A 55,879-nucleotide genomic window follows, 5' to 3' on the forward strand; every position below is an offset into this window, starting at 1 on the left:
AGATGTGTATAAGAGACAGGAGCATCCCGACGACGACGAGCAGGGCGGCGACGGCGGCGAGCCCGAGCCCTGCGACGGCGAGGCCGTCCTGGAACGCGCCCGAGCGTACGGCCGTCCACCCGGACGTGGTGATGCTCCCGGTGACGAAGGCGGCGACGACGGTCCCCGCCACGGCGACCGCGGCGCCCCCGGCGAGTTCACTCGAGGTGTCGACGAGAGCGGCACCGACCGAGGTGCGGTCCGCAGGCAGACCCGAGAGCACCGAAGCGCCGGCGACGACGCCGACGACCCGCATACCGGCGGCGACGAGCACGAGCGCGATGAGCACCCACACGTAGCCGAGGCGGCTCAGGGCGCCGAAGACGGCGAGGCCCGACACGACCGCGGCTGCGCTCGTCCACGCAGCCCGGCCGAGGCCGACCCGGTGGACGATCGGCCCGACGAACCTGCCGCCGGCCAGCAGGACGACGACCTGCGGCAGGGTCCCCAGCGCAGCCAGTGCCGGCGGCCACCCCCAGGCGAACTGCAGCTGCAGCGTCACGAGGTACGACAACCCGGCCACGGCGAGTCCTGACGCGGCCTTGAACGCGAGACCGCTGGACACCAGCGGTCGGGCGAGCAGGTGCAGGTCGATCAGCGGGTGCGGCGCCGTCCGTTCGCGGACGACGAAGCCCGCCGCTGCCACCGCGGCCAGGGCGAGGGTGGTCCACCCCCACGGGGAGGTGCTCCCCGGGTGGACGAGGAGGGTGGGCGTCACGAGCGCTGCCGTCACGGTGGCGGTACCCAGCAGCCCGCCGATGACGTCGACCGGGTCGCGCCGGAGGGCTGACGCTTCGTCACGGGCGACCCCGAGTCGGATGCCGACGAGGGCGAGCAGCGCGATCGGCACGTCGGCCAGCAGCAGCACCTGCCACGGGGCGACGGCGAGGACGAACCCGCCCACCGTCGGGCCGACGGCCAGTCCGACGAGCCCCGCGGTCGAGATGACGGTGAGCGCCCGCACGCGGAGCCCCTCGTCGTCGAAGAGCCGGAACGCCAACGCCATCGACCCGGGGGTGGTCATCGCCGCGGCGATGCCCATCACGACCCGCACGGCGATGAGCTGCCCGGTCGTCGTGACCGCTGCGGTGGCGAAGCTCGCCACCGCGAGCAGGACGAGGCCGGACAGCATCACCCGGCGACGGCCGACACGGTCGGCCACGGCGCCGAAGAGCAGCATGAGCCCGCCGAACGCCACCGAGTAGGCGCCCGACACCCACTGCAAGCCCGTCGTCGACGACCTCAGGTCGCGGCCGATGCTCGGCAGGGCGACGTTGAGCACGGAGTTGTCGAGCATCTCGAACAGGAACACCGACGAGAGACCCGCCAGGGCAACCCAGGCATCGGAGAGACGAGAGGGGCTGGGCGACACGGGGCACACTCCTTCGCGAGAAGAAGTGGCGACTCGTTCGATGCCGCGTGCTGGTGCGCCACACAGAGCAGCGCCTTTTACCTCAGTGATCGTGACCCTACACGGACGGAACGTCGGAGCGCCAGCCGGAGATGATCCACGTTGCCGCCCGCGACGAGTGCAGCGCAGAGCGCCGGGTCTGGTGGCGGATGGACGGCGGCGTGCCCTGCGATGGCACTGGCATGGTCCCGTACAGGGGCCGCGACGTGTACCGGCAGGGTGTGCCTGCCCGGTTGCCGATCGCCTATCGTGCTTCGACATGGACGACCACGCTGACGCTGCACAGTTCCTCTCCTCGCGCCGGGCCCGCATCAGCCCGGAGCAGGCCGGCATCCAGGTGTCCGGTGTGCGTCGCGTCCAGGGTCTCCGACGCGGTGAGGTCGCGACCATCGCCGGGGTCAGCCCTGAGTACTACGCCAAACTCGAGCGCGGTGCACTCGCCGGCGTCTCCGCGTCGGTGCTCGACGCCCTGGCTCGTGCGTTGCAGTTGGACGACGCCGAGCGTGCGCACCTGTTCCACCTCGCTCAGGCCGCCGACGGCACCGCCGCCGCCATGCGGCCTCGGCGGCGTCCCGCGAAGCAGTGGAAGCCACGCCCGGCGCTGCAGTGGGTGCTCGACAGCATCACTGCCCCGGCCATCATCCGGAACGGTCGCATGGACTTGCTCGCAGCGAACCACTTGGGTCAGGCCATGCACGCCGCCCTCTACGACGCCTACCCGGGGGAGACGCCGAACTTCGTCCGCTACACCTTCCTGCACGACGACAGCCATGGCTTCTACCCGAACTGGGACGTCGCCGCGGACACCGCCGTCGCGATCCTGCGGACGGAGGCCGGTCGCGACCCGCACGACAAGGCGTTGCAGGACCTCGTCGGGGAGCTCTCCACGCGGAGTGCCGATTTCCGGCAGCGGTGGGGCCGCCAAGACGTACGCCTCCACGGCGCGGGCAGCAAGCTGTTCCACCACGCCGTCGTCGGGGACCTCGACCTCGCGTACGAGAGCGTCGACATGCTCTCCGATCCCGGCCTGTCGATGACCATCTACGCAGCCGAACCCGGGTCCCCGACCGCGCACGCCCTCGAGCTGCTCGCGTCGTGGACCGCGGCCTCGGCGACGCGCACCGATTGATCCTTCCCGTCCCCGATCCGTCCTCGGCGGTGTGGGGTCCTCTCTCCGTACACCCCACACCAGGAACTCCCTCTTCTGCGCAGCCACCGCTTGAGTGGAGGACATGGCACCCCGCCCGGTGCCGTGTCCCCGAACAAGGAGCAGTCCCATGCGTGGAGTGGTCATGAACGCGCCCGGCGACGTCACCGTCGAAGAGCGCGAAGACCCGACGATCGTCGAGCCCACCGACGCCGTCATCCGGCTGGCAGCGACGTGCATCTGTGGTTCCGACCTGTGGCCGTACCGAGGCGCTGAGCCAGTGGACCACTGGCCGATGGGCCACGAATACGTCGGCGTGGTCGAGGAGATCGGTGCCGACATCACGACCGTGCAGCCCGGCGACTTCGTCGTCGGGTCGTTCTGGGCCTCCGACAACACGTGCGAGATCTGTCAGGCCCGGTACCAGTCCTTCTGCACGCACCGGGTCCTGATGGGTACGATCGGCACGCAGTCCACGAAGGCACGCATTCCGCTCGCCGACGGCACCCTGGTGAAGACGCCCGGGCTGCCCGACGCTGACCTGATCCCGTCGCTGATGGCTGCGTCGGACGTGCTCGGCACCGGTTGGTTCGCCGCCGTCGCCGCCGAGGTCGGCCCCGGCAAGACCGTCGCGATCGTCGGCGACGGCGCGGTCGGACTCTGCGCGGTGATCGCGGCGAAGCAGCTGGGCACTGACCGGATCATCGTCTCCAGCCGTCACGCGCACCGGCAGGCGCTGGCCCGCGACTTCGGCGCCACCGACGTGCTCGAGGAGCGCGGCGACGACTTCATCGCCATGGTGAAGGAACTGACCGACGGACTCGGCGCGCACAGCACGGTCGAAGCCGTCGGCACGCAGGGCGCCATGGACCAGGCCATCGGCGCCACCCGCCCCGGTGGGCACCTCGGCTTCGTCGGCGTCTCCCACGACCTGACCATCACGGGCGACACCTTGTTCGGGTGCGGTGTGAGCATCCACGGTGGCCCCGCGCCGGTGCGCCGCTTCCTGCCTGAGCTGATCCAGCTCATCTGGGACCGGGAGATCGATCCGGGCAAGGTCTTCGACCTCACCCTCCCGCTCGACCAGGCCGCCGAGGGCTACAAGGCCATGGACGAGCGTCGCGCCACGAAGGTGCTCCTCACCCTCTGACCGGCCACCAGCATCCCGAAGGAATCATCATGGAACACAGATCAGTGACGCCCACGGCGCACGGCCCCGGCGCCACCTTCACCGGTGACGTGTGGGTGACCCCCATCACCGGGCCGACCGCACCCTCCCGACTCACTGCCGCGCTGGTGCGCTTCACGCCCGGAGCTCGCTCCAACTGGCACTCCCACGACGTCGGACAGACGTTGCACGGCGTCGAGGGCAGCGGCTTCGTCGGCACCCGCGACGGGCGAGTGGTCCGGATCCGCGCGGGCGAGACCGTGTGGCCCCCGCCTGGGGAAGAACACTGGCACGGTGCTGCCGACGACACCCTGATGGCGCACCTCGCCCTGCTGGACGTGAACGAGGACGGCTCCGACCCCACGCGTTGGCTCGAGCCCGTCACCGACGAGCAGTACCAGGCCGCGCACACGTCCGCAGGTACCACCCGATGAGCAACCAGCCCCGCCAGGTCGGCGGTGGTCGCCGCGCCATCGGCGACATCGCCCCGAAGCTCGCCGCCCTCACCGATGACGTGCTGTTCGACGACGTCTGGAACCGGCCCGGCCTCGCTGCCAGGGACCGCAGGTTCGTCACCGTGGCGGCGCTCATCGCTGGTGGCGACGCCGCACAGCGCATCGTCGGCGCGACGAAGGAGCACCACCTCTCCGACGCCGCAGCGGCCGTGCACATCGAGCTCACCGACGACGAGGTGCACGCCCTCGAGCGGCACGACGCCCTGCGCCGACCGAGCTACTACCGCTGATCCCAGCGGCCCGGCGGGACCACTCCCACCGGGCCGCCTCTTCCCCCGATCGAGAGGAACGACATGACGAACGACGCGATGACGGCGGCGCCTGCTGGGACTGCCGCACCGGAACGCATGCCATGGCTCAGCCTGTTCCTCCTCACCGCCATGGGGTTCGTGCTCGTCACCATGGAGACGATGCCGGCCGGGCTGCTCTCCGCGATGGCCAGCGGCCTCAGCACCAGCGAGAGCACCATCGGGCTGATGATCAGCGCCTACGCCCTCGGCACGATCGTCGTCACGGTCCCCGCGATCACCCTCACCCGCGGATTCCGCCGGAAGCCCCTGCTCCTCACCGCGATCACCGTACTGGTGCTGGGGAACACCCTCACCGCGCTGTCCGGGGTCGTGGCGCTCTCGCTCGCATCCCGCCTGCTCGCAGGAGCCGCCTCCGGGGTGGTCTGGGGCATGTTCGCCGCGTACGCCCGGAAGATCAGCCCACCGAGCCGTGCTGGCCTCTCGCTCGCCGTCGTGTCCGTGGGTGCGCCGCTCGGGTTCGCCCTCGGAACACCGCTCGGGTCCGCACTCGGCACCGCCTTCGGCTGGCGGTGGTCATTCGGCGGCCTGAGTGCCATCGGCATGATCGTGCTGGTGCTGATCGTGGTCGTCGTCCCCGACGTCGAGGGACGACCAGCCGCCTCGCGCCTTCCCGTCCGACGCGTCATCAGCAAGCCCGGCGTCGCGGTCGTGCTCGCCGTCATCGCCGCCTGGATGCTCGGCCACAACACCATCTACACGTACATCGAGCCGTACCTGCGCGTCGCGGGGAACGGCATCGGGGTCGACGTGCTGCTGCTGCTCTACGGCATCGCCTCCGTCCTCGGTGTCGCGATCACCGGAGCCGTCATCGACCGCCACCCTCGGACCCTCCTCCACGCGAGCGTCCTCGTCTTCATCGCAGCCGCCGTCACCCTGCTCACCGTGCACGCATCGGCTCCGGCGGTCGTCGTCGCCGCGGTGCTCTGGGGACTCGGTTTCGGAGGAGCGTCGACGCAACTGCAGACCGCCCTCACCGTCGCCGGCGGTGATGACGCGGACGTCGCCAGCGCGTTCCTGCCCGTCGCCTTCAACGTCGCGATCTTCGCCGCGGGCATCGTCGGCGCCCTGCTCCTGACGGCGTTCGACGGGCTCGTGCTCCCCGCCACGATGACCGTCCTCGGCGTGGTCGCGTTCGTGCTCACGCTCGTCGGCCGACGCACCGCCTTCCCCGCGCGCTGGCCCGCCAGCGACGACGCGTAGGCCGCGCCACAGGGACAGGGGTGCTCCCGCAGGACTGCGGGAGCACCCCTGGACAGGAGCCGGCGGAGCCCCCCGTGGACTCAGCGCTTCAGGTTCGTGAGCTCCTGCAGCACCTCGTCCGAGGTGGTGATGATGCGCGCGTTCGCCTGGAAGCCGCGCTGCGCCACGATGAGGTTCGTGAACTCCTGCGACAGGTCGACGTTCGACATCTCGAGCGTGCCCGCCGCGAGGGAGCCCACGCCCGCGGACCCCGGGACGCCGACGGCCGCCTGGCCGGAGTTCGCCGTCGCGCGGTAGCCCGACGCCCCGGTCTTCTCGAGGCCGGCCGGGTTGGCGAACGTGGCGAGGGCGATCCGTCCGACGGCGAGCGAGGAGCCGTTCGAGAACGTCCCCATCACGGTGCCGTCCTTCGAGATGGAGTAGCTCTGCAGCGACCCCGCCTCGTGGCCGTTCTGCGACGAGATCGACGCGGTGTTCAGCGCCGCGAAGCCGGTGAGCTGGGTCATGTCGACCGCGATGCCACCGACCTGCAGGGTGGCGCCGCGCGAGATCTTGCCGTCGGTGCCGAAGGCGATCGTCCCGGTGGCCGAGGTGCCCTGCCCGTTCGAGGCCGCGACGGACCAGCCGGTGGCCGTCTTCGTGTAGGCGAGCGAGAGGGTGTGCTTCGTCCCGTACTGGTCGAAGACGGTGGCGTCGCGGTTCAGGGTCTCCCCCACCGCGGTGTCGGACGGCAGGTTGCCGGACACGGTGGCGGCACTCGTCGCGGTGGCGGGTGCGGCGGCCTGCAGCGGCAGGGTGATGTCGGTGAGCTGCCCGCCGTCGTTCACGACGCCGTTGGTGGCGGAGTAGCCCTGCACGATCTTGCCGTCGGCGGTGACGAGGCGACCGTCGGCGTCGAAGTCGAACGCGCCGGCGCGGCTGTAGACGGTGTCGTTGCCGAGGCGGGTGACGAAGAAGCCATCACCGGAGATCATCAGGTCGGTCGCCTTGCCGGTGGCCTGCGCCGAGCCCTGGGCGAAGTTGGTCGAGACACCGGCGACCTGCACGCCGAGACCGATCTGCGCGGGGTTCGTGCCGCCGATGCCGGTCTGCGGACCACCGGCACCCTGGGTCATCTGGGAGAGGGTGTCCTGGAACACGGTGGTCGAGGTCTTGAACCCGACGGTGTTCACGTTGGCGATGTTGTTGCCGGTGACGTCGAGCATCTGCTGGTGCGAGCGGAGGCCGGAGATGCCGGAGTAGAGCGAGCGGAGCATGGTGCGTCCCTTCGTGGACGAGGAAGCGGAGGAGGAGGAGGGAGGGTCAGGAGCCGGAGGCGGTGGAGATACCGGAGATCACGTCGAGATCGACCTCCTTCCCGTTCACGGTCACGGTCGGCACGCTCTCGGCGTAGGACACCGCGGTCGCGGTCCCGGTGACGGCCTTGCCCGAGGTGGCGTCGGTGTAGCTGACCTGCTTCCCGACGAGGTTCGCGGCGGCCATGCGCATCTGCAACGAGAAGCCCTCGTTGGCCGTCGTGGTCTGGTTGGTGATCTGCTCCATCATCGCGAGCTGCGTCTGCTGGCTGATCATCTGGTTCGTGTCCATCGGCGACGACGGGTCCTGGTTGCGGAGTTGCGTCACGAGGAGCTTCATGAAGACCTCGGAGTCCATCGTCTGCGACCGCGAGGACGCCGCGTCGGCCGCGAGGGCGGCGGCCTGCGTGGCGGTGTCCACGGAGCCCGTGATCCCGTCGAGTGGCATGTCGTGTTCCTTGTCGTGGTGGCCGGTCAGGCGAGGACGTCGAGTCCCGCGGTGCGGACGGTGGTCGAGGCGGAGGGGCGGTCGGAGGCAGCGGTGAGGCGGGCCTCCCGGCCGGCCAGGCGGGGGTCGGTGCGGACCGTGTCCGGACCTGCTCCCCGGCGGCCGTCGCGGGCTCCGGCGTCGGCCGGGTCACCGCCCGGCCGGTTCTGGGCGGACAGGTCGAGGGTCGTGCCGCCCGCGGCCTCGCGGCGCAGGTCGGGCAGGATCTGGCGGACGGCATCGCGCCCGGCATCGGAGGCGGCGAACAGCTCGACGTGCATGCCGTGCCCCGTGACGTGGGCACGGACCGTGACCGGACCGAGCGCGTCGGGCGTCAGCTGCACGGTCACGACGTGCTGACCGGGACCGGCGGCCGCGAGCGAGAACAGCGGTCGCGCGAGCTGCTGGGTGAGGGGCTGGTTCGGCGCTGCGGTGCCGGTGGGGGCGGCGGGTGCGGTTGCGCCGCTGGTCGACGCGGTCGACCCGGTGGTCGCCGGGGCGGCGAGCACGACCGGTGCGTCTGTTCCGGTCACGGCCGGGAGGCCCGTCCCGCCCTGGTCGGGAGCGGCTGCGCCCGCCGCGTGGCCGGGTCGAGCGGCGCCCGACTGCGCGCCACCGGCTGCCGCGCCGGCCGTGGTCGGAGCGGCCGTGGCCGGGGTCGCCAGCGCCGGGGTCGCCAGCGGCGGGGTGGACAGCGGCGGGGTGGACAGCGCCGGAGTGGACAGGGCGGGAGTGGCCGGTGCCGGGTCTGCCTGAGCGGGAGCGGACTGCCCGGTGGCCGACGGTGCCGTGGCGACCGGTGTCGGCGTACCGACCCCGCTGCCCGTCGCGCCCGCTGTCGAGCCGCTCGGGGAACCGGTGGCGGCAGCTGCCGGGACCGCGATGGCCGGGACCGCGCCCGTCGCGACCGCGGCGCCGGCGTCCGGGGATCCCACGGCGACGATCGGTGCGGAGGGGCCCGAGGGCCCGCCGGCGCCGTCGGCCGTGACGACGTCCGCGGCACGAGTGGTCTCGCTGCCGGTCGAGGACCGGTCGGCGGCGGTAGTGGACGGTCCGGACGCGGGAGCGAGTGCTCCCGCCGTGTCGAGGCCGGTCGGAGCGGCAGCGACGGCGGCGGACGGACCGCCGGTCGTCACCGCGACGGTCTCCGGGCCGGCCGTGGTCGGCTCGCCCGGGTCTGCAGCGCCCGGGGTCCCACCGTTCGCCGCCGGGACCGGCGCAGCGGATACGGGACCGGACTGCGTACCCGACGCCACCGTCCCACTCGTCGGCACGACCGGGAGGGTCCCGCCGAGAGGGACCACACCGGCGTCGACGACCGACGGGTCGCCGGCGGGGGCTGTGGCGTCGGCGTCGGCGCTCGGTCGGGCGGCGGTGTCGGCCGACGACCGGCTCGCGGACGAGGTCCTGCCGTCCCGGGCCACACCGCGTTCGTCGGACCGCCCGGAGGCGAGCTGCGCGGCGGCGGTCGTCAACGCCAGTCCGAAGCCGGCAGCGGCGTCCGGCCTGCTGGTGCTCCGGCCACGGGACGCGTCGACCCCCGGGGCGACTCCGGACGGCGGAGCGGTCACGGCGTTCATGCGGCGCTCCCGGCGAGGAGCGACTTGAGTGCCGCGGTCTGCAGGTCGGTCGTGCTCGGCGTCCCCGCTGCACCGACCGTCGGGACGGCCTTCGCGGCGGCAGCGGCTGCTGCCTCCTGGGCGGAGGGGACGATGCGCCGGATGGTGGCGATGTCGCCGTCCGAGTACCAGTTGTCGACGATCCGGACGTCCTTGCCGGGCCGCGGCGCGTGCAGGACCTTGCCGTCGCCCAGGTAGATGACGATGTGCCCCTCGCCCTTCGGGATGATGAGGTCACCGGGTTGCGCCTGCGCGAGCGACGGCACCGCGACGCCCATGTCGGCCTGGTCCGGCACGACGCGGGGCATGCTCACGCCGAGGTCCTTGAAGACGGTCTGCACGAGACCGGAGCAGTCCATGCCGGCCCGGGTCTCGCCGCCGAATACGTACGGGACGCCGAGGTACTGCTTCGCGGCGGCGACGACGTCGTCCCCGGTCGCGCCGCTGCCGGTCGCGATGGTGCCGTGCCCGGCGTCGACGGAGGTCGCGGGGGCGGCGGACGCGGCGGCCGTGCTCGCCGGAGCGGCGGGCGCCGCCGTGGCGGAGCCGGTGCCGGTACCCGTGGCGGTGGCCAGGGCGTCGGCGAAGGCGGACGAGGACGCGGCGGACGTCGGCACGGTGGTACCGCCCTGCAGCGTCTCGATCCGGCTGCGGATCTCACTGATCCGCGAGAGCACGGCGTCGATGCTCATCGGCTTCCCCCTTCGGTGCGGCGGCGCGCGGCGATCTCGTCGAGCGCGGTCTGTTCGGCACGCAGGTCCTCGGCGGCGACACGGCTGGTGTGCTGCCCCTCGAGCTTCTCCAGCCCGAGGGCGGACCGGCGTGCGGCGTTGTAGGTCTCCTGCGCCCGCTCGGCGTCGGCACGGCGGGACCGGACGACGGCGTCGAGTTCCTCGAGCATCCCCCGGGTCGCGGCACGGGCCGACGCGACGGCGCTGAGCGTCGCTGCGTCGGTCACCGTCTGCGGCTCGTCGTCGAGGGTGCGGCGTGCGGCCATCCGGGCGTCGGCGGCGTCGCGGACCCGTCCGTTCGCGTCGGCGAGGGACGCTGCGGCACGGTCCTGTTCGGCGTGCCGCAGGCGGAGGAGCCCGGCGAGCGGGAACCGGCGCGCCATCAGGACACGCCCCCGGACACGCCGAGCGTGCGGACGAGACCGGCCAGTCGCTCCCAGGACCCCGCGGCGGTGACCTGCTCGGCCATGCCCTGCCGCAGGAACCCGTCGATGGCGTCCTGGTGGTCCACGGCGGCGTCCACGAGCGGGTTCGTCCCGCGCTGGTAGGCACCGACGTCGAGCAGGTCCTGGGCGCTGCGTCGCGCTGCCATGACCTTCCGCAGGGTGGTCGCGACCGCCCGCTGCTCGGGGGTCGTCACCTTCGAGGCCACGCGCGAGATCGACCCGAGCGCGTCGACGGACGGGAAGTGCCCGGTGACCGCGAGCTTGCGGTCGAGCACGACGTGTCCGTCCAGGATGCTGCGCGCCGCGTCGGCGATCGGCTCGTTGTGGTCGTCGCCGTCCACGAGCACGGTGTACAGCCCGGTGACGCTGCCGACCCGGTCGGTGCCGGCACGCTCGAGCAACCCGGCGAGCACGGAGAAGGTCGACGGCGGGTAGCCCCGGGTGGCCGGGGGTTCCCCGACCGACAGCCCGATCTCGCGCTGGGCCATCGCGACGCGGGTGAGCGAGTCCATCATGAGGACGACGTCCTGGCCGGCGTCGCGGAACGACTCCGCGATCCGGGTGGCGACGAAGGCCGCGCGCAGCCGCATGAGGGCCGGTTCGTCGGACGTCGACACGACGACGATCGACCGCGCGAGCCCCTCCGCGCCGAGGTCGTCCTCGAGGAACTCGCGCACCTCGCGGCCGCGCTCGCCGACGAGGGCGATCACGTTGACGGCGGCGTCGCTCCCCCGCGCGATCATCGACAGCAACGAGGACTTGCCGACGCCGGAGCCCGCGAAGAGCCCCATGCGCTGCCCCCGCCCGACCGTCGTGAGTGTGTCGAGCACCCGGACGCCGAGCTGCAGCGGGGTGTCGATCCGGGTGCGCGCCATCGCGTTCGGCGTGTCGTGGTCGAGCGGGACCCACGCGTCGGTGTCCAGCGGTCCCCGGTCGTCGATCGGCCGTCCGAGCCCGTCGAGCACCCGCCCGAACAGGCCGGTCCCGGTCGGGACGAGGACGGGTCGCCCGGTCGACCGCGCCGGTGTGCCCGCGGTGATGCCGGTGAGCCGTCCGAGGGGCATGCAGCGCACGCCGGACGCGTCGGTGGCGACGACCTCGACGGCGGTCTGCTCGGCGCCCTCGGCCCCGACCGTGATGACCTCGCCGACGCGGGCGTCGAGCCCGGCGATCGTCAGCCCGAGACCGACCGCGCTCGTCACGGTCCCGACGCGCTGCGGGCGGGCCGCGGCGACGGCCACGTCCAGACCGCGTGGCCGGAGCAGGGTCGCCGTCACCGGAGGACCCCGAGCGCGACGCGGGCGCGGGCGAGCGCTGCGTCGATCCGGGCGTCGAGGACGCCGTCCGGCAGGTCGACCACGGCGTCGCCGTCCCGCAGCGCGGGGTCGGCGACCACCGGGACCGGCAGGGTCACGTCGGCGAGCACGGCCGCGTCGGCCGGGCTCAGCCGCACCGCCGTCGCGACCGGCGTGTCCGCGGCCGCGAGGGCGCGTCGGACGGTCTCCTCGGCCGAGGCGGCGCGTCGGCCGGTCGGACCGCTGCCGTCGCCGTCCGGACGGGAGGCCCGGATCGCGGACCCGACGACGGCCTCGGCGAGGTCGACGGCCGCGGCGGCGACGGACTCCTCGGCGGCCGCCAGCACCGGTGCGACCCGGGCCTGCAGCGCTGCCGCGGCGCGGTCGAGGACGGCGACCCGTTCGGCGACGACGGCGTCGAGGGCCGCGAGGCGCGCCTCGTGCTCGGCGACGAGCCCTGCACGGAGCGCCTCCGTCTCGACCTGGGCGACCCGGAGACCGGCTGCGTAGCCGGCAGCGTGCCCACGGACGTCGGCGCTCGCGGCGCGGCGGGTGACCGCGGCGTCCGTGATGACCGGGAACGCGACCGGGGCGAAGGCGTCAGTCAACGAGCTCGTCCTCCTCGGCACGGTGCACCGTGATGACGCCCTGGGCCTCGAGCTCGCGGACGGACCGGACCACCTCGGCGCGGGCCTCCTCGACCTGCGACACCCGGACCGGGCCCATCGACTGCACCTCGTCGTCCAGGAGCTCGCGGTTGCGCTCGGACACGTTGGCGCGGATCGTCTCGACGACCGCGACCGGGGCGCCCTTCATGGCGGTGGCGAGGATCTTCGAGTCGATGCCGCGCAGGACCTGCTGGATGTCGCGCGACTCGAGCTTGACGATGTCCTCGAAGGTGAGCATGCGGGAACGGATGTCCTCGGCGAGCTCCGGGTCACGGGCCTCCAGGCCGTCGAGCACGGCCTTCTCGGTCGCGACGTCGGAACGGTTGATGATCTCGACGAGCGGCGCGATGCCGCCGACGACCTCGACGCTCTCGCGGGGCGAGACGACGGCACCGGCACGCGCACGGAGGACGCCGGCGACGATGCCCACCGACTCCGGGGTGGCGGTGCCCATGGTGGCGAACGACTGCGCGACGTCCGTCCGGACCCGCTCGTCCACGCCGGCGAGCACGGCGCTGGCCTGCCCCGGCTTGAGGTGCGCGAGGACCAGGGCGATGGTCTGCGGCAGCTCGCCCTCGAGCAGGGCGATCACCTGCCCGGGCTCGGCGTCGTCGAGGAACTCGAACGACTGACCGGCCAGGTTGGAGGCGAGACGGTCCATCACGCCGGCGGCGCGCTCGGCCCCGAAGGACGCCTCGAGCAGCCCGAGCGCGGTGTCCTTGCCGCCGCGGCGACCGGTGCGCCCGGTGCGGGTCAGGCGGTGGAACTCGCTGAGCGTGCGGTCGACGGTCTCGTCGTCGACGCGACGCATCCGCACGATCTCGGCCGAGATCTCCTCGGCCTCGAGTTCGGAGAACTGCTTCATCACCTCGGCGGCGCGCTCGGTCTCCATCTGCATGAGGATGAGCGCCACCTTCTGCGCGCCGGTCAGCTGCCGGTCGGTGCCGGGCGCGGGGACGACGGCGCTCACACCGACGCCCGGTCGTCGAGCAGCCCGCGGAGGAGCTCGGCCGTGCGCTTCGGGTCCCGCTCGGCGAGGGCGGAGATGTCCTGGCGCCGACGCTCGGCCGTGATCTCGTCGGTGGTGAGCACCTCCGTCGGGGCGTCCTCGACGGGCAGGGCCTGCAGGGCGACGGTCGGCGCGTCCCCGGCGTCCAGACCCGTGCGGTGGTCGGCCGGTTCGACGGCGAGCGGCAGCTGGAACGCATCGCCGAACGCGTCGAGCTCGCCGATGTCGACCTGCTCACGCTGCTGACGCCGGCTGCGGCGGGCGAGGAACACCATCACCGCGACGAGTGCCAGCACGACGCCGACGACGATGCCCGCTGTGCGGATCGCCGACCAGAGCGCTTCCTGCTCGTCCGCCTCCTGCTGCGCCTCGAGCGCTTTCGCCGCGTCGTCCGCGGCGCTCGTGTCGAAGTCCATCATCGCGACCTCGACCCGGTCGCCCCGCGCCGTGTCGATGCCGGCGGCGTTCGCGACCAGGTCGTTGATGCTCTGCAGGTTGACGCCCTGCACCGACGTCGCCCCGGAGTTGAGCGCGACCGAGATCGTCTGGCGGTCCATCGCCCCGGCCGGGATCTGGGTGGTCTCGGTCGTCTTGTCGACCGCGTTGTTCTTCGTCGCCGACTCGTTCTGGTAGCCGCCGTCCGTCCCGGCGCCCGCGGTGCCGTTCGGCACGGCGATGTTGTCCGGACCGAGGACACCGGTGGCGTTCGCGCCGGCACCGGAGCCCGCGCCGTACTCCTCCTTCGTGGAGGACTCGTTGAGCGCGACGGGGCCGGTCGTCGGCGTCGTGTAGGACTCGGTCGTCCGGGTGCCGGAGTTGTCGCTCATCGTCGCGGAGACGACGACGCTCGCGTTGCCGGCGCCGAGCGTCGTGTCGAGCAGGTCCTGGATCTTCTTGCTCGTGGCGGCGTCGTAGTCGGCGGCCTGGTCGGTGCCCGAGCCGGTCGCGCCGGTGCCGACCGCGGACAGGGTCTGCCCCTTCTGGTCGACCACGGACACGTCGGTCGGCTGCATGCCCTCGACGGCGGCGCTCGTCAGGTGCACGATCGCCTGGACCTGGTCCGAGCCGAGCTCGGCGCCGTTCTTCGTCGCGATGAACACCGACGCGGTCGGGTCCTTCTCCTCGTCGACGAACACGGACTTCTCCGGGATGGCGAGTTGGACGCTCGCGGTCTGCACGCCGTCCATCGCGGAGATGGTCTTGGCGAGCTCGCCCTCGATCGCCCGCTTGTAGGTGACGTCCTGCTGGAACTCGGAGCTCGTCACGCCCATCGTGTCGAGCAGCGAGTAGCCGCCCTCGTTCGAGGACGGCAGCCCGTTCGACGCGGCCGCGAGTCGCTCCCCGTACACCTTGTCCTGCGGCACGAGGATCGTCGCCCCGCCGTCGGTGAGCTGGTACGGGACGCCGTCGGTGGTGAGCTGGTCGGTGATCGAGCTCGCGTCGGCGGCGGCCAGCCCGGTGAAGAGCGGCGCGTAGGACGGCTTGCCGAGCCAGGACGCCAGCGCGATGCCCCCGAGCACGAGGGCGGCGATGCCGATGACGGCGATGGTCCGCTGCGCGGCGGTGAACCCCTTGACGTACGCGCCGAGCCGGCCGAGCACGCCCTGCATCCCCGCGGGCATCAGGCCTGCATCCGCATGATCTCGTTGAACGCGTCGACGCCCTTGTTGCGGACGGCGGCGACGAGTTCGAGGGTGACCTGCGCGCGGGTGGACGCGATGGTGGCGTCGTGGATGTCGTCGAGGTTGCCGGTGACCGCCTTGAGCGCGAGCGTCTTCGAGTCGCTCTGCAGCTGCTGCAGGCCGTCGACGGCGGACCCGAGGCTCGCGGCGAACCCGTCGCCGCCGTCGCTCGTGGTGCCGGACACGCTGGTCGCGGCGTTCGTCATCGCGTTGGTGGTCACACCGTTCACGGCGTCGATGGGCATCAGTTCTTCCCGATCTGCAGTGCCGCCTCGTAGGCGGTCTTGGCACGGTCGACCACGGCGGCGTTCGCCTGGTAGCCGCGCTGGGCCATGATGAGGTCCGCCATCTGCGTCCCGAGGTCGATGTCCGGCATGCGGACGTACCCCTCGGCGTCCGCGAGCGGGTTGTCCGGCTCGTAGGTCACGCGGCCGGCGGCGCTGCCGAACGCAGCGCCCTTCACGTACGCGCCGGACACGCCGTTGCCCTCCTGGACCTCGACGTACCGGGCCTGGAACGCGGAGTCGTCCATCGACCGGACGGTGTTGACGTTCGCGATGTTGTCGGAGATCGCGTCGAGCCACTTCCGGTGCACGGTCATGCCGGTGCTCGCGATGCCGATCGCGTCGAAGGTCGTCACGAGTTGGTCCGCATCGCCGTGCGGAGGCTCGTGGCCTCACCGCCGACCGCCTGCGTGGCGAACTGGTAGCGGAGCACGGTGTCGACGTTCGAGAGCGTCTCCTCGTCGAGGTTGACGTTGTTCCCGTTCGTGTTGGTCGGCTCGAGGCTCCGCGCGACGGACGGCGCGGTGTGGCCGTCCCCGTCGACGATGCTCTTCGCGAGCGCGTCCTCGAACCGGACCTTCTGCGCCCGGTAGCCGGTCGTGTTGATGTTCGCGATGTTGTCGGCGATCACACGCTGACGCATCGAGAGACCGTCGAGCGCGCTCTGCAGCGCAGCCGACGTCACGGAGTCGAACACGGAGGGGTCCCCTCGTCGGGCGTCGTCACCGAGGACGTCGCCGAAGCGGTGGTGGCCGATCCCTGGCCTGTCGTCGAGCGATCCGTGCTCGGGATGGCCTATCGGCGGGTCCGTCGAGCCGTGTAAGCCGTCGCCCCGAACGGGGGGCCGACGGGTGCGTCAGGCGCTGGCGTCGAGGTACACGGAGCCGGACGGCAGCCGCGTGGCGTCGACGGCGCGCAGTGCGCCGAGGTGGTCGAGGGCGGTGCGGCGGGCGTCCTCGACGGCGACGATGCGGTCGCGCTGCGCGGCGAGCAGCCGGGAGGCGCGGCCCACCAGGTCGCGCGGGACCGGTCCCAGCCCGGTCGGTTCGGTCCACGGCTCGTCGGCGGTCGCGCCACCGTCGAGCGTCGCCTCGAGGGCGTCGAGCACCGCTTCCCAGCGGGCGCGCGAGTCGCCGTGCGCGTCGAACGGACCCGCGGCGTCGGTCTCCGACTCAGGCGACACCGAGGGCCCCGCCGGCGGTCTGCTGCGGTGCGGCCGGGGTCGCCGGCAGCGAGGCGGCCGCGTCGTGCCAGGCCTGGCGGAGCGGCTCGAGGATCCGGATGCAGTCACGCGTGGCCTGCACGTCCCGGTGCACGTTCGCGGTGATGAGGGACGTCGACGCGTAGTTGTACACCGCGAGCAGTCCCTCGCCGCCGTCCCACATGTCGATCTTCAGCGTGGACGACAGCTCCCCCACGATCGCCTGCGCGTGCATGAGCTGGTCGCGGGCGGCGTCCCAGTCGGACGCCACCTGTGCGGTCTCGGCGCGGTGCAGGTCGAGCAGCAGTCGGTCGTAGAGCATCGTGACGAGCTGCGCCGGGGTCGCCGACAGGACCGCCTCGTTCGTGTACTGGGCACGGCGCTGCTCGGTCACCGAACGTGGCGTCGCTGCCTGCCGGAAGGCGGCCGCGCCGCTGAGGTCGTAGGCGTTCATGTCGGTTCTCCTGCGGCTCAGTTCGCGGACATCGACGCGAGCTGCCCGGCGAGCCAGCTCGACTGCGACTGCAGCTTGCTGAGGCTCGTCTCGAGCGCGGCGTACTGGGTCTGCAGCGTCGCCCGACGCATGGTCAGGCGGTCGGTCCACGAGTCGATCTGCGTGGTGAGGTCCTTGACCACGGACTGCTTGCCCGTGATCGCGGTGGTGATGGAGCCGGAGTACTTGTCGCTGGCGGTGGTGGCGGCGTCCGCGACGGCCTCCGCGACGCCGGACAGGATCGCCTGGGTCCCGGCGGGGTCGGCCGCGAGGGCCTTCTGGAAGGCGGCTGCGTCGAAGTCGAAGTCGCCGTCCTTCGAGATGACGATGCCGATGGAGGACGGGGACTTCCCGTTCACCGGTGTCGACATCGCGCTCGTCAGCCGTTGCACGGCCGAGCGGGTGGTCGCGTCGCCCAGCAGGACACCGGCGGTGGTGGTGGTCGTCCCGTTCGTCGGGCTGGTGGTGCTCGTCACGCCGGTGTTCGAGGCGTAGTAGGACGTGACGGCGTTCAGCGCGTCGACGAGTCCGGACGCCACGCCCTGCGCCATCGTCGTGTCGCGGGCCACCGTGATCGTCACGGGGTCCGCGGACGTCTTCGAGACGGTGACGTTGACACCCGGCAGCAGGTCGGTGAACGCGTTCGTCGCGCTGGTCACGGTCTGGGCGGCGGCGGAGCCCGCCCACAGCGTGACCGAGGCGTCGGCGGCCCGGGTCACGACGGCGGCGCCGGTCTCGGCGAACACGTCCGTCGCGGTCCCGGCCGTGACGTCGGCGGCGGTCCCCCGGTGCAGGGTGAAGCCGTTCGCCGCGCCGGTGGCGGTGCTCGTCAGTTGCAGGCGGTAGAGCTTCGTGCCGGCGGCGTCGGTGCCGGCGGCGACCTTCGTCGCGGTGACCCCGGCGGTGGAGGCGTTGATCGCCGTCACGGTGTCGTCGAGCGAGCCCGTCTTCGGCGTGACCGTCGTGGTCGTGCCGTCGGGCTTCGTGAACGTCAGCGGCGACGCGGTGTCCCCCCAGGACGACATCGCGGCGGTGACGCCCACCTGCGCGGCGGCGGTCTGCCCGACGGTGAACGAGACGGAACCGGGCGTGGCCGCCGCACTCGTCGACACGGTGGCGTTCGTCGCGCTCGACGTCGCCGTGTACAGGTCGAGCGAGCCGGCCTTCGCCGCGGCGGAGGCCTTGGTCGCGAGCGACTGCACGAGCCCGTTGATCGTCTGCAGGGACGAGATGAACGAGTTGGTCGTCGTGACCTTCGCCTTGAGCAGGGTCTGCGGGACCTGCTCGATCGACATGAGCGAGTTGATGAGCTCGGACGTCTTCAGGCCGGAGACCAGGCCGTCGATCGCGAGCGAGGTGCTCGTCGCGGACGTGGTGGACATCGCGGGCTCCCCGGCGGTCGTCGGATCGAGGTGGTGGCGGACCGACCGCGGTCAGTCCGAGGGGGTGGGCGCCACCACCGAGGAGCACCCGAACGGCTCCTCGGTGGTGACGACCGGTGCGACTAGCGGAGCAGCGACAGGACGCCCTGCGTGCTCTGGTTCGCCTGCGCGAGCATCGACGTGCCGGCCTGGCTGAGGATGTTGTCGCGCGTGTACTTGACCATCTCCTCCGCCATGTCGACGTCGGTGATGCGGGACTTCGCCGCGGTGAGGTTCTCCTTGGCCACGTTCGTCACGTTGATGGCGTGGTCGAAGCGGTTCTGGATCGCACCGAGGTTGGAGCGGGCCGAGGAGACCTTGGCGATCTGCTCGTCGATCAGCTTGATCGACGCCTGGGCCTTGTCGGCGGTGTCGAAGGCGACGCCACCGGTGACGGGCGCACCAGCGGTGCCCGCCGCGACACCCGTGCCCGGCGCTGCGACGGCGACTGCGCCACCGTTGTTCGCCGTGACCGTGATGCCGGTGCCGGCGCCGTTCGCGTCCTTGTCCACCGTGACGGTGAAGTTCGCCGCGAAGGCGGTGTCGGCCTTGAGGGCGTCGGCGTACTCCTGCACGCTGTCGAACGAGCCCGCGGCACCGAGGTTGCCCGTGGTGACGCTGGTCGTCTCGCCGCCCTTCGTGACCTCGAACGTCGCCGCGCCGGCCAGGGCCGCCACGTCGGCGATGACGAACTTCGTCCCGGTACCGGTGCTGCCACCGTTCAGGTTGTCGACGATGTTCTGGACGTTGGCACCGGACAGGTCGACCGCGATCTGGCTGTCGGTGCCGGCGTTCGCGCCGACCTGGAACTTCAGCGTCGCGTTGCTGTTGAGCAGCGAGGTGCCGTTGAAGTTGGTGGACGACGCGATGCGGCCGAGCTCCTTCTGGAGCTGGTCGGACTCGGTCTTGATCGCCGCACGCGACGTGTCGTTGTTCGAGTCGTTGCCGGCCTGGACGGCCAGGTCGCGCATGCGCTGGAGGATCGAGTGGGTCTCGGTGAGGCCACCTTCAGCGGTCTGCACGACGGAGATGCCGTCCTGCGCGTTGCGGGCGGCGACCGTGAGGCCACCGACCTGCGACTTCAGGCCCTCGGAGATCGACAGACCGGCAGCGTCGTCGGCAGCACGGTTGATGCGGAGGCCGCTCGAGAGCTTCTCGAGGGACTTCGACAGGTCGTTCTGCGTCGCGTTGAGGTTCCGGTACGTGTTGAGTGCCGAGAGGTTGGTGTTGATGGACATACCCATGATGTGTTCCTCCGTGAAACTGGGCCGATCGTCAGCCCGTCCGTGGGCTGACATGTGCTCCTCTCGACCGATCGGCCGGAGGCGTTAGGCGATCCGTCGGACGATTTCCCGCCCCGGCGGACCGCCGGACGGTCAACTGGCCGCGACCCGGCCGAGCGGGGCGGCGTCGTGCACCGCGCGGGCGACCCCGGCGGCGGCGTTCGTGGCGACGCGGGCGAGGTACGCGCTCCGGCGGGCGGCCGTGGTGCGCGAGGCGGGCTCGGGCGTGACTCCGTCGTCGCCGTAGTGCGCGGCGAGTCCGTCGCGGAGCAGCCGCATCGCCTCGGACCGCTGCTGGGAGACGGCGGAGTGCGTGATGCCGAGCTCGGTGGCGACGTCCGTGACGGTGCGGTCGCCGAAGTAGACGGCCTCGACGATGAGGCGCATGCGGTCGGGCAGCGCCAGGACGGCGGCGCGCAGGTACCGGCGCTTCTCGGCCTCGAGCAGGTCCTCACCCGGCAGCGGGAGGTCGGCGGCGACCGTGTCGTGCACCGTCTCGTCGATCGGGGTGATCGTCCGCGCCGCGTCGGTGAGCGCGTCGACCGCGGTCTGCCGGTCGACGCCCATCGCATCGGCGATCTCCTGCGGCGTGACGCTCCGACCGAGACCGGCGGAGAGGGCCTCCTGCGTCGCGAGCGTCTCGCGGATGCGCTTGCGGGTGCCACGGCTGGCCCAGTCGCCGGCGCGCAGGTCGTCGGCGATCGCGCCGGTGATGCGGGTCCGGGCGTAGGCGCCGAAGGGGACGCCGAGGGTCGGGTCGAACGCGTCGGCCGCCTGCACGAGGGCGACGGAGCCGACCTGTGCGAGGTCGTCGCGGCTGAGGTGGGTGGCGCGTGCGCAGGTCTCGGCGACGATGTAGCCGACGAGCGGCAGGTGCTCGACGATCATCGCGTTGCGTGCGTTCCGGTCCATGGTGTTCCCCTGGTCGTCCTGGTTCGGCTGACCCGTCCGTGGGCATGACGACCACCGGCGTCGGGACCGCCGGAGTACGTCGAAGAACCGCGCGGATCCGTCCTCGCGGTGCACCCGCGCCCTGGGCGCGACCTGGGGGTTGTCCCCCGGTGCTGCTTCCGAACCTATCGGCTGTGCAGGGGCTGAACGAGTGCCTGTCCGTACCCAGTGCGGGGGTGGGCGCCGCACACGCCGGTCCGCCCTTCTGCGGACACGGTCCGTCCGTGTCCCCCGATCGGCGGACCGGGTGCGCGCTGCTTACGCCGGGACCGACGGCGTCGATAACCCCTGGAGACCGCACCCGGCGGTCGATCCGATCCCGGAGGGGGCTGATGAGCGTGAACGACCTGTCCGCCGTCCTGTGGCGTGAACGCGAACTGCTCGAGCTGCTCACGTTCAAGCTCGAGGAGGAACAGCTCATCCTCGCCGCCGGACGCTCCCGCTGGGTGTCGCACGCCAGCCGCGAGGTCGAGCAGGTCCTCGACCGCCTACGCAGCACCGGCCTCGAACGCAGCGCCCAGAGCGCCGCCGTCGCCGAGGAGTGGGGCGTGTCCTCGGACGCACCGTTGCGCGAGGTCGTCGCCGCCGCGCCGTCCGGACCCTGGAGCGAGATCCTCGCCTCCCACCTCGCCGCCATGCTCGAACTGACCACGCGCATCGGCGCCCTGCGCGACGAGAACGACCGCTTCCTCCGCATCGCCGCCCAGGCGACGCAGGAGACGCTCGCGGGCACGGTCGCCGACGCGGACACGTACGACGCGACCGGCTCCTCGGGCGCGAACCCGGACGGCGCCCGCCTGTTCGACGGGAACCTCTGACCATGGTGAGCACCTTCGGATCGCTCCAGACCGCCTACTCCGGGCTCGCCGCTGCCCGTGCCGGCCTCGACGTCACCGGGCAGAACATCGCCAACGCCGGGACGACCGGCTACACCCGGCAGCGCCTCGTGCAGACCGAGGTCGGCGCACCGGCACAGACCGGCTTCCTCCGCGGCACCGCGGCCCTCGCTGGCCAGGGCGTGTCGGTCGACGCCATCGCCCGCCTGGCGACCGCCACCCTCGACACCCGCGTCCGGCTCTCCGCCGGTGCCGCCGCCTCCGCCGACACCCGCGCGACCGCCCTCGACCAGCTCGAGACCGGGCTGCACGAGCCGGGCGCCGACGGGCTCTCCGCGAAGCTCGACGGGCTCTGGTCCGCCTGGAGCGACCTCGCGACCCACATCGACGACCCGGGTGCCGCGAGCGCGCTGCTCGGCGCCGCGAAGACCGTCGCCACGGCCCTCTCCGCCGGGTCGAAGAGCGTCGACGCGCAGTGGACCGCGACCCGGTCCACCGTCGCCACGCAGGTCACCCGGCTCAACGACGCCGCCGCGCAGGTCGCCGACCTCAACGGGCAGATCCGGTCGACGGTGGCGTCGGGCGGGAACGCGAACGAACTCCTCGACCGACGCGACCAGCTCACCGAGTCGATCGCGACGCTGACCGGAGCCACCGTCCGCGACAACGGCGACGGCACGGTCGACGTCGTCATCGGCGGGAACGCGCTGGTGCAGGGCACCTCCGCCCGCGCCGTCGCCCTCGCCGGTGCCGGCTCGTTGGCCGACACCCGCAGCGGTTCCGGCGCACCGGCCCTGTCCTGGGTCGGCGGCTCCGCGGGTCCGGTCGCCCTCGACGGCGGGTCGATCGCGGGTGGGCTGTCCCTGCTCGCGCCCGCGAACGGCGCACGGACGGGTGGTGCCCTCGCCGAGGCCGCCGCCGCGTACGACGCCGTCGCCACGGACCTCGCGACGTCGGTGAACGCCCTGCACGCCACCGGCACCACGCCGTCCGGGGCCACCGGCAGCCCGTTCTTCGCCCTCGCCGCCGGTGTCCCCGCGGCCCAGGGGCTGTCCGTCGTCCCGACGGACGCGAGTGGACTCGCCACCCGGAGCGCCACCGGGCAGTTCGACGCCTCGGTGCTGACGGCCATCGCGGCGGTCGGCAACCGTGCCGGAGGTCCCGACGCGACCTGGGCGACCTTCGTGACGGGCGTGGGCAGCGCCTCCCGGACGGCGACGTCGGAGGCGACGCTCACCGGGCTCGCCCTCACCAACGCGCGCACCCAGCAGCAGTCGAGCGCCGGCGTCGACATGGACGAGGAGAACGTGTCCCTGCTCGCGTACCAGCACGCCTACCAGGGCGCGGCACGCGTCCTGACCGCCGTCGACGAGATGCTCGACACCATCATCAACCGCCTCGGCCTCGTCGGGAGGAGCTGACCGTGATCACCCGTGTGACCACCCAGATGACCATGGCCGCCGCGCAGTCGCGTCTGCAGGCCGGTGCCGCGAAGGTCGCCGACCTGACCGACCAGGCCACGAGCCTCAAGGCGATCCGGAAGCCGTCGGACGACCCGACCGGCACCGCGACCGCCATGCAGGTGCGCAAGGAGCAGGCGCAGGCCGCCCAGCACGCCCGGAACGCGGACGACGCCGTCGGGTGGCTCGCCACGACCGACAGCGCCCTCGCCGGGGTGTCGAAGGTGCTCGGCAAGGTCCGGGACCTCACCGTGCAGGCCGCGAGCGACGGGACGATGGGCACCACCGACCGGCAGGCGTTCATCAGCGAGCTCCAGGGCCTCAAGGCCGACCTGCTCAGCTCGGCGAACACGAAGTACGGCACGCGATCGGTCTTCGCCGGGTCCTCCCCCGCCGCGGCCGCGTACGCGCCGGACACGACGTGGGCCGGCTCCCCGTCCGCCAGCGTCTCCCGGACGGTCGGCACCGGCGACGAGGTCCGCGTCGACACCGACGGCAGCGCCGTGTTCGGGACCGGCGACGCGTCGGTCTTCGCACTCCTCGACGACATCGTCGCCGACCTGCAGGCAGGGACGAACGTGAACCCCCGACTGAACGAGATCGACGCGGCGCAGGCCGCCGTCCGCGGTGCGCAGGCCGACGTCGGTGTGCGGCACTCCGCGGCGCTGTCCGCACAGGACGCGCTGAAGACGCTCTCGACCACACTCGAGGGTCGCCGCTCCGGCGTGGAGGACAAGGCGCTCGCCCAGGCCGTCCTCGACCTGCAGGTCCAGAGCACCAACTACCAGGCAGCCCTCGCCGTGACCGCGAAGGTCCTGCAGCCGACCCTGATGGACTACCTCCGATGAGCATCGACCTGACCTTCACCGTCGCACCGTTCGGCCTCGAGCCGCTGCGGTCGTTCACCCTCGACCCCGTCGACGGCGCCGACGGCCTGTTCGCCCTGGTGGGCACCGGCACGACGGACTCCGGCGTGACCGACCCGCGGCTGTACCTGCTCGACGCCGCCGTGCACCTGCCCGACTACGCGCCGGTGCTCGCCGACGAGCAGGCCGACCGCATCGGGCTCGAGCGTGCGGAGGAGGCCATGCTCCTCGTCGTCGCGAACCCGGACGCGGCCGGCACCACCGTGAACCTGCTCGCCCCGGTCGTCGTCAACGCCCGCACCGCCGTCGGCGCGCAGTTCATCCTCGAGGACCAGGACCTGCCGATCCGGGCCGAGCTCGCCCACAGCTGACCCTCCGGAGAGCGACCGCGCTCGGCCGCTCCGAGCACCCCCCGCGTAGCGTCGACGTCATGTCCCGCACCCCCAAGGGCCACGACGCGATCGTGCCGATGCCCCCCGCACCCGTCCAGACCGCCCCGTCCGCCGACGGTCAGCGCGTCCAGTCCGACGACACCTCGGGCTGGACCGCATGGCTGGACCGGGCGATCTCGGTGCAGCGGCCCGTCGTCGTCGCCCACGTCGCCCGTGTCCGTCGTCGTCACCCCGACGCCTCCCCGGCCGAGGTCATCGAGATCCTCGAGCGCCAGTACCTGACCGCCGTGACCTCCGGCGGCGCCGCCGTCGGCGCGAGCGCCGTCATCCCCGGCGTCGGGATGGTCGCGAGCCTCGGCCTGAGCGGAGCCGAGACGGTCGGGTTCCTCGAGGCCAGCGCGCTCTTCGCCCAGTCCGTCACCGAGGTGCACGGCATCACGGTCGAGGACCCGGAGCGCGCCCGCGCCCTCGTGATGGCGATGATGCTCGGCGCGCCCGGGACGCAGCTCGTCCAGCAGCTCGCGGGCGAGGCCCGCGGCGGCAAGGGTCGCACCGCGTTCTGGGGCGAGCTCGTCACGTCGTCGCTGCCGAAGCAGGCCGTGAGCGGCATCGGCGGGAAGCTGCGCAACACCTTCGTCAAGCGGTTCCTGACCCGCCAGGGCACGTCCGTCCTCGGCCGCGCGATCCCGTTCGGGATCGGTGCCGTCGTCGGCGGCCTCGGCAACCACGCGCTCGGGCGCAAGGTCGTCCAGTCCTCCCGCAGCGCATTCGGTCCGCCGCCCGCGCACTTCGCGGTCGTGGTCGACGCCGAGCCGGTCGGCTCGGACTCCGCGAAGCCCCTCAGCAAGCGGCAGCAGCGCAAGCTCGACCGCTGACGCGCCCGACGGACGGGAGGCCCGGCACCACCCGGTGGGGAGCCTCCCGTCCGTCGCCCGGGCGGGCCGGCGCTCGCGGTCAGCGGCGACGGACCGGCGTGGTGACCACCTGTCCGGCGTGCGCGAACCCGCCCCCGAACCCGAAGAGCAGCGCCGGGACGCCCTCCGGCAGTTCCCCGCGGTGCCACGCCTTCGACAGACCGAGCGGCACGCTCGCTGCGGAGGTGTTGCCGGACTCGACGACGTCGCGCACGACGTACTTGCCCTCGCCGCCGAGCGCCGTGACGAGTGGCTCGATGATGCGCAGGTTCGCCTGGTGGAAGGCGAACACCCCGATGTCGTCGAGGGTCAGGCCGGCCCGGTCGACGACCGCGCGCGCGTGTCCCTCGGCCTCGGTGATCGCCCACCGGTAGATGGAGCGGCCCTCCTGCTGGAACACCTCCGGGTCGTGCGTGACGCGGACGGCGTCCTGCAGGTGCGGCACGCTCCCCCATGACACCGGTCCGATCTGCGGCTCGTCGGAGACCTGCAGGACCGCTGCGCCGGCGCCGTCGCCCACGAGCACGCAGGTCGAGCGGTCGGTCCAGTCGGCGATGCGCGAGAGCGTCTCGGAGCCGATGACGAGCGCGGTGTCGGCGGACCCGGTGCGGATGGCCTGGTCGGCGATGGCCATGGCGTACTCGAAGCCGCTGCACGCGGTGTTGATGTCGATGGGGGCCGGGCCGTTCGACATGCCGAGCGCTGCGGCCACCCGTCCGGCCGTGTAGGGCGAGCGGTCCCGGTGGGTGGTCGATGCGACCACGACCAGGTCGACGTCGGTCGGCGCGACGCCCGCGTCCGCCAGGGCGTTGCGCGCCGCCTCGGTCGCCATGGACGTCACGCTGTCGTCCGGGCCGGCGATGCGCCGGGTCCTGATCCCGGTGCGTGTCGTGATCCACTCGTCGTTCGTGTCGACCATCGTCGACAGTTCGTCGTTGGTGAGGATCCGGTCGGGCTGGTGGTGGCCGAACCCGGTGATCCGGCTGCCTCGGAGTGCTGGGATGTTCACCCCCCGAACGCTACGCCTGTCGTCCAACGCCGCATGCCGGGCACGGCATGGGGTGGGCGCAGGTCAGTCGCGCGCCTTCGCCGTCGCTCGGCGGTTCGCCTTCTTGATCGCGTCGACGAGCTCGTCCTTCGTCATCCTCGAGCGGCCGCTCACCTCGAGGCGCTTCGCGACCTCGAGCAGGTGCGCCTTCGAGGCGTTCGCGTCGACACCCTCCTGCGTCGTGCCGGAGTCGCGTGTACCGGCGGCACCGGAGTCCGATGGACCGGCGGAGTTCTTCTCCTCCCAGTGGTCGCCGACCTTCTCGTACTCGTGCTTCACGGCGGCCCACGCGGTCCGGCCGGCGCGCTGCCCCTCGCCGTACTCGGCCTCGGCGGACCGCAGTGTGGCGCGGTAGACGTCCTGCGCGTGCTCCGGGGACCGCTGCAGCGTGCTCGGGATGTCGTCGTCGGGCATGGTCGTTCCTCCGTCGCGTGGTCGTCGAGGCCTCCACGGGTACTCCCGGGTCCTGACAGCGCGTCGAGCCGGGGGCGTAGACCTGGTGCATGGACTACACACACCTCGGACGGACAGGGCTGTCGGTGTCACGGGCAGTGCTCGGCACGATGAACTTCGGACCGGAGACCAGCGAGGACGACTCGCACGCGATCATGGACCGGGCGCACGAGCTCGGCGTCAACTTCTTCGACACGGCCAACGCGTACGGCGGCTCGGTGGGCAAGGGCGCCACGGAGGAGATCATCGGCCGGTGGTTCGCCAAGGGCGGCGGACGACGCGACAAGACGGTGCTCGCCACGAAGGTGTACGGCGAGATGACCGACTGGCCGAACGGCGGCAAGCTGAGCGCGCTGAACATCCGCCGGTCGATCGACGCGTCGCTCCAGCGGCTGCAGACCGACCACATCGACCTCTACCAGATGCACCACGTCGACCGGGCGACACCCCGGGACGAGATCTGGCAGGCGATGGAGATCGCGGTGGGCCAGGGCAAGGTCCTCTACGTCGGGTCGTCGAACTTCGCCGGGTGGCACATCGCGCAGGCGCAGGAGGCCGCACGGCACCGGAACTTCCTCGGTCTGGTCAGCGAGCAGTCGATCTACAACCTGGTCGTCCGTGACGTCGAGCGCGAGGTCCTGCCGGCCGCGCAGCACTACGGGCTCGGGGTGATCCCGTGGTCGCCGCTGCAGGGCGGACTGCTCGGCGGCGTGATCGAGAAGACCGAGAACGGGTCGCGCCGGTTGTCCGGGCGGAGCGCCGAGTACGTCGACGCCCACCGCGACCAGCTCACCGCGTACGAGTCGTTCGCGCAGGAGCTCGGGCACACTCCGGGCGAACTCGCCCTCGCGTGGCTGCTGCACCAGCCGGGCGTCACCGCGCCGATCACCGGCCCGCGCACCATGGAGCAGTGGGAGTCCGCCGTCCGCGCGGTCGACATCCGCCTCGACCAGGCCGCACTCGACCGCCTCGACGAGCTGTTCCCCGGCCACCGGACCGCACCCGAGGACTACGCCTGGTAGCACCGCACACCGGTCCGGGCACCGACGACTCCCGCTGGAGCCGGACCACCGACGAGAGGACGACCGCGATGACCACTTCCATGCCCAACGACCACGGCGGGGACGGCGGCAACACCGAGCTCGGCGAAGCGCTGCAGCACGAAGCCGCCACCACCGGCGACTCCGGGTCGGCCGAGGAGCAACCACGTGCCGAGGACGACCGTTCCGGACTCGACCTGGAGGACCGTGGGGACCAGGAACAGTCCGCGCTCGCCGCGCTCGGGAACGACGCCCGCGGAGGTGACGCCCTCGTCGGTGGCGGCGACGACCTCGGGGACACGTCCACCGGGACCCAGACCGACGACCAAGCGGTCCCCGACGGCTCGCGCGAGGACGGTGCCGACACGCACTGATCGCCGGCCGCACGACGACGGCCCCCGCTCCGAGTGAGCGGGGGCCGTCGTCGTGTGCGGCAGGAGCGGTCAGCGCACGCCGACCGCGCTGTTGTCCTCCTGGTCGTAGAGGACGTAGCCCTCTTCGCCGTGGACCGCGGTGTCGATGCCGGCGACCTCGTCCTCGGTCTTCACGCGGAAGCCCATCGTCTTCTCGATGAGGAAGCCGATCACGAAGGCCAGGACGAAGGAGTAGAGCCCGACGGCGAGGGCAGCGGCGGCCTGCTTGCCGAGCTGCTCGAACGAGCCCGAGTAGATCAGGCCGGTGTCGTTGGCGAAGAAGCCGAGGAACAGCGTGCCGAAGACACCGCCGACCAGGTGCACGCCGACCACGTCGAGCGAGTCGTCGAAGCCCAGGCGGTACTTCCAGTCGATCGCGAAGCAGCAGACGATGCCGGCGAGGAAGCCGAGCACGATGCCCCAGCCGGGCGTCAGGTTGGCGCAGGCCGGCGTGATCGCGACGAGGCCGGTGACGGCGCCCGAGGCGGCACCGACGGAGGTGGCCTTGCCGTCCTTGAGCTTCTCGATGAGCAGCCACCCGAGGATCGCGGCGGCGGGGGCGGCGAGCGTGTTCACCCAGGCGATCGCGGCGATGCCGTCAGCAGCGCCCTCGGACCCGGCGTTGAAGCCGAACCAGCCGAACCAGAGGATCGCGGCACCGAGCAGGACGAAGGGCGGGTTGTGCGGCTTGTGCGCACCCTTGGCGAAGCCGACGCGCTTGCCGAGCACGAGCGCCAGGGCCAGGCCCGCGGCACCGGCGTTGATGTGCACCGCGGTACCACCGGCGAAGTCGATGACGCCCCACGTGGCGGCCCATCCCGACGTCAGGTTGAACACCCACGAGGCGACCGGGAAGTAGACGACCGTGACCCAGATGCCGGCGAAGACCATCCACGCGCCGAACTTCGCGCGGTCGGCGATCGCACCGGAGATGAGGGCGACCGTGATGATCGCGAACGTGGCCTGGAAGCCGACGAAGGCCATCGACGGGTAGGCCGCCTGGATGTCCGACGACTGCGCCTCCTCGAACGCCTGGCCGAGGCCGAGCAGGTTCCAGTCGATGCTGAAGAAGCCGACGATGCCCGTCACGGCCGTGTTGTCCCCGTGGTTGGCGAAGGCGATCGCGTAGCCGTAGAGCACCCAGAGGACGCTCACCAGCGCGATGGCCCCGAAGGACATCATCATCATGCTGATGACGGACTTGGCCTTCACCAGACCGCCGTAGAAGAAGGCCAGGCCGGGTGTCATGAACAACACCAGCGCCGCCATGACCAACACGAACGTCGTGTTGCCCTGATCAAGCATGTGTGCACCTCTCGTCGCTGTGCGGCTCTCCGTCCGCCTCGGGTGCGACCGAGTCTGGCGACGACGTGTTTCACCGGGAGGCGCGCTCTGTTTCGCGGAGGTAACGTCACGGCGCGTTCTGTGAACGCTGTGTTTCGCAGCCCCGAGCGGCACCCGGCAGGGGTGTTCCGGGACGTTCAGGAGGCCCGGGGCGACTCCTCCGCGCGGGTCAGCGCGACGACGCGGCTCGCGGCACGCAGGTACTTCTTGCGGTACCCGCCTTCGAGCATCACGTCGGGGTACACCGTGTCGAGCGGGATGCCCGAGGCGACGATCCGGACCTGCGCGTCGTAGAGGCGGTCGACGAGCGCCACCCACCGGAGCGCGTCGGTCTGGTCCGTGAACGCCTGCACGTCGGTCAGCCCGACGGCGTCGAGCCCGTCGACGAGCGCGACGTACCTGGACGGGTGCACGGACGCCAGGTGGGCCACGACGGACCGGAAGTCGTCCTGCGTGACGCGGGCCGGGCCTCCCGTCCCGGACGGCGTCGACGAGGTCAGGGCCGCCAGCGCGGCGGGGACGTCGTCGACGACCGACGCCGACTCGTCGACGGCACGACGACGGAAGTCCAGGCCGTCGATGCGCATGGTGTCGAACCGGTCGGACATCGCCTGGATCTCGCGGAGGAAGTCCTGCGCGGCGAAGCGCCCCTCACCGAGCGCCCCGGGCGGGGTGTTCGACGTCGCGGCGAAGCGCGTGCCGGTCTCGGTGAGCTCCTTGATGAGGCGGGTCATCACCATCGTGTCGCCCGGGTCGTCGAGCTCGAACTCGTCGATGCAGACGAGCGCGGTCCCGCGGAGCAGGTCGACCGTGCCCTGGAAACCGAGCGCCCCGACGAGCGCGGTGTACTCGATGAACGTGCCGAACGTCTTCCGTCCGCTGGCCGCGTGGTAGGCCGCGGCGAGCAGGTGGGTCTTGCCGACGCCGAACCCGCCGTCCAGGTACACACCGGACTTCGCGGGCACCTCGGGCTCCTTGCGCTTCCGACCGAACAGCCCGCGCCTGGCCGGCTCGGGGACCGTCGTGACGAAGGTCTCGACCGCGTCCCGCACCTCGGCCTGCGAGGCGTACTCCGGGTCGGGCCGGTACGAGGCGAACGACGCCTCGGCGAACTGCGGCGGCGGCACGAGCGCGGCGGCCATCTGCTGCGGGGTGACCTGCGGGTCGCGGTCGACGAGGTGTTCCGGCGCGGGGCGCGGTTCTGGCACGGTGCGGGACCTTCCGTCGGCCTGTCGTCTGGTGTCACGTCACGGCTGCGACACGGTGCTTCCGCGTACCGTTGGGGGTGACGCGCAAGGACCGATCCTAGTCCGCGCGCCATCGATCCCCAGGAGGTACCCCCGATGACCGCACCGGTCGACCCGTCCGAGAAGTTCCGCTCCTACGCGCACCCCGAGCGCCTGGTGTCCACCGAGTGGCTGCAGGAGCAACTCGACGCCGGCGTGGGGTCGCCCGAACTCGTCGTGGTCGAGTCCGACGAGGACGTCCTGCTCTACGAGACCGGGCACATCCCGGGCTCGGTGAAGATCGACTGGCACACCGACCTCAACGACCCGGTGCAGCGCGACTACATCGACGGCGAGGCCTTCGCCCGGCTCGTCGGCGGCAAGGGCATCGGCCGCGACACCACCGTCGTCATCCACGGCGACAAGGACAACTGGTGGGCCGCGTACGCACTCTGGGTGTTCACGCTCTTCGGGCACGAGGACGTCCGCCTGCTCGACGGCGGCCGGGCGAAGTGGATCGCCGAGGGTCGGGCGATGACCACCGACCGGACGTCGGTCGACGCGGTGGAGTACCCCGCGGTCGAGCGCGACGACGCCACCGTCCGCGCGTTCAAGGAGGACGTCCTCGCACACCTGGGCAAGCCGCTCGTGGACGTCCGCAGCGCCCCGGAGTACTCGGGCGACCGCACGACCGCGCCGGACTACCCGGAGGAGGGTGCGCTGCGCGCCGGGCACATCCCGACCGCCGTCAACATCCCCTGGAAGTCCGCCGCCGCTGCCGACGGCACGTTCAAGTCGCGCGAGGAGCTCGACGCCGTGTACCGCGAGGGCGCCGGCATCGGCGACGCGGACGAGGTCATCGCGTACTGCCGGATCGGCGAGCGGTCGAGCCACACGTGGTTCGTCCTGCAGCACCTGCTCGGCATCGAGGACGTGAAGAACTACGACGGCTCCTGGACCGAGTGGGGCAGCGCCGTCCGCGTCCCGATCGTGGTGGGCTCCGAGCCGGGTACGCTGCCTGCTCGATGACGGACGCAGCGCTCCCCCAGCCCCTCGCCGAGATCCGCGACGACTTCCTCGCGCTGACGCAGAACGACCGCCTGCAGCTCCTGCTCGAGTTCTCCGACGAACTGCCGGCGCTCCCGCCCCGCCTGCAGGGCCACGAGGACGAACTCGAACGAGTCGAGGAGTGCCAGTCGCCGGTCTTCATCACCGTCACTGTGGGCGAGGACGGCGACGGCCCGGACGTCGTCCGCATGCACGCCACGGCTCCGCGTGAAGCACCGACCACGCGCGGCTTCGCGTCGATCCTGGCGCAGGGGCTCTCCGGCCTGACCGTCGAGCAGGTGCTCGCCGTGCCGGCGGACTACCCGCTGACGCTCGGGCTGAACGAGGCGGTCAGCCCGCTGCGGATCCGCGGCATGGTCGGCATGCTCGGTCGGGTGCAGCGGCAGGTGCGGGCGGCCGCCGCCTAGCGGCTTCTGGAAGACGGGAGGCGCGGTGCCAGCTGGTGCCGCGCCTCCCGTCCGTGGTCCCCCGCCATCCGCACGCAGGACGTCCCGGTGGAACGACCGGTCCGCATGGCACGCTCTGCAGAGCCTGTCCGGCTTCGTCGAGCAGCTGCGCGAGGCCGCGAAGCAGGAGGACGATCGCCGGGCGAAGGCGAAAGCGAAGGCGTGGGCGGCGCGTAAGAAGGAGCGCGAGGACAACCTCTTCGTCGCTGCCACCCACGAGGTCGGGACGTGGTTCGGCGCCGACGACGACCCGAAGCCACCAGAACCGGAGCCCGAGCCGCACCGCCAGGCCGATACCGTGACGGTGCGCGGCCGGACCATCCCGGCCGGTGGGGGTGGCGGAGGCGGCGGCACGTCGTCAGCGGTGCCCGCGGACCTCCGGTCGTTCCAGTCCGGTATCCGGTCGTGCGACGAGTCACTCGCTGGTGCAGTCTCGACCTTCCGCAACGCGCTGACCGACTACGAGTCCGGCTGCAACCCGTGCTGGGGCACGCTCAGCGCGCAGTCGCTCGTGACCGCCGTGAACGACTGGATGACCGCGAACGGGCAGGACGCCGTCTGGGCGGTCACCGTCGCAGCGCAGTTCGAGGCCGCGGGCGGTGGCACCGGACCCGCCACACTGCTAGACGCCTCGATCTCGGCAGCCCTGGCAGCGGCCGGCATCGGCACGGCACCGGGTTCCCGTGCAAGTCGGAATTCCCTGCGTCTTGGAGCGATGGCAGGATCATCCACGACATCTCTGACGTCGCGACTGACCCAGATCTCGAGTGGGTGCCGCAGGGTGAGGCCGGGACGACCTTCATCGCGAATGGCATGCGAGTCGGCGTCGCGATTCGAGTAGTCATCAGAAACGATGAGATCATTTCCGGATTCCTTACCAACACATCGAAGAACTCACAATGAACGACCTTGGCAATTACCGAAATCAGGCACTCCGCATCATCAGCGAACTCGAGGATCGGCTCGGAATTCAGGCGCTGGAAGATGCGCGCGATCTCGTTGAATGCGACGAAGCCCCTCTCGGTCTGAGCATCGCAGCAGGGATCATCGCGGAGCGCAACCTCACTGTTCCCATGTGGATCGTCGAGGACATCAAACGTCTCTTGCAAGCGTGGCCAGAGGAACTGGCTGAGCTTCCCGAACATTTCGAGACGCATGGCTTTGTTCTCCTCCGCGGCGATGTGCCACCCGAAGGGCCGAGCACCTGATCGAGGGTTCCGTTCAGATTCGCGCGACCAGCGTGGCCGCGAAGGTAGGGGAATGTGCTGCTGCGTTGACTCACGTCTGTGGTCGCCGCCCCTCCTGGACACGGGGTCTTGAACTGATGCCTGCTGAGAACCTTGCTCGGCAATGAGTCGATCTCAGACGTCAACGTCCTCCCTGGTTCCGGATTGGAGATTCGTGAACTCGAACAAGTGTCCGGCACGCCGGGTCTTCCGGATCCGGTGCTCGACCACGCCACGTTCACTCGTCTCGTCGCAGCGACGGTGCAGTTCATCCAGGGCGAGTTCATCGGCTTCGAGGAAGCAGATGTGGGTCAGCTCGACAAAGCCGTCATCGTCATTGATGTGGTGGACGGAGCATGCGCGATCCAGCTCGATCGCGTCAGCGGCATCAACCCGGAGTTGTGACATGCAAGAAGTCTTCTTCTCGTCCATGGACAGCAAGTGGTTCTCGTCTGTCTTCCGGTGCGAAGTGGAACGACCGATCGAGCTCCCGAACGGTCACCATGCACTGATGGTCAGCTGCGATCCGCCGCTGAACGGACAGGAACTCGGCCACCCACCCGGCATCGGAGAGCTGTTGCTCTGGAGTCGCTTCGAAGACGAAGACCCCTGGACCTTCCCCGCCTTCCCGCACTTCGTGCAGATCTGTCTCCCTGACGTCGATCTGCCTGTCCATGCCATGCCTCCGAGCATCGCATGGGGCGAGATCTACAAGACCGAGGCCGACGCGCACGCCCACGAGATGAACGCTCGCCCGCGCTCCTCGACGAAGTGATTGAGTTGTCTGACAAGCTCCCGCAGACTCGCGAACCGCTCTACGAGGCGGTAAGGAGCGATCCGTGCGAGTGAGTGAGTGAAGATCATGTCGTTCCGCAGGAGATCAGGCCGCCCGGCCACCCGGCGGTCGGAGACGGAATTCGTCACCTACCACTGTCTGATCGGCTCGCAACCGATCGGCGTTCTGACGTTCCGCAACATCGTCAACGGGATGACCATCCCTCCGCTGCGCTGGCTCGTCACCGACCTGAACATGGTGGTGCTGCCGGACTCGGACATCAACGTCCTCGAGTGGGAGCAGAAGGTTCGCGACAGCAGCGGCGCCGGACTGTGGATCACCGACGACGACATGCGGCGCTTCGTCCGGTACAACCACCAGATGATCGATGGCGAGTTCTTCGGCTCTCCGATCGACAGCACCGCCGATGACGCGTCGCAGGCCATGGTCCGCATCGACTTCTTCGACAGCACGACGGTCACTGTCACCCTGGATCGTTCGGTGATCGGGACCTCCTGGGAGTTCGACCTGTTCCTCGGACCCGGCGTTCCCGCGTCCGGCATCGGGAGCCGCGACGAGGAGATCGCGGACGAGCAGCGCCGCGCACAGGAGGCACGGGACGGTCAGCAGATCCGCGCACTCGTCCGGGCGTGCCTCCAGAACGCTCGGATCGACGAGGCGCCGGCGCTCCTCACCCAGCTCGACGCAGTGGTCGACGTCACGCCGTCCGGGCCGCGCGCGTGGTCGCTCGCGCTCGAACGCGACGACGCGCCCCGCGTCGACCTCCCCGACGGACCACTGCCGCAAGCCGCCAGGTACCAGACCGACGCCGAGGCAGCCGGGGGCGAGTTGCTCATCTGGGTGCACGACGGCAGGATGCAGATGGTCGAGCTCCCGTGGTGCACCGACGCGATGCCGACCGAACTGCCGCGTCTCGATCAGCTCGTCTTCCCCGCAGGGCGAGACGCCGGCGACGGCGAGAGGACACCGTGACGAACACCACGTCGGTTCCCATCCAGTTGCACCTCGCTGGCGACACGGTCGACGCCGTCACGATCGACACCGCCGTCACCGTCCGCTTCTCGAGCGGGGCGACCCTCCGGTTCGAGACCGCCTTCTCGCTCACCGAGACGGACGGCACGCACACCTTCATGGAGCCCGGCGACCCACCCTCGCTCCTGCCGCTCCTCGCCCTGCACACGACGGTGGTGGAACGCGGTACCGTCACCGGCGCCCGCATCGCCGTCCGCTTCGCATCGGGTGCGTTGCTGGAGGGGTGGTCCCACCGCGACCGGCCCTCGTGGCACTGGTCGGAACCAGGACGAGCGCGCCTGGACATCGACGTCCTGACCGGCGGCGAGGTCGTCGCTCGAACACTGCCGGGAGGAACGGCGTCATGACGGACGACCTGTCGGTCGACGACCTGCGCCGACGCCTACCGGCGTCCGACCCGCTCGTCCCGGGCCGGGTGCACGAGGTGTTGTCCGCTGTCGCCGACGATGCCGAGGTCCTCACCTACGACGTGCCGGCACGCTCCTTCACCGAGGTCGTCCGGCGCAGCTACGCACAGGACGAACCCAACCTGCTGCCACTGGTCGAACCACTCGGGCCGCTCGGGGACGCACTCGTCCTCGTGTGCCAGGTCGAGTCCGGGTCGGAGATCGTCACCGTCCTCCTCCGTGCTGCTGACCGGGTCTTCCTCTCCGCCACGGCGTACGACCGATCGGCGATCACCAGATCGCCCGACCGGCCGAGGAAGGAGACACCGTGACCGAAGACCACCGACTCGAGTTCACCGACGCCCGGGTGGACGTCCTCAGATTCACCTTCGAGACGAGCCTGGGGTTCTCGAACGGCACGACGATGCAGTTCGAGGCCGAGTTCGCGATCACCGGTCCGGACGGGGAACGCCGGATCGTGGACCCGACGGACCCGACGTCGCTCGCACCCGTCCTGGCCCTGCACGGCGACACGGTCACGGACGCGACACTCGACGGCCCCGACCTCCGGCTCCACTTCGCATCCGGAACGGTCCTCGAGGCCTGGCCCGACGACTCGTACGAGTCGTGGCAGTACGACGGCGGCGGACCGGAGCGCCGGATGATCGTCGCCCTGCCCGGTGGTGGCCTGGCGGTCTTCGGACCACCAGCGACCTCCGACTGACCAGCCGTGCCACGATGAGGGCGCCATCGGACGAGGGGAACGGACGACGTGTTCGGCAAGCGCAAGAGGGACCAGCCATCGGGCTCCGAGTTCCACCATGCTGACGGCGATCAGCAGCTCTTCGCGCAACTCCTGGCCGAGACCAGGGCTGACCCGGAGAAGGTCTTCACCATCGAGATCGTCGGCCGCGGCAGACCCGGCCGTGACCTCGACGAACAGGTCGAACGACTCCGACGCTCCGGTGTGACGGCGTCACGTCCGCCGGCCACGGAAGCAGCAGCAGACCGCGCGTCCGGACGCGCCGATGCCTCCGCCGACGAGCTGGTCCCGCTCAGCCGCGAGCCCTTCACGGCCGAGACCGGTGACGTCTTCCTCATCCCGGACGGTGGCGGCAGGGTGCTGCTCGGGCACGTCCTCGCGACGCTGCACGATGCCGTGTACGTCGCGGTCTTCCAGCGCCCCGAGGACCTCCCCCGCCCGGCCGACCCGCTCGTCGTGCTCGCCACGCAGCCGGTGGTGGCCGGGCTCACCCTGCCGGCACGGTTCCAGCCGGGCATGTGGGAGGTCGTCGGCACCGTCGCCCCGGACACCGACCGTCTGTTGCCCGCGTACACCTGGGGCACCGACGTCGACGGCGTGCACGTCACGGACTTCGACGGGTCCCGCTCCCGACCCGCGACCGAGATCGAGGCGACGACGGTCCCCCGCCGCGTGCTCGTCTCGCCGTACTTCATCGACATCGCCGTCCGCGCCGTGGTCGGCCTCGTCGACTGGCACCCGGACTTCGAGCATCTCCGCTACCGCTCCACCCCGCGCTCCGTCGACCTCTTCCCCGCGCGCTGAAGCGGGCGCGGGCGGCCACCCCGGGTGGGGTGGTGACCACCCGTCGGACGGGAGGCGCGTCACCGCTGGTCCCGCGCCTCCCGTCCGACCCTGGTCACCGCACGTCCGCCGCCGGCCGCGGCTCGACCACGTCGGTGAGCCACGCCAGGATCCGCGCGTCGAACCAGTCGGCATCGTGGTTCCAGAGCTTCGTGTGCCGGGCGACGTGCGCGACCTCGAGCTGCACCAGGTCCGGTCGTGCAGCGGCGAGGGCGCGTGCCGCCGACGAGGGGACGAAGCCGTCGTCGTCGCTGTGCAGCAGCAGGATCGGGACGTGGAGTTCGTCGGCGCGGGCGACCATGTCGAGTTCCCGCAGGTCGATCGGCCGCTCGAGCCCGGCGATCCGGTGCACGACCGCGGTGCGGAGGACCCACTGCGCCACCTTGCGGACCGGCCGGGGCAGCCGGAGCGCGCGGCTCTGCGACTTGAGGACGGCGTTCCAGTCGACGACCGCCGAGTCCAGGACGACGCCGGTGACCAGTCCTGCGAGCCCGGAGCGGACCAGGGTCTGCAGGACCACGGCGCCGCCCATCGACCAGCCCATGAGGACGACGCTCGTGGCGCCCTGCTGCGCGACCCAGTCGAGCGCGGCGTCGACGTCCTCCCACTCGGTCGAGCCGAGACCGTAGCGCCCGTCCGCACTCGGGGGCGCGACGCCGTCGTTGCGCCACGACACCAGCAGCACCGAGTACCCGGCCGCGCGGAACACCGGGACGGCGCGGATCGTCTCGGCACGGGTGACGCCGCGACCGTGGACGAGGACCGCCCAGGGCGCGGCCGGGTCCTCGGCGCGGACGACCCAGGCGGGCGCGGGACCGTTCGGGGTGAGCACGTCGACGTCCTCGACGGGGACGCCGAGCTCCCCCGGAGTCAGGTAGAACCAGCCGCCCCAGCGTCCGCGGCGTGCTGCGGTCGGGTCGCCGGCGTCCACGGCGATGATCCGCCGGGTGACGGTGGTGTCGGTCACGGCCAGGACCTCGCCGACCCGCATGTGCCCGGTGGCGGCGCCGAACCACAGGCTGTACCGGCCCTGCAGCTCCGTGTCGGGACTGCGGCGCAGGGTGACGGTCCGGGCCTCCGGGTCGACCGCGGTGATCGGGACCCGCTCGGTGCGCTTGCGGTCCGGGGTGACGACGGCGCGGGCGACGGCCACGACGGAGCCGGCGATGACCGCCACGCCGGCGGCGGCGGCGGCCACACCGGTGCCGAGCGCGACGACGCCGGCCGAGCGCGCCGTGCGTCCAGCGAGGCCCGGCCGCGACCGACGTGTGGGACGGACGGCTGCGGGGCGGCGGAGCATGCGGGCCTCCAGGCAGAGGACGACTGCGGGCAGCACGACTGCGCGACGGACGGCGTGCCGCCCGCACCGGTGCTCGATCCGGAGCCTAGTCTGCATCCGTGCCTGAACCCCGAGTCCCCGACGCCGAACCGGAGGCGTTCGCGCGTCTCCGTGCGTTCGTGTCGACGGGCAGGACCCGCACCGAGACCACGGTCACCGAGATCCCCTCGCCGAGCCGCATCGCGCCGTACTCGATCGCCCTCGCGGCGGACGTGTCCGGGGTCGTGCACGGCGTCGACTCCGACCTCGGCACCGGACGCTTCATCGCCCTGCACGACCCGGACGAGCCGGAGGGGTGGGGCGGTGCGTACCGCATCGTCACCTTCGCGCAGGCCCCGCTCGAGCCGGAGATCGGCGTCGACGAGTTCGTGGCCGACGTGACGTGGAGCTGGCTCGTCGACGCCCTCGACGCGCACGGCGCCCGGTACGCCAACGCCTCCGGCACGGCGACGAAGATCATCTCCCGCGGGTACGGCGAGCTCGCGACCCAGGGCGACGGTGCTCAACTGGAACTCCGGGCGTCGTGGACGCCCCTCGACGACGACCTGACGCCGCACGTGCAGGCCTGGGAGGAGATCGTGGCGATGCTCGCCGGACTCCCCCCGGCCTCGGACGGCGTCTCGCTCCTGGCCCCTCGGAGGCTCGCCCGTGACTGATGCCGACCCCGCCTACGAAGACGCGCACGCCACCGTCCACGTGATCGAGCGCCGCGAGGAGTACCTCGACGCCGTGGCGCGCATCGCCGCCGGCACCGGTCCGGTCGCCGTCGACGCCGAGCGTGCCAGCGGCTACCGCTACTCGCAGCGGGCCTACCTGATCCAGGTGTTCCGCCGCGGCTCCGGCTCGTTCCTGTTCGACCCCATCGCGATCGGTGACTTCAGCGACCTGCAGGCCGCGATCGTCGACGAGGAGTGGGTGTTCCACGCCGCGTCGCAGGACCTGCCGTGCCTCCGCGAGGTCGGCCTCGTCCCGACCCGCATCTTCGACACCGAGCTCGGTGCCCGGATCGCCGGCTTCCCGCGTGTCGGACTCGGCGCGGTCGTCGAGCAGCTCCTCGGCATCACGCTCGCGAAGGCCCACTCCGCCGCGGACTGGTCGACCCGTCCGCTCCCGCAGGCTTGGCTCGTCTACGCCGCCCTCGACGTCGAACTGCTCCCGGACCTGCGCGACTCCCTCGCCGAGGTGCTGGAGGCGGCCGGCAAGACCCGGATCGCGGAGGAGGAGTTCGCCGCCGTCCTCGCCCGTGCCCCGAAGCCCCCGCGTGCCGAGCCGTGGCGGCGTCTCTCCGGGATGAACGTGCTCCGCGGTGCCCGTGCCCTCGCGATCGCACGGTCGCTGTGGCAGGCACGCGACGCCTACGCGCAGGAGACCGACATCGCGCCGGGCCGGACCATCCCGGACTCCGCCATCGTCGCCGCTGCCGCCGCCGCTCCGTCCTCGCGGGCGGAACTCGGCGCACTGAAGACCTTCACGGGCCGCGCCAGCCGGTCGGAGCTCGACCGTTGGTGGGCCGCGGTCGAGGAAGGCCGGACCACCGAGGACCTGCCGCGCCTGCGTGGCGGGGGTGAGCCGAGCCTCCCGCCGCCCCGCGCCTGGGCCGACCGCAACCCGGACGCGGACCGTCGGTACCGCGCCGCGCGGGCCGCCGTCACGGCCCGGGCCGCCGAGCTCGACCTGCCCGTCGAGAACCTGCTCACCCCGGAGACGCTCCGTCTCGTGTCGTGGAACCCGCCGGCGACCGTCGCGACGGAGACCGTCGGTGCCACGCTCGCGTCGCACGACGCCCGGCCGTGGCAGGTCGAGGAGACCGCGTCGGTCATCGCACACGCGTTCGAGGTGGCAGCGGACCGGTCCGTCGCGGACCCGGCGGCAGTGGTCACCGCGACCACGGTTTCCCGGCCGGACGGCGAGCCGGACGACGCGGCGCTCGACGCCGCTCAGCAGGGTGACGCCGCTCTTGTCGCAGACGGACAGCCCGACGCCGCCACCGGGACGACCGGCTCGTAGGAACCGCCCAACCGACGTGCCGCCGCTCAGCCGGGGGTACTAGCGTCGGAGCGTCGCCGGGCGAGGCCCGGCCAGGTCGGGGCGACAGGACCCCCGGCCCGATCGTTGTGGATCTGGAGGCTCGCATTGCCGAAGACATCAGACGTCGTGTTCGTGGACGGTGTCCGCACACCGTTCGGCCGCGCCGGTGAGAAGGGCGTCTTCTGGCGCACCCGTGCCGACGACCTGGCGGTGCACGCGATGCGCGGCCTGCTCGACCGGAACAGCTCGCTGGACGGTGCCGCCGTGGACGACGTCGCGGTCGCCGCGACGACCCAGCAGGGCGACCAGGGTCTGACCCTCGGGCGCACCGTCGGCATGCTGGCCGGTCTGCCGAAGTCCGTCCCCGGCTACGCCATCGACCGGATGTGCGCCGGCGCGATGACGAGCGTCACGACCCTGGCCGGCGCGATCGCGTTCGGCGCCGCCGACGTCGCCATCGCGGGCGGCGTCGAGCACATGGGCCGCCACCCGATGGGCTTCAACGCCGACCCCAACCCCCGCTTCGTCGCGGAGCGCATGGTCGCCCCGGACGCGCTCGTGATGGGCAACACCGCCGAGCGCCTGCACGACCGCTTCCCCGCGATCACGAAGGACCGCACCGACGCCTTCGCCGTGCAGTCCCAGCAGCGCTACGCCGCCGCCTGGGGCGCCGGCAAGCTGCAGCCCGACGTCGTCCCCGTCGAGGTGAACACCGGCCAGGGCTGGGACATCGTCTCGAAGGACGAGCCGCCCCGTCCGGGCACCACCCTGGAGGCCCTGGCTGCGTTGAAGACGCCGTTCCGCCCGCATGGACGGGTCACCGCCGGCAACGCCGCGGGCCTGAACGACGGCGCGACGATGAGCCTGCTCGCGTCCGAGGACGGCGCGAAGCAGCACGGCCTGCCGACCAAGATGCGCATGGTGTCCTTCGCCTTCGCCGGCGTCGAGCCCGAGGTCATGGGCGTCGGTCCAGTGCCCGCGACCGACAAGGCGCTGCGGAAGGCCGGGCTGTCGATCGACGACATCGGTCTGTTCGAGATCAACGAGGCGTTCGCCGTGCAGGTGCTCGCGTTCCTCGACAACTACGGCATCCCACAGGACTCCCCGAACGTGAACGCCTGGGGCGGCGCCATCGCCGTCGGGCACCCCCTCGCGTCGAGTGGCGTCCGCCTGATGACCCAGCTCGCAGCGCAGTTCGCCGAGCGCCCGGACGTCAAGTACGGCATCACGACGATGTGCATCGGGCTCGGCCAGGGCGGCACGGTCATCTGGGAGAACCCGAACTTCAGCAAGAGCGCGGCACGGAAGGCGGCCTGACCATGACCATCGCACCGACCGACCAGTTGACGGCCCTGAGCGAGGACGAGGTCGTCACCCACTCGTACGTCAAGCACGTCGCGCTGCCCTCCGGCGGCACCCTCGCGCTCATCACGCTCGACAACGGCAAGGACTACAAGCGACCCTCGACGCTCGGGCCGCGCACGATGCGTGAGCTGTCCGACGTGCTCGACGGGCTCCGCGCTTCGGCGGCGGCGGGCGACATCCAGGCCGTCGCCGTCACCGGCAAGGAGTACTGCTTCGCCGCGGGCGCCGACCTCTCGCAGGCTGCCGCACTGCCCTCGCGCGAGGTCGCGCACGAGCTCGGCGTCCTCGGGCACGCCACCCTCCGCAAGTTCAGCGAGCTCGGGGTCCCGTCGTTCGCGTTCGTCAACGGCATCGCGCTCGGCGGCGGGCTCGAGGTCGCGCTGCACTGCACGTACCGCGTGTTCTCGTCCGCCGCGCAGGGCATCGGGCTGCCCGAGGTGTTCCTCGGCATCATCCCCGGCTGGGGCGGCGCGACGCTGCTCCCCCGGCTCATCGGTCCCGAGAAGGCCCTCCGGGTCATCGTGGAGAACCCGCTGAAGAACAACCGCCTGATGGACGGCAAGGCCGCGGTCGAGCTCGGCATCGGCGACGCGCTCATCCCGTCGGTGACGTTCCTGCCGTCCGCGGTCGCCTGGGCCGACGGCGTCGTGGCGGGCCGGACCAAGGTCACGCGGAAGAACGAACCCGGGATGCTCGAGAAGGCAGCCTGGGGCACGGTCGTCAAGGTCGCACGCAGCCAGGTCGCGTCGAAGATCGGCACGGTCCCGAAGTCCCCGTTCCGTGCGCTCGACCTCGTCGCAGCGGCGAAGTCGGGATCGCTCGACGAGCGGTTCGCGGGCGAGGACGACGCCCTCGCCGACCTCCTGGCCGGCGACCAGTTCGCCGCGTCGATGTACGCGTTCGACCTCGTGCAGAAGCGGGCCAAGCGTCCCGTCGGTGCCCCCGAGGGCGTCGACGCGAAGAAGACCACGAAGGTCGGCGTCCTCGGTGCCGGGCTCATGGCGTCGCAGTTCGCCCTGCTCTTCGCCCGCCGTCTCGGTGTGCCCGTCGTCATCACCGACGTGTCGCAGGAGCGGGTCGACGCGGGCGTGGCGCGGATCGCCGGTGAGGTCGCGAAGCTCCTCGAGAAGGGCCGCATCTCCCCCGACGACGCGAACCGCATCACCGGGCTCGTCTCCGGGTCGGTGTCCTACGACGCGTTCGCCGACGCCGATTGGGTCATCGAGGCGGTCTTCGAGGAGATGAGCGTCAAGCAGGAGGTGTTCCGCAAGATCGAGCAGGTCATCGCGCCGGACGCGATCCTCGCGACGAACACGTCGTCGCTGTCCGTCGACGAGATGGCCTCGGTCCTGACGAACCCCGAGCGTCTGGTCGGCTTCCACTTCTTCAACCCGGTCGCGGTGATGCCGCTGCTCGAGGTGGTGCGGGCGGCGAAGACCTCCGACGAGGCACTCGCCACCGCGCTCGCGGTCGCGAAGGCCCTGAAGAAGACGGCGATCGTCACCGCCGACCAGCCGGGCTTCGTCGTCAACCGGGTGCTCGCCCGGGTGCTCGGCGAGGCCATGCGCGGCGTCGAGGAGGGCACCTCCTTCGAGACCGTCGCCGAGGGGGCCGCTCCCCTGGGCCTGCCGATGTCGCCGTTCGAGCTGCTCGAGCTCGTCGGCCTGCCCGTGGGCGCGCACGTGCTCGACTCGCACCACGCTGCGTGGCCGGAGCGCTTCTACCCGGGCGACGGACTGAAGCGGATCGCCGAGCACGGCACGATCCTGACCCGCGACAAGAAGGGCAACGCGACCGGGTACGACCCCGCCGCCGTGAAGCTCGTCGCGCCGTCGAAGAAGGACGCGAAGCCGGTCGACGCTGCCGAGATGCAGCGCCGGTTCGAGGACGCCCTGGCCGACGAGGTGCACCGCATGCTCGAGGACCACGTGGTCGAGCACGTCGAGGAGATCGACCTCGGGCTCATCCTCGGCGCGGGCTACCCGTTCCAGGCCGGCGGCATCAGCCCGTACCTCGACCGCAGCGGAGCCTCGGAGCGCGTCTTCGGCGGCACGTTCCACGAGCCGCGGATCGTCGGCCCCGCGAGCCGCTAGCCCGGCGCCAGCCGGACCCGCACAACAGGAACCGCCTCGAACCACGGACGTCCGTGGTTCGAGGCGGTTCCTGTTGTGCGCGGCCGAAGTGCGCCACGGCTGCGGCTGCGGGCGCGGGTCGGCGGGGTCCGCCCGGGCAGCGCCCGGCGTTCAGCGCTCGGCGGACTCCCGCGAGCGGGCCGGCTTCGCCTGGGGCACCTTCGTGCCGACGACCTGGTCGATGACGTCGCGGGCGATGGCCTGCGCCGTCAGCCCGGCGTCAGCGAGGATCTGGGTCCGGCTGGCGTGGTCGATGAACTCGTCCGGGAGTCCGAGCTCGTTCACACCGGTGTCGACCCCGGCAGCGCGGAGGTCCTGCCGCAGCCGGGTGCCCACACCGCCGACCCGGACGCCGTCCTCGATGGTGATGACGAGTCGGTGGTCGCGGGACAGGTCGATGAGCGACACCGGGATCGGGACGACCCAACGCGGGTCGACGACGGTCACGCCGATGCCCTGCGCCTCGAGGAGCGCCGCCGCCTCGATCGCGGTCGGCACCATCGACCCGACGGCCACGACGAGGACGTCCGGTTCCTGGTCGTCGGCGGGCCTCCGGAGCACGTCCACCCCGTCCGCCAGCCGTTCGACCGCGGGGATGTCCGGTCCGACCTGGCCCTTCGACCACCGGAGCACGGTCGGGGCGTCGTCGACGGCCACGGCCTCCCGGAACTCCTCGCGGAGGGTCGCAGCGTCGCGCGGGGCGGCGATCCGGATGCCGGGCACGACCTGCAGGAGCGCGAGGTCCCACATGCCGTGGTGCGACGGACCGTCGGGGCCGGTGATGCCCGCGCGGTCGAGCACGAACGTGACGCCGGCCCGGTGCAGGGCGACGTCCATGAGCACCTGGTCGAACGCGCGGTTGAGGAACGTCGCGTAGAGGGCGACGACGGGGTGCAGACCGCCGTAGGCGAGCCCTGCAGCGGTCGTCACGGCGTGCTGCTCGGCGATGCCGACGTCGTAGACACGGTCGGGGTGCGCCTGCTCGAAGAGGTGCAGGCCGGTCGGCCGGAGCATCGCGGCCGTGATCGCGACGATGCGGGGGTCCTCGTGCCCGACCTCGGCGAGGGTGGTCGCGAAGACCGAGGTCCACGACGGACCCGACGACACGTCGAGCGACTCCCCGGTCTCGGGGTCGATGTGCCCGACGGCGTGGAACTGGTCCGCCTGGTCGCGGAGCGCCGGCGCGAAGCCGTGGCCCTTCTCCGTGATGGCGTGCACGATGACCGGGGACCCGTAGCCCTTCGCCTGCCGGAGCGCCGCCTCCATCGCCTGCTGGTCGTGCCCGTCGACGGGGCCGACGTACTTGATGTCGAGGTTCGAGTACAACGCCTCGTTGTTCGTGAACCGGGACAGGAACCCGTGCAGGCCACCCCGGAGTCCCCGGTACACCGCTCGGCCGGGCGCCCCGAAGAGGTCGGCCGCCGCACGGCTCTTCTCGTACAGCGTGCGGTACTCACGACGGGTCCGCACCGAGCTGAGGAAGCGGGCCATGCCGCCGATCGTCGGCGCGTAGGACCGGCCGTTGTCGTTGACGACGATGACCAGTCGACGGTCGTTCTGGTCGGAGATGTTGTTGAGCGCCTCCCAGGTCATCCCGCCGGTGAGGGCACCGTCGCCGACGACGGCGACGACCGTGCGGTCGCTCTGCCCCGTCTGCTGGAACGCGCGGGAGATCCCGTCCGCCCAGGACAGCGACGACGACGCATGCGAGGACTCCACGATGTCGTGCTCCGACTCGCTCCGCTGCGGGTACCCGGCGATCCCGCCACGCTCGCGGAGGTGCGAGAAGTCCTGCCGTCCGGTGACGAGCTTGTGCACGTAGGACTGGTGCCCGGTGTCGAACACGATCGGGTCGTGCGGCGAGTCGAACACGCGGTGCATCGCGAGCGTGAGCTCGACGACGCCGAGGTTCGGCCCGAGGTGCCCGCCGGTCTTCGCGACCTCGGCGACCAGGAAGCTGCGGATCTCCGCTGCGAGGCCGGTCATCTGCGCGTCGGAGAGACGCTTCAGGTCGCGCGGCGACGTGATGCTGGCGAGCAGGCTCACGGGCGATCCTTTCGTGCGGTGTCGGCCCACTCTATGCGCGTGACCCGACAGCAGACGGGCGGCCCGCCACCAGCTGGTGACGGGCCTCCCGGAGGTGTCGTGCTCGCGTCGACGACCGCGTCGGGATGTCAGACGAGCGACCGGAGGACGTACTGCAGGATGCCGCCGTTGCGGTAGTAGTCGGCCTCGCCCGGGGTGTCGATGCGGACGACCGCGTCGAACTCGACCGTCTGCTTGCCGGCGGGCGAGTGCTCGCTCGGCTCGGCGGTGACGTGCACCGTCTTCGGCGTGGTGCCCTCGTTCAGCGCGGTGAGCCCCGAGATCGAGATGACCTCGGTGCCGTCGAGCCCGAGGGACTCGATCGACTCACCAGCGGGGAACTGCAGCGGGACGACGCCCATGCCGATGAGGTTCGAGCGGTGGATGCGCTCGAAGCTCTCGGTGATGACCGCCTTGACGCCGAGGAGGCTCGTCCCCTTCGCCGCCCAGTCGCGGGACGACCCGGAGCCGTACTCCTTGCCACCGAGGACGACGAGCGGGATGCCCTGCGCCTGGTAGTGCTCGGACGCGTCGTAGATGAACGACTGCGCGCCGTCGGGCGTGGTGAAGTCGCGGGTGTAGCCGCCCTCCACGCCGTCGAGGAGCTGGTTGCGGAGGCGGATGTTCGCGAAGGTGCCGCGGATCATCACCTCGTGGTTGCCGCGACGCGAGCCGTAGGAGTTGAAGTCCTTGCGGTCGACGTCGTGCTCGGCGAGGTACCGCCCCGCCGGGCTGTCGGCCTTGATGGAGCCGGCCGGCGAGATGTGGTCGGTCGTGACGGAGTCGCCGAGCTTCGCGAGCACGCGGGCGCCCGAGATGTCGGAGACCGGGTCCGGCTGCATCGTCATGCCGTCGAAGTACGGGGGCTTCCGCACGTAGGTCGACTCGCTGTCCCACTCGAAGGTGTCGCCCGTCGGGGTCGGCAGGTTCTTCCACCGGTCGTCGCCCTCGAACACGGAGCCGTACTCGTGCGTGAACATGTCGGTGTCGATCGACGCGTCGATGACCTGCTGGACCTCGGCCGTGTCGGGCCAGATGTCCTTGAGGAAGACGTCGTTGCCCTCGGTGTCGGTACCGAGCGCGTCGGTGTCGAAGTCGAAGTGCATCGACCCGGCGAGGGCGTACGCGATGACCAGCGGCGGGGAAGCCAGGTAGTTCATCTTCACGTCGGGGTTGATGCGCCCCTCGAAGTTGCGGTTGCCGGAGAGCACGGCGGTGACGGCCAGGTCGTTGTCCTGCACGGCCTGCGAGATCTCCTCGGGAAGCGGGCCCGAGTTGCCGATGCAGGTGGTGCAGCCGTAGCCGACCGTGTAGAAGCCGAGGTCCTCGAGGTAGGTCGTGAGGCCGGCCTTCTCGTAGTAGTCGGTGACGACCTTGGAGCCGGGCGCGAGGGTCGTCTTGACCCACGGCTTGGCCTTGAGGCCCTTCCGAGATGCGTTGCGCGCGAGGATGCCCGCGGCCATCATCACCGACGGGTTCGACGTGTTCGTGCAGGACGTGATCGCGGCGATGGCGACGGCGCCGTGGTCGATCGTGAACGGGTCGCCATCGGCGATCGCGACGGACGTCGGCTTCGAGACCGAGCCGGGAGCGCTGGAGGCGTGCACCGGCACCTCGGACGCCGGGGCGTCCTGCAGGTCGTCGACGGCGTGCTCGTCACCCGGGGCCGCGGCGACCGGGTCGGACGCCGGGAACGTGTCCGCGACGGCCTTGTCCTCTTCGGTGTGGTCGATGCTCGCGTAGTTGGCGAGGTCGACCTCGAACTGGTCCTTCGCCTCGGTGAGGACGATCCGGTCCTGCGGGCGCTTCGGCCCGGAGATCGACGGGACGACCGTGGAGAGGTCCAGCTCCATGTACTCGGAGTAGACGGGCTCGACCGAGGGGTCGTGCCAGAGGCCCTGCGTCTTCGAGTACGCCTCGACGAGGGCGATCTGCGCCTCGTCACGACCGGTCAGGCGCAGGTAGTCGAGCGTGACGTCGTCGACCGGGAAGATCGCCGCCGTGGAACCGAACTCGGGGCTCATGTTGCCGATGGTCGCGCGGTTCGCGAGCGGGACCGCACCGACGCCCTCGCCGTAGAACTCGACGAACTTGCCGACCACGCCGTGCTTCCGGAGCTGCTCGGTGATCGTGAGCACCACGTCCGTCGCGGTCACACCGGCGGGGATCTCGCCGGACAGCTTGAAGCCGACGACCTTCGGGATGAGCATCGACACGGGCTGGCCGAGCATCGCCGCCTCGGCCTCGATGCCGCCGACGCCCCAGCCGAGCACGCCGAGGCCGTTGACCATCGTGGTGTGCGAGTCGGTGCCGACGAGGGTGTCCGGGTAGGCGTAGGTCTCGCCGTCGAAGTCGCGCGTGTAGGTGACCTTCGCCAGGTACTCGATGTTCACCTGGTGGACGATGCCGGTGCCCGGCGGGACGACCTTGAAGTCCTCGAACGCCGTCTGACCCCAGCGGAGGAACTGGTAGCGCTCCCCGTTGCGCTCGTACTCCAGGTCGGTGTTGCGCTGGAGGGCGTCGGTGCTGCCGAACAGGTCCGCGATGACGGAGTGGTCGATGACCATCTCGGCCGGCGAGAGCGGGTTGATCTTGTTCGGGTCGCCGCCGATCTCGGCCATCGCCTCGCGCATGGTGGCGAGGTCGACGATGCACGGGACGCCGGTGAAGTCCTGCATGACCACGCGGGCCGGGGAGAACTGGATCTCGGTGTCCGGTTCGGCCTCGGGGCGCCAGGAGCCCAGCGCGCGGATCTGGCCCTCGGTGACGTTCGCGCCGTCCTCGGTGCGGAGCAGGTTCTCGAGCAGCACCTTCAGGCTGTAGGGCAGCTTCTCGTGCCCGGGCACCCGGTCGATCCGGTGGATCGCGTAGTCGACACCCCCAACCGAGAGCGTGTCCTTCGATCCGAAGCTGTTGACTGCAGCCACTGTGCCGCCTCCTGAGTTGATCGGTGTGCCCTCATCCTCGCGGGCCGCGGGACGTCCCACCAGCAAGGTGAACCTAAACCCGAGGACGCCGTCGTGCCCGGGCGGAAGTGTCTTGACGTCGAGACAACTCTACACCGCGGCCGGTTCGTCCCGGACGAAGACGGTCCGGACGAGCAGCCACGTCACCCAGAGCAGCGCGGCGTACAAGGGCACGCCGGCGATGAGCTTGATGCCCGCGAGCAACTCGACCTGCGCGGTCAGCCAGAGCGGGATCTCGAAGGCGAGGCGGAAGGCGAACAGTCCGGCCCACATCCACGTCGCGACCGTGAGCACCCGACGCTTCGCCGGGTCGTCCCGCCAGTCGTGCCCGTCCTCGTCGCCCGGGACGAGGAGACCGACGACCAGGCCGATGAGCGGTCGCCGGATCGCCAGGGTCACGAGGATCACCGCGAGGAACACCGCGTTGATGACGATGCCCGGGATGAAGTTGCTCTCCGCCCGGCCGGTCAGCAGCGCGAGGCCCGCCGAGATCGCGACACCGAAGATGCCCGCGAAGGACATCATGATCGACTGCCGCTGCACCAGACGGAGCACCACGAAGACGAGCCCGATCGCGACCGGGACGACGACGCTCGGCACGACCTCCTTCGTCACCGCGTAGACGATGAGGAACGCGAAGCCGGGCAGCACCGACTCGGCGAGCCCGCGCACCCCGCCGACCGCGGTCAGCAGGGCCCTGCCCGACGGCGCCTCTCCCGGGGCGACCTGCCCGATGCCGGCGCTCCGTACGGCGTCCCGGAGCTGGGCCTGGAGCGAGAGCGGCTCCGCCCGCTCCTCGGCGTACGGGTCGCGCTCGGGCGCGACCCCGTCCGGACGTGGGCGGTCGTCGTGGTCCGTCACCGGGCCTCCAGGCTGGGTCGAGCGTTCGGCCGGCGGCCGGGTCAGATGGTCGACTGCGTCGACTTCGGCATGTGCAGCGGGATGAGGTCGCGCGGCGGCATCGGCGTCGTGCCCCGCACGACGACGACGCTGCGGAACAGCTCCTCGATGTCCGCGGAGTCCTCGGGTCGGTCGGCTGCCTTGCCGGCGATCACCCCGCGGAGGAACCAGCGCGGGCCGTCGACGCCGACGAACCGGGCCGCGCGGACGCCGTCCGTGACGCCGGCGCCGCCGACGACGGGGACCTGTGCGCGGAGCTCGGGGCCGAAGGGGCCGTCGACCTCGGTCACGACACCGCCCTGCTGCTCGATCTGCTCGGCGATCTGCGCGCGGATCTCGTGCCAGAGACCGGTGGTCCGCGGGGCGGCGAACGGCTGCACCTGCAGGGTGGACTCGTCGAAGTCGAGCCCGACCGCGACGACGCGCTTCGAGTCCTCCTCCACCTCGAGCCGGAGGTGCAGGCCCTCGCGCGGCAGGATCTTCACGCCGCCGAGGTCCACGTAGGGTCGCACGAGGTTCGCCTCGGTCTCGTCGAGCGGGCCGTTCTCGCTGCGGTCGGCGGGGGCGGACTTGTCGGTCGACTCGGTGGCGAGCACCTCGTCCAGCCCGGCGTCGGCATCGTCGGCGAGTTCGATCTCGGGCGTCGGCCCGGCCACCTCGACGTCGTCCACCACGGCCTCGGCGACCTCGACCTCGTCGCGCTTGCGTCGTCCGATCCTCATGACCGCGTCCCTTCTCGACCCTGTTCGTGCATGTCGACGGGCGTCGCCGCGCCGTCGTGTCCGTCGGTGCCCGCGTCCCGTCGGGCGTCCCCCACGCCGTAGACGCCCGGGTGCCCGCCCTGGTCGTCACGGTAGCCCGACGAGCCGAAGCCGTCCTGGCCGCGGACGCTCTCCGGCAGGTCGGCGACCCGTGTGAACGTCACCCGCGGGACGGGGAGGACCACGAGCTGCGCGATCCGGTCTCCGACCTGGACGGCGTAGGGCTCGGTGGCGTCCGTGTTGAGCAGCGCCACCTTGACCTCGCCGCGGTAGCCGGAGTCGATCGTGCCGGGGGCGTTGACGATCGTGATGCCGTGCTTCGCCGCGAGCCCGCTCCGGGGCACCACGAACCCGACGTGCCCCTCGGGGAGGGCGATCGCCACACCGGTCCCCACCAGGCGCCGCTGTCCGGGCGCGAGGACGAACGCCTCGGCCGAGACGAGGTCGGCCCCGGCGTCACCGGGTTTCGCGAAGACGGGAGCGGCATCCCCGGTCCAGAGCACGTCGACTGCATCGGTCACGAGTCGAGGGTAGTGCAGACCGTGACCGATCCGTGACCTGGCTCGGAGCACGCAGCGATGCATGGTCGAATGGAGGGGTGACCGTGTACCGCGAACGACTGTGGGCGCCGCCCGCCCTGTACCTGGCGACGGCGCTCGTCGTCCCCGCGAGCCTCCTCGTGTTCCTCCCCATCAGCGTGACGGCCGGTGTCGTCGTCGCGATCGGGATGGAACTCGCCGTGCTCGTGCTGCTGTGGGTCCTGGCCCCCGTCATCGAGGTGACCGAGACCGAGTTCCGTGCGGGCCGGGCACACCTGCCCCGCACCGCGGTGGGTGCCGTCGAGGGCTTCACGGGCGCAGCCGCCACGAGCCAGCGCGGCCCGCAGCTCGACGCGCGGGCGTGGACGCTCTTCCGCGGCTACGTGCACGGCGTGGTGAAGGTCGAGGTCCGCGACGACGCCGACCCCACGCCCTACTGGCTCGTGAGCGTGCGGCACCCGGATGCCGTCACCCGCGCACTCACCGGCTCCGCCGCCACCCCCGGCAGCGACCGGCGCTGACGCCTCGCCGGGGCGGCGCCAGCAGCCCGACGCAGGACCTGCCGACGCGCAGGACCTCCTGACATGCAGGACGGCCCGCATCCGACTGGATGCGGGCCGTCCTGCACTCGGCAGCGTGCGCCGGCGCTCGTCGCCCTACAGAGCGGCGCACTCCATGCACACGGGGCCGAGCTTCGTCTCGTGGTCGAGCTGCGAGCGGTGCTTCACGAGGAAGCACTCCACACACGTGAACTCGTCGACCTGCGGGGGGAGGACCACGACGTCGAGGTCGACGTCGCTGAGGTCCTGCCCGGCGAGTTCGAAACTGCCGGGGTTGTCGGAATCGTCGTCGACGACCCCCGACATCTTGTCGGGAACGCGCTCCTTGAGGGCCTCGATCGACTCCGAGTCAGAGTTGTCGTCGGTCTTCCGAGGGGCGTCGTAATCGGTGGCCATGCCCATCCATTTCTCGTATCGAGAGGGTCGTCGCCGGAATCGGCGGCGACAGTTTGCACCACGGCCCGTCCGAGTGCAAACCGGAGCGAGGGGCGGTGCGTTCTGGCCGTGCAACCCGGCGCACGTCTGCGCCATTCCCGGAGTCGATGACCTGCGCGCGGCACGCCGTGCGCCTCCCCGGAAACTGCCCGGACGGCCTGCATACTCCTCGGGTACGACGCACGACCGTACGCAGGCAGCGGAAGGCGGAACCATGCAAGACGTGAGAGTCATCGGAGTCGAATCCGGGTCGCTCCTCCTCGCGACCGACGGCGGGACCGAGTTCCGGCTGCCGGTCACGGCGTCCCTCGCGGGTCAGGTCCGGCAGGCGAACCCCGAGTCCGGTCCGCAGAAGCGCGTGTCCCCGAAGGACGTGCAGGCGCGCATCCGCAGTGGCGCCGACGCCGCGGACGTGGCCGCCGCGCTCGGGGTCGAGGTCGACTACGTCCGGCGCTTCGAGGGCCCCGTCCTCGCCGAGCGCGCGTTCATCCTCGACGCCGCCCGACGTGTCGGCGTCACCCCGGTCGACGACGCATCGCCGGACACCTTCGGCCCGGCCATCACCGCCCGGCTGGAAGCAGGCGACGCCACGGACATCGCGTGGTCCAGCTGGAAGCACGTGGAGAACGGCTGGCAGGTCCAGGTCCGGTACACCGCGGCCGAGGTCGAGCACGACGCGCAGTGGCGCTTCGACCCGAAGACCGCGACGCTCGTGCCGGACAACGGGGACGCCCACCGGCTGTCCCACACCGAGGACGAGGGCATCGCTCCCCGACTCCGCGCCGTCGAGTACGAGCGCCAGGACGAGGACGGCACCCGCTTCGACTCCGGGGCCTTCCACGTCGAGGAGCCAGCCGCCGCGGACGAGACCACGGCCGCGGAACCCGCCGAGCGCGCTCCGCTCCGCCCGCCGCTCCCCCGGATCGGTACCGCCTACGTCGAGGAACGCGCGCCCGGCAACGAGACCGCCGACCTGCTCGAGGCGCTCCGCCGTCGCCGCGGTGAGCGCGAAGCCGCCTCGTTCCCCGAGCAGCAGGACGCACCGCGCGGTCCGGCCGTCGGCGTGGTCGACATCCCCCTGCACGGCGCGGACGACTCCGACACCGCCCCGCAGCCCGAGGCCCGTCCCGCCGCCACGAGCGACGGCGACGCGCGCCAGGACCGGCGCAAGCGCAACCGCCGCGCGATGCCGAGCTGGGACGAGATCGTCTTCGGCACCCGTCCGGACGACGACACCGTCTGACCCCGGCCCGCCGTCCGACGGGAGGCCCGTCCCACCTCGGTGGGGCGGGCCTCCCGTCGTCCCGTGCCCGTGCCCGTGCCCGGGTCCGCTCGGGTGCTACCGCTGGGCGAACGCCCCGGCGAGCCGGAGCGGTACGAGCAACTCGTCGTCGCTCATGGCGCCGTGCTGGCCGACCATCCGCCCCGGTTCGGTCCCGGCGCGGACGTCGCGGTCGTCGTTGAAGGCCCACGAGCCACGGGCGACGAGCAGGACGTCGCCGATGCGCGGGAGCACCTCGGACGCGACCACACCGAACCACCCGGCTGCCACCGCCTCGTCCCGGCTCGCCACGATCGCGCGCTTGCCGAGGGAGGCCCGGAAGGCCTCGACCAGGTCCGGCACGTCCGTCCCGGGGGCGACCGTCAGCTGTCGGCAGCGCGGGTCCCCGGCGACGCCGACGACGTCCGTCAGCAGGTCCGGGTCGAGCGACACGTTCGCCTCCGGCGGCACGTCGAGCACGCCGTGGTCCGCCGTCACCAGGACACCCACGTCGGGTCCGACGCGAGCCGCCAGCCGGGAGACCTCGGCGTCGACCAGCTCGAGCGCCGCCGTCCACCGGTCGGACTGCCAGCCGTGCTTGTGGCCGATCGAGTCGAGTTCGGGCACGTAGAGGTAGACGAGCTGCCGACCGGAGGCGGTGGCCTCGATCGCCGCGTCGACCCGGGCGGGGACGGTGTCCGCCGACACGAAGCGCGCGCCGCCGAGCACGTTGGCGGTCATCCCGGAGGACCGGTAGCGCCCCGGGGCGACCACGACGGGCTCGACGCCGAGTCCGTCCGCCACGGTGAACAGCGTCTCGGAACGGAGCCACCCGGCGGGGACCTCGTCGTCCCACCCGCTGAGCAGGTTCATCACGCGCTGCCGGTCGGGGTCCCAGCCGCTGTAGCCGACGACGCCGTGGGTCCCGGGCGGGCGGCCCGTGGTCAGGGTCGTCAGGGCCGCGGCGGTCGTCGTCGGGAACCCGCTCCGCAGACGCTTCTTCGTGGCCGTCAGGAAGCGTGCGTGGCCGGCCCGTGCGGCGAGGGCGTTCGCGCCGAGGCCGTCGACGAGCACGACGACCGCGGAACGGGCGGGGCGGAGGGGGATCCGGGCCTCCAGGCCGCGCGCCCGGAGCCAGTCGTCGTCGGCCGCGCCGAGTGCGACCAGGCAACTCGGCAGCACGTCGGCGAGGTTCGCGGTGTCGTCGGGGGCCGTCGGTACGCTGGATGCCACCCCACCACTCTCCCAGAAAGGTGCCATGGCACGCACGGACGTCGTCGGACTGCCCGACGGTGAGCGCATCGAGGAGGTCGACGTCTCCGAGGAGATGCAGGGCTCCTTCCTGGAGTACGCGTACTCCGTCATCTACTCACGCGCTCTCCCGGACGCCCGCGACGGCCTGAAGCCGGTGCAGCGGCGGATCCTGTACCAGATGGCCGAGATGGGTCTCCGGCCGGACCGCGGCCACGTGAAGAGTGCCCGCGTCACCGGCGAGGTGATGGGCAAGCTGCACCCGCACGGCGACGGTGCCATCTACGACGCGCTCGTGCGCCTCGCACAACCGTTCACGATGCGCGTCCCGCTCGTCGACGGACACGGCAACTTCGGGTCCCTCGACGACGGCCCCGCCGCGGCGCGGTACACCGAGGCCCGGCTCGCCGAGCCGTCGATGGTGATGACCGAGGGGCTCGGCGAGGACGTCGTCGACTTCGTGCCGAACTACGACAACCAGATCATGCAGCCGAGCGTGCTGCCGGCGGCGTTCCCGAACCTGCTCGTCAACGGCGCCTCGGGCATCGCGGTGGGCATGGCGACGAACATGGCGCCGCACAACCTCGGCGAGGTCGTCGAGGCCGCGAAGCACCTCCTCCTGCACCCGCAGGCCACCCTCGACGAGCTCATGGAGTTCGTCCCGGGCCCCGACCTGCCCTCCGGCGGCACGATCGTCGGGCTCTCGGGTGTGCGGGACGCGTACGCCACGGGCCGCGGTAGCTTCCGGACGCGGGCCAAGGTCTCGGTCGAGAACCTCACGCCGCGCAAGTCGGGGCTCGTCGTCACCGAGCTGCCGTACCTGGTGGGTCCGGAACGGGTCATCGAGAAGATCAAGGACGGGGTCCAGGCGAAGAAGCTCGTCGGCATCTCCGACGTCAACGACCTGACCGACCGCAACCACGGTCTACGGCTCGTGATCGGCATCAAGTCCGGCTTCAACCCCACGGCCGTCCTCGAACAGCTGTACAAGCACACCCCGCTCGAGGAGAACTTCGGCATCAACAACGTCGCCCTGGTCGACGGGTCGC

At 71.6% G+C, this 55,879-nt stretch carries 60 protein-coding genes (1 of these 60 cut by a window edge); 30 read left to right on the plus strand and 30 right to left on the minus strand.

Annotation, left to right across the window (positions count from 1 at the left end):
- A partial coding sequence (locus tag DEJ16_RS11865; protein ID WP_309146413.1) for an MFS transporter occupies positions 1 to 1,411 on the minus strand: 1,411 nt, incomplete at its 3' end.
- 298 nt (positions 1,412 to 1,709) lie between these two features.
- On the opposite strand from DEJ16_RS11865, the gene DEJ16_RS11870 reads away from it, so the two are divergent.
- The 5 genes from DEJ16_RS11870 to DEJ16_RS11890 all read left to right on the plus strand — a co-directional run bounded on the left by DEJ16_RS11870 (position 1,710) and on the right by DEJ16_RS11890 (position 5,791).
- Positions 1,710 to 2,579, plus strand: coding sequence for a helix-turn-helix transcriptional regulator (locus DEJ16_RS11870; RefSeq protein ID WP_110825499.1), 870 nt, complete (start codon positions 1,710 to 1,712; stop codon positions 2,577 to 2,579).
- A gap of 148 nt (positions 2,580 to 2,727) precedes the next feature.
- The gene (locus DEJ16_RS11875; protein ID WP_110825498.1) at positions 2,728 to 3,747 is read left to right on the plus strand and encodes a zinc-dependent alcohol dehydrogenase family protein; all 1,020 of its coding nucleotides are present in this window, start codon (positions 2,728 to 2,730) and stop codon (positions 3,745 to 3,747) included.
- 29 nt (positions 3,748 to 3,776) lie between these two features.
- Positions 3,777 to 4,199, plus strand: a complete 423-nt coding sequence (locus DEJ16_RS11880) for a cupin domain-containing protein (protein WP_110825497.1) — start codon at positions 3,777 to 3,779, stop codon at positions 4,197 to 4,199.
- Entirely contained in the window at positions 4,196 to 4,510 is a 315-nt protein-coding gene (locus DEJ16_RS15990) for a carboxymuconolactone decarboxylase family protein (RefSeq protein ID WP_258365954.1), read from the plus strand. Before DEJ16_RS11880 ends, DEJ16_RS15990 begins: the two co-directional genes overlap by 4 nt.
- 63 nt (positions 4,511 to 4,573) lie before the next feature.
- Positions 4,574 to 5,791, plus strand: coding sequence for an MFS transporter (locus DEJ16_RS11890; protein WP_110825496.1), 1,218 nt, complete (start codon positions 4,574 to 4,576; stop codon positions 5,789 to 5,791).
- A gap of 80 nt (positions 5,792 to 5,871) precedes the next feature.
- On the opposite strand, the gene DEJ16_RS11895 is transcribed toward DEJ16_RS11890, so the two are convergent.
- The 17 genes from DEJ16_RS11895 to DEJ16_RS11975 form a co-directional block, all read right to left on the minus strand.
- Positions 5,872 to 7,047 (minus strand): flagellar hook protein FlgE, encoded by a 1,176-nt coding sequence (locus DEJ16_RS11895; RefSeq protein WP_110825495.1) that lies wholly within the window; start codon positions 7,045 to 7,047, stop codon positions 5,872 to 5,874.
- 46 nt (positions 7,048 to 7,093) lie between these two features.
- A complete protein-coding gene (locus tag DEJ16_RS11900) occupies positions 7,094 to 7,534 on the minus strand; it encodes a flagellar hook assembly protein FlgD (RefSeq protein ID WP_110825494.1) in 441 nt (146 codons plus the stop codon).
- A 26-nt stretch (positions 7,535 to 7,560) separates the two neighbouring features.
- Positions 7,561 to 9,153 (minus strand): flagellar hook-length control protein FliK, encoded by a 1,593-nt coding sequence (locus DEJ16_RS11905; protein ID WP_110825493.1) that lies wholly within the window; start codon positions 9,151 to 9,153, stop codon positions 7,561 to 7,563.
- The gene (locus tag DEJ16_RS11910) at positions 9,150 to 9,884 is read right to left on the minus strand and encodes a C40 family peptidase (RefSeq protein WP_110825492.1); all 735 of its coding nucleotides are present in this window, start codon (positions 9,882 to 9,884) and stop codon (positions 9,150 to 9,152) included. Before DEJ16_RS11910 ends, DEJ16_RS11905 begins: the two co-directional genes overlap by 4 nt.
- The gene (locus DEJ16_RS11915) at positions 9,881 to 10,306 is read right to left on the minus strand and encodes a flagellar FliJ family protein (RefSeq protein ID WP_110825491.1); all 426 of its coding nucleotides are present in this window, start codon (positions 10,304 to 10,306) and stop codon (positions 9,881 to 9,883) included. Before DEJ16_RS11915 ends, DEJ16_RS11910 begins: the two co-directional genes overlap by 4 nt.
- A complete protein-coding gene (locus tag DEJ16_RS11920; protein WP_110825490.1) occupies positions 10,306 to 11,646 on the minus strand; it encodes a FliI/YscN family ATPase in 1,341 nt (446 codons plus the stop codon). Before DEJ16_RS11920 ends, DEJ16_RS11915 begins: the two co-directional genes overlap by 1 nt.
- Positions 11,643 to 12,272 carry a hypothetical protein gene (locus tag DEJ16_RS11925; protein ID WP_110825489.1) on the minus strand — a complete coding sequence of 210 codons (630 nt, stop codon included), beginning with the start codon at positions 12,270 to 12,272 and terminating at the stop codon, positions 11,643 to 11,645. Before DEJ16_RS11925 ends, DEJ16_RS11920 begins: the two co-directional genes overlap by 4 nt.
- Positions 12,265 to 13,302, minus strand: coding sequence for a flagellar motor switch protein FliG (gene fliG / locus DEJ16_RS11930; protein ID WP_110825488.1), 1,038 nt, complete (start codon positions 13,300 to 13,302; stop codon positions 12,265 to 12,267). Before fliG ends, DEJ16_RS11925 begins: the two co-directional genes overlap by 8 nt.
- Positions 13,299 to 14,963, minus strand: coding sequence for a flagellar basal-body MS-ring/collar protein FliF (fliF, locus tag DEJ16_RS11935; protein WP_110825487.1), 1,665 nt, complete (start codon positions 14,961 to 14,963; stop codon positions 13,299 to 13,301). Before fliF ends, fliG begins: the two co-directional genes overlap by 4 nt.
- Positions 14,963 to 15,268 (minus strand): flagellar hook-basal body complex protein FliE, encoded by a 306-nt coding sequence (fliE, locus tag DEJ16_RS11940; RefSeq protein ID WP_110825486.1) that lies wholly within the window; start codon positions 15,266 to 15,268, stop codon positions 14,963 to 14,965. Before fliE ends, fliF begins: the two co-directional genes overlap by 1 nt.
- A complete protein-coding gene (locus tag DEJ16_RS11945) occupies positions 15,268 to 15,663 on the minus strand; it encodes a flagellar basal body rod protein FlgC (RefSeq protein WP_258365955.1) in 396 nt (131 codons plus the stop codon). The genes fliE and DEJ16_RS11945 overlap by 1 nt, the downstream gene beginning before the upstream one ends.
- Entirely contained in the window at positions 15,660 to 16,004 is a 345-nt protein-coding gene (locus DEJ16_RS11950) for a flagellar basal body protein (protein ID WP_110825485.1), read from the minus strand. The genes DEJ16_RS11945 and DEJ16_RS11950 overlap by 4 nt, the downstream gene beginning before the upstream one ends.
- A 159-nt stretch (positions 16,005 to 16,163) precedes the next feature.
- The gene (locus DEJ16_RS11955; RefSeq protein ID WP_110825484.1) at positions 16,164 to 16,490 is read right to left on the minus strand and encodes a hypothetical protein; all 327 of its coding nucleotides are present in this window, start codon (positions 16,488 to 16,490) and stop codon (positions 16,164 to 16,166) included.
- Positions 16,480 to 16,962, minus strand: coding sequence for a flagellar export chaperone FliS (gene fliS, locus DEJ16_RS11960; RefSeq protein WP_110825483.1), 483 nt, complete (start codon positions 16,960 to 16,962; stop codon positions 16,480 to 16,482). The genes DEJ16_RS11955 and fliS overlap by 11 nt, the downstream gene beginning before the upstream one ends.
- Before the next feature lie 17 nt (positions 16,963 to 16,979).
- Positions 16,980 to 18,383 carry a flagellar filament capping protein FliD gene (gene fliD, locus DEJ16_RS11965; RefSeq protein WP_110825482.1) on the minus strand — a complete coding sequence of 468 codons (1,404 nt, stop codon included), beginning with the start codon at positions 18,381 to 18,383 and terminating at the stop codon, positions 16,980 to 16,982.
- 122 nt (positions 18,384 to 18,505) lie between these two features.
- The gene (locus DEJ16_RS11970; protein ID WP_110825481.1) at positions 18,506 to 19,666 is read right to left on the minus strand and encodes a flagellin; all 1,161 of its coding nucleotides are present in this window, start codon (positions 19,664 to 19,666) and stop codon (positions 18,506 to 18,508) included.
- Positions 19,667 to 19,798: 132 nt separating this feature from the next.
- A complete protein-coding gene (locus DEJ16_RS11975) occupies positions 19,799 to 20,617 on the minus strand; it encodes a sigma-70 family RNA polymerase sigma factor (protein WP_110825534.1) in 819 nt (272 codons plus the stop codon).
- Between the two features lie 371 nt (positions 20,618 to 20,988).
- Between DEJ16_RS11975 and DEJ16_RS11980 the strand changes: the two genes are divergently transcribed.
- From DEJ16_RS11980 to DEJ16_RS12000, 5 genes are read left to right on the plus strand one after another with little or no spacing between them, the layout of a single operon-like run.
- Positions 20,989 to 21,474 (plus strand): flagellar protein FlgN, encoded by a 486-nt coding sequence (locus tag DEJ16_RS11980; protein WP_110825480.1) that lies wholly within the window; start codon positions 20,989 to 20,991, stop codon positions 21,472 to 21,474.
- 2 nt (positions 21,475 to 21,476) lie between these two features.
- The gene (flgK, locus tag DEJ16_RS11985) at positions 21,477 to 22,913 is read left to right on the plus strand and encodes a flagellar hook-associated protein FlgK (protein ID WP_181419576.1); all 1,437 of its coding nucleotides are present in this window, start codon (positions 21,477 to 21,479) and stop codon (positions 22,911 to 22,913) included.
- Between the two features lie 2 nt (positions 22,914 to 22,915).
- On the plus strand, positions 22,916 to 23,800 hold the full coding sequence (flgL, locus tag DEJ16_RS11990; protein WP_110825479.1) for a flagellar hook-associated protein FlgL: 885 nt from the start codon (positions 22,916 to 22,918) through the stop codon (positions 23,798 to 23,800).
- Positions 23,797 to 24,189, plus strand: coding sequence for a flagellar assembly protein FliW (gene fliW, locus DEJ16_RS11995; RefSeq protein ID WP_110825478.1), 393 nt, complete (start codon positions 23,797 to 23,799; stop codon positions 24,187 to 24,189). Before flgL ends, fliW begins: the two co-directional genes overlap by 4 nt.
- Positions 24,190 to 24,248: 59 nt before the next feature.
- Positions 24,249 to 25,085: a hypothetical protein gene (locus DEJ16_RS12000; RefSeq protein WP_181419577.1), complete on the plus strand. Its 837-nt coding sequence runs from the start codon at positions 24,249 to 24,251 to the stop codon at positions 25,083 to 25,085.
- Positions 25,086 to 25,164: 79 nt separating this feature from the next.
- Here the strand turns inward: DEJ16_RS12000 and DEJ16_RS12005 are convergent, their stop codons facing one another.
- On the minus strand, positions 25,165 to 26,133 hold the full coding sequence (locus DEJ16_RS12005; RefSeq protein WP_110825477.1) for a beta-ketoacyl-ACP synthase 3: 969 nt from the start codon (positions 26,131 to 26,133) through the stop codon (positions 25,165 to 25,167).
- Positions 26,134 to 26,196: 63 nt separating this feature from the next.
- Positions 26,197 to 26,586 (minus strand): ChaB family protein, encoded by a 390-nt coding sequence (locus tag DEJ16_RS12010; protein WP_110825476.1) that lies wholly within the window; start codon positions 26,584 to 26,586, stop codon positions 26,197 to 26,199.
- Positions 26,587 to 26,675: 89 nt separating this feature from the next.
- Here DEJ16_RS12010 and DEJ16_RS12015 point away from each other — a divergent pair, with 89 nt between their 5' ends.
- Positions 26,676 to 27,647, plus strand: coding sequence for an aldo/keto reductase (locus DEJ16_RS12015; protein ID WP_110825475.1), 972 nt, complete (start codon positions 26,676 to 26,678; stop codon positions 27,645 to 27,647).
- A gap of 68 nt (positions 27,648 to 27,715) precedes the next feature.
- Positions 27,716 to 28,039 carry a hypothetical protein gene (locus DEJ16_RS12020; RefSeq protein ID WP_146232873.1) on the plus strand — a complete coding sequence of 108 codons (324 nt, stop codon included), beginning with the start codon at positions 27,716 to 27,718 and terminating at the stop codon, positions 28,037 to 28,039.
- Between the two features lie 69 nt (positions 28,040 to 28,108).
- On the opposite strand, the gene DEJ16_RS12025 is transcribed toward DEJ16_RS12020, so the two are convergent.
- Positions 28,109 to 29,383 (minus strand): ammonium transporter, encoded by a 1,275-nt coding sequence (locus tag DEJ16_RS12025; protein WP_110825473.1) that lies wholly within the window; start codon positions 29,381 to 29,383, stop codon positions 28,109 to 28,111.
- A 176-nt stretch (positions 29,384 to 29,559) separates the two neighbouring features.
- Entirely contained in the window at positions 29,560 to 30,630 is a 1,071-nt protein-coding gene (gene zapE / locus DEJ16_RS12030; protein ID WP_258365956.1) for a cell division protein ZapE, read from the minus strand.
- A gap of 135 nt (positions 30,631 to 30,765) precedes the next feature.
- Here zapE and DEJ16_RS12035 point away from each other — a divergent pair, with 135 nt between their 5' ends.
- The 11 genes from DEJ16_RS12035 (at position 30,766) to DEJ16_RS12085 (ending at position 37,169) form a co-directional block, all read left to right on the plus strand.
- Entirely contained in the window at positions 30,766 to 31,677 is a 912-nt protein-coding gene (locus DEJ16_RS12035) for a sulfurtransferase (protein ID WP_110825472.1), read from the plus strand.
- Entirely contained in the window at positions 31,674 to 32,123 is a 450-nt protein-coding gene (locus tag DEJ16_RS12040) for a SufE family protein (protein ID WP_110825471.1), read from the plus strand. The genes DEJ16_RS12035 and DEJ16_RS12040 overlap by 4 nt, the downstream gene beginning before the upstream one ends.
- A 597-nt stretch (positions 32,124 to 32,720) precedes the next feature.
- A complete protein-coding gene (locus DEJ16_RS16125; protein WP_375342249.1) occupies positions 32,721 to 33,065 on the plus strand; it encodes an EndoU domain-containing protein in 345 nt (114 codons plus the stop codon).
- Entirely contained in the window at positions 33,062 to 33,370 is a 309-nt protein-coding gene (locus DEJ16_RS12050; protein WP_110825469.1) for a hypothetical protein, read from the plus strand. The genes DEJ16_RS16125 and DEJ16_RS12050 overlap by 4 nt, the downstream gene beginning before the upstream one ends.
- A 132-nt stretch (positions 33,371 to 33,502) precedes the next feature.
- Positions 33,503 to 33,793, plus strand: coding sequence for a hypothetical protein (locus DEJ16_RS15560; protein WP_146232874.1), 291 nt, complete (start codon positions 33,503 to 33,505; stop codon positions 33,791 to 33,793).
- A gap of 1 nt (position 33,794) precedes the next feature.
- Entirely contained in the window at positions 33,795 to 34,163 is a 369-nt protein-coding gene (locus tag DEJ16_RS12060) for a hypothetical protein (RefSeq protein ID WP_110825467.1), read from the plus strand.
- A gap of 213 nt (positions 34,164 to 34,376) precedes the next feature.
- Positions 34,377 to 35,156, plus strand: a complete 780-nt coding sequence (locus DEJ16_RS12065; protein ID WP_146232875.1) for a hypothetical protein — start codon at positions 34,377 to 34,379, stop codon at positions 35,154 to 35,156.
- Positions 35,153 to 35,563 (plus strand): DUF6188 family protein, encoded by a 411-nt coding sequence (locus tag DEJ16_RS12070; protein WP_110825465.1) that lies wholly within the window; start codon positions 35,153 to 35,155, stop codon positions 35,561 to 35,563. Before DEJ16_RS12065 ends, DEJ16_RS12070 begins: the two co-directional genes overlap by 4 nt.
- Positions 35,560 to 35,934: a hypothetical protein gene (locus DEJ16_RS12075; protein ID WP_110825464.1), complete on the plus strand. Its 375-nt coding sequence runs from the start codon at positions 35,560 to 35,562 to the stop codon at positions 35,932 to 35,934. The genes DEJ16_RS12070 and DEJ16_RS12075 overlap by 4 nt, the downstream gene beginning before the upstream one ends.
- Entirely contained in the window at positions 35,931 to 36,326 is a 396-nt protein-coding gene (locus DEJ16_RS12080) for a DUF6188 family protein (protein ID WP_110825463.1), read from the plus strand. Before DEJ16_RS12075 ends, DEJ16_RS12080 begins: the two co-directional genes overlap by 4 nt.
- Before the next feature lie 48 nt (positions 36,327 to 36,374).
- On the plus strand, positions 36,375 to 37,169 hold the full coding sequence (locus DEJ16_RS12085) for a hypothetical protein (RefSeq protein WP_110825462.1): 795 nt from the start codon (positions 36,375 to 36,377) through the stop codon (positions 37,167 to 37,169).
- A 94-nt stretch (positions 37,170 to 37,263) separates the two neighbouring features.
- On the opposite strand, the gene DEJ16_RS12090 is transcribed toward DEJ16_RS12085, so the two are convergent.
- A complete protein-coding gene (locus DEJ16_RS12090; protein ID WP_181419579.1) occupies positions 37,264 to 38,508 on the minus strand; it encodes a S9 family peptidase in 1,245 nt (414 codons plus the stop codon).
- Positions 38,509 to 38,606: 98 nt separating this feature from the next.
- Between DEJ16_RS12090 and DEJ16_RS12095 the strand changes: the two genes are divergently transcribed.
- From DEJ16_RS12095 to DEJ16_RS12110, 4 genes are all read left to right on the plus strand, one after another.
- Positions 38,607 to 39,203 (plus strand): DUF3000 domain-containing protein, encoded by a 597-nt coding sequence (locus DEJ16_RS12095; RefSeq protein ID WP_110825460.1) that lies wholly within the window; start codon positions 38,607 to 38,609, stop codon positions 39,201 to 39,203.
- On the plus strand, positions 39,196 to 40,554 hold the full coding sequence (locus tag DEJ16_RS12100) for an HRDC domain-containing protein (RefSeq protein WP_110825459.1): 1,359 nt from the start codon (positions 39,196 to 39,198) through the stop codon (positions 40,552 to 40,554). Before DEJ16_RS12095 ends, DEJ16_RS12100 begins: the two co-directional genes overlap by 8 nt.
- A gap of 126 nt (positions 40,555 to 40,680) precedes the next feature.
- Positions 40,681 to 41,892, plus strand: coding sequence for a thiolase family protein (locus DEJ16_RS12105; RefSeq protein WP_110825458.1), 1,212 nt, complete (start codon positions 40,681 to 40,683; stop codon positions 41,890 to 41,892).
- Positions 41,893 to 41,894: 2 nt separating this feature from the next.
- Positions 41,895 to 44,033, plus strand: coding sequence for a 3-hydroxyacyl-CoA dehydrogenase NAD-binding domain-containing protein (locus tag DEJ16_RS12110; RefSeq protein ID WP_110825457.1), 2,139 nt, complete (start codon positions 41,895 to 41,897; stop codon positions 44,031 to 44,033).
- Positions 44,034 to 44,183: 150 nt separating this feature from the next.
- Here DEJ16_RS12110 and dxs read toward each other — a convergent pair whose 3' ends face one another.
- The 5 genes from dxs to dut all read right to left on the minus strand — a co-directional run bounded on the left by dxs (position 44,184) and on the right by dut (position 51,305).
- A complete protein-coding gene (gene dxs, locus DEJ16_RS12115) occupies positions 44,184 to 46,118 on the minus strand; it encodes a 1-deoxy-D-xylulose-5-phosphate synthase (RefSeq protein ID WP_110825456.1) in 1,935 nt (644 codons plus the stop codon).
- Positions 46,119 to 46,246: 128 nt separating this feature from the next.
- Positions 46,247 to 49,084 (minus strand): aconitate hydratase, encoded by a 2,838-nt coding sequence (locus DEJ16_RS12120; protein ID WP_110825455.1) that lies wholly within the window; start codon positions 49,082 to 49,084, stop codon positions 46,247 to 46,249.
- A 129-nt stretch (positions 49,085 to 49,213) separates the two neighbouring features.
- On the minus strand, positions 49,214 to 49,984 hold the full coding sequence (locus DEJ16_RS12125) for a DUF3159 domain-containing protein (RefSeq protein WP_110825454.1): 771 nt from the start codon (positions 49,982 to 49,984) through the stop codon (positions 49,214 to 49,216).
- A gap of 41 nt (positions 49,985 to 50,025) precedes the next feature.
- Positions 50,026 to 50,745: a DUF3710 domain-containing protein gene (locus DEJ16_RS12130; RefSeq protein ID WP_110825453.1), complete on the minus strand. Its 720-nt coding sequence runs from the start codon at positions 50,743 to 50,745 to the stop codon at positions 50,026 to 50,028.
- A complete protein-coding gene (gene dut / locus DEJ16_RS12135; protein WP_375232128.1) occupies positions 50,742 to 51,305 on the minus strand; it encodes a dUTP diphosphatase in 564 nt (187 codons plus the stop codon). Before dut ends, DEJ16_RS12130 begins: the two co-directional genes overlap by 4 nt.
- A 77-nt stretch (positions 51,306 to 51,382) precedes the next feature.
- On the opposite strand from dut, the gene DEJ16_RS12140 reads away from it, so the two are divergent.
- Positions 51,383 to 51,844 carry a DUF3093 domain-containing protein gene (locus DEJ16_RS12140; protein WP_110825451.1) on the plus strand — a complete coding sequence of 154 codons (462 nt, stop codon included), beginning with the start codon at positions 51,383 to 51,385 and terminating at the stop codon, positions 51,842 to 51,844.
- Positions 51,845 to 51,979: 135 nt separating this feature from the next.
- On the opposite strand, the gene DEJ16_RS12145 is transcribed toward DEJ16_RS12140, so the two are convergent.
- Positions 51,980 to 52,279: a DUF4193 domain-containing protein gene (locus DEJ16_RS12145; RefSeq protein WP_110825450.1), complete on the minus strand. Its 300-nt coding sequence runs from the start codon at positions 52,277 to 52,279 to the stop codon at positions 51,980 to 51,982.
- A 262-nt stretch (positions 52,280 to 52,541) separates the two neighbouring features.
- Between DEJ16_RS12145 and sepH the strand changes: the two genes are divergently transcribed.
- Positions 52,542 to 53,561 (plus strand): septation protein SepH, encoded by a 1,020-nt coding sequence (gene sepH, locus DEJ16_RS12150; protein ID WP_181419580.1) that lies wholly within the window; start codon positions 52,542 to 52,544, stop codon positions 53,559 to 53,561.
- A gap of 96 nt (positions 53,562 to 53,657) precedes the next feature.
- Here the strand turns inward: sepH and DEJ16_RS12155 are convergent, their stop codons facing one another.
- Entirely contained in the window at positions 53,658 to 54,812 is a 1,155-nt protein-coding gene (locus DEJ16_RS12155) for an alkaline phosphatase family protein (protein WP_258365957.1), read from the minus strand.
- Positions 54,813 to 54,837: 25 nt separating this feature from the next.
- Between DEJ16_RS12155 and DEJ16_RS12160 the strand changes: the two genes are divergently transcribed.
- Positions 54,838 to 55,879 carry the 5' portion of a DNA topoisomerase (ATP-hydrolyzing) subunit A gene (locus DEJ16_RS12160; RefSeq protein ID WP_110825447.1) on the plus strand. Its footprint extends 1,445 nt past the window's final position, so 1,042 of the gene's 2,487 nt are visible here — the first part of the coding sequence; the start codon lies at positions 54,838 to 54,840; its stop codon lies beyond the right edge, outside the window.

Origin of the sequence: Curtobacterium sp. MCJR17_055 (assembly GCF_003224335.1) — a bacterium.
Classification (GTDB): domain Bacteria; phylum Actinomycetota; class Actinomycetes; order Actinomycetales; family Microbacteriaceae; genus Curtobacterium.

What these genes read in the sequence shown, in the direction of transcription:
- DEJ16_RS12145 (WP_110825450.1), bottom strand. Translation starts at nt 52,279, where the DNA reads ATGGCCACCGATTACGACGCCCCTCGGAAGACCGACGACAACTCTGAC.
- DEJ16_RS11890 (WP_110825496.1), top strand. Translation starts at nt 4,574, where the DNA reads ATGACGAACGACGCGATGACGGCGGCGCCTGCTGGGACTGCCGCACCG.
- DEJ16_RS11970 (WP_110825481.1), bottom strand. Translation starts at nt 19,666, where the DNA reads ATGGGTATGTCCATCAACACCAACCTCTCGGCACTCAACACGTACCGG.
- DEJ16_RS12015 (WP_110825475.1), top strand. Translation starts at nt 26,676, where the DNA reads ATGGACTACACACACCTCGGACGGACAGGGCTGTCGGTGTCACGGGCA.
- DEJ16_RS12000 (WP_181419577.1), top strand. Translation starts at nt 24,249, where the DNA reads ATGTCCCGCACCCCCAAGGGCCACGACGCGATCGTGCCGATGCCCCCC.
- DEJ16_RS11910 (WP_110825492.1), bottom strand. Translation starts at nt 9,884, where the DNA reads ATGAGCATCGACGCCGTGCTCTCGCGGATCAGTGAGATCCGCAGCCGG.
- DEJ16_RS11980 (WP_110825480.1), top strand. Translation starts at nt 20,989, where the DNA reads ATGAGCGTGAACGACCTGTCCGCCGTCCTGTGGCGTGAACGCGAACTG.
- DEJ16_RS12060 (WP_110825467.1), top strand. Translation starts at nt 33,795, where the DNA reads ATGCAAGAAGTCTTCTTCTCGTCCATGGACAGCAAGTGGTTCTCGTCT.
- DEJ16_RS12050 (WP_110825469.1), top strand. Translation starts at nt 33,062, where the DNA reads ATGAACGACCTTGGCAATTACCGAAATCAGGCACTCCGCATCATCAGC.
- DEJ16_RS12025 (WP_110825473.1), bottom strand. Translation starts at nt 29,383, where the DNA reads ATGCTTGATCAGGGCAACACGACGTTCGTGTTGGTCATGGCGGCGCTG.
- fliW (WP_110825478.1), top strand. Translation starts at nt 23,797, where the DNA reads ATGAGCATCGACCTGACCTTCACCGTCGCACCGTTCGGCCTCGAGCCG.
- DEJ16_RS11915 (WP_110825491.1), bottom strand. Translation starts at nt 10,306, where the DNA reads ATGGCGCGCCGGTTCCCGCTCGCCGGGCTCCTCCGCCTGCGGCACGCC.
- flgK (WP_181419576.1), top strand. Translation starts at nt 21,477, where the DNA reads ATGGTGAGCACCTTCGGATCGCTCCAGACCGCCTACTCCGGGCTCGCC.
- DEJ16_RS12040 (WP_110825471.1), top strand. Translation starts at nt 31,674, where the DNA reads ATGACGGACGCAGCGCTCCCCCAGCCCCTCGCCGAGATCCGCGACGAC.
- DEJ16_RS11870 (WP_110825499.1), top strand. Translation starts at nt 1,710, where the DNA reads ATGGACGACCACGCTGACGCTGCACAGTTCCTCTCCTCGCGCCGGGCC.
- DEJ16_RS12035 (WP_110825472.1), top strand. Translation starts at nt 30,766, where the DNA reads ATGACCGCACCGGTCGACCCGTCCGAGAAGTTCCGCTCCTACGCGCAC.
- fliD (WP_110825482.1), bottom strand. Translation starts at nt 18,383, where the DNA reads ATGTCCACCACGTCCGCGACGAGCACCTCGCTCGCGATCGACGGCCTG.
- DEJ16_RS11975 (WP_110825534.1), bottom strand. Translation starts at nt 20,617, where the DNA reads ATGGACCGGAACGCACGCAACGCGATGATCGTCGAGCACCTGCCGCTC.
- DEJ16_RS12130 (WP_110825453.1), bottom strand. Translation starts at nt 50,745, where the DNA reads ATGAGGATCGGACGACGCAAGCGCGACGAGGTCGAGGTCGCCGAGGCC.
- DEJ16_RS12090 (WP_181419579.1), bottom strand. Translation starts at nt 38,508, where the DNA reads ATGCTCCGCCGCCCCGCAGCCGTCCGTCCCACACGTCGGTCGCGGCCG.
- fliS (WP_110825483.1), bottom strand. Translation starts at nt 16,962, where the DNA reads ATGAACGCCTACGACCTCAGCGGCGCGGCCGCCTTCCGGCAGGCAGCG.
- DEJ16_RS12075 (WP_110825464.1), top strand. Translation starts at nt 35,560, where the DNA reads ATGACGGACGACCTGTCGGTCGACGACCTGCGCCGACGCCTACCGGCG.
- DEJ16_RS12010 (WP_110825476.1), bottom strand. Translation starts at nt 26,586, where the DNA reads ATGCCCGACGACGACATCCCGAGCACGCTGCAGCGGTCCCCGGAGCAC.
- DEJ16_RS11880 (WP_110825497.1), top strand. Translation starts at nt 3,777, where the DNA reads ATGGAACACAGATCAGTGACGCCCACGGCGCACGGCCCCGGCGCCACC.
- DEJ16_RS11895 (WP_110825495.1), bottom strand. Translation starts at nt 7,047, where the DNA reads ATGCTCCGCTCGCTCTACTCCGGCATCTCCGGCCTCCGCTCGCACCAG.
- DEJ16_RS15990 (WP_258365954.1), top strand. Translation starts at nt 4,196, where the DNA reads ATGAGCAACCAGCCCCGCCAGGTCGGCGGTGGTCGCCGCGCCATCGGC.
- DEJ16_RS11875 (WP_110825498.1), top strand. Translation starts at nt 2,728, where the DNA reads ATGCGTGGAGTGGTCATGAACGCGCCCGGCGACGTCACCGTCGAAGAG.
- fliF (WP_110825487.1), bottom strand. Translation starts at nt 14,963, where the DNA reads ATGCCCGCGGGGATGCAGGGCGTGCTCGGCCGGCTCGGCGCGTACGTC.
- fliE (WP_110825486.1), bottom strand. Translation starts at nt 15,268, where the DNA reads ATGCCCATCGACGCCGTGAACGGTGTGACCACCAACGCGATGACGAAC.
- DEJ16_RS12020 (WP_146232873.1), top strand. Translation starts at nt 27,716, where the DNA reads ATGACCACTTCCATGCCCAACGACCACGGCGGGGACGGCGGCAACACC.
- DEJ16_RS12065 (WP_146232875.1), top strand. Translation starts at nt 34,377, where the DNA reads ATGACCATCCCTCCGCTGCGCTGGCTCGTCACCGACCTGAACATGGTG.
- DEJ16_RS11900 (WP_110825494.1), bottom strand. Translation starts at nt 7,534, where the DNA reads ATGCCACTCGACGGGATCACGGGCTCCGTGGACACCGCCACGCAGGCC.
- DEJ16_RS12110 (WP_110825457.1), top strand. Translation starts at nt 41,895, where the DNA reads ATGACCATCGCACCGACCGACCAGTTGACGGCCCTGAGCGAGGACGAG.
- DEJ16_RS11905 (WP_110825493.1), bottom strand. Translation starts at nt 9,153, where the DNA reads ATGAACGCCGTGACCGCTCCGCCGTCCGGAGTCGCCCCGGGGGTCGAC.